Origin of the sequence: Lysinibacillus sphaericus, from assembly GCF_000600105.1 — a bacterium.
Taxonomy (GTDB): Bacteria; Bacillota; Bacilli; order Bacillales_A; family Planococcaceae; genus Lysinibacillus; species Lysinibacillus sphaericus.
The window spans coordinates 4556048-4613718 of sequence record NZ_CP006837.1 but is presented as its reverse complement, the minus strand read 5'-3'; the positions used below and the strand labels follow the sequence as shown (position 1 = coordinate 4613718).

Sequence of the window (57671 nt, the reverse complement as noted above, 5' to 3'; positions counted from 1 at the left end):
ATAGTAGCAACGATTCAACAGGAGCAAAACCGAATTATCCGCCATGATCAAGGCAGGTTGCTTATTGTACATGGAGCAGCTGGCAGTGGGAAAACTTCAGCAGCTTTACAACGCATTGCTTATTTGCTTTATAAATACCGCGACAGACTGAATGCCGATCAAATTATATTATTTTCACCTAATGCTATGTTTAACAGCTATGTCTCTAATGTATTGCCTGAACTGGGCGAAGAAAATATGCAGCAAGTAACGTTTCAGGAGTACCTACATCACCGACTAAGTAAAGAGTTCGAGGTTGAAAATCCGTATGAACAATTGGAATATGTCTTAACTGAAGCCCATACGCCTGCTCATAGTATAAGAGTAGCGAACATCCGCTTCAAAGCATCTACTCGCTTTTTTGAAGTTATTAAAGCATACAGAAAGTCGCTGGAGTTTAACGGTATGATATTCAAAGACATTCACTTCAGAGGACAACCGATACTTACCGCACAACAAATTGGTGAACAATTTTATCGTAACGACACGTCACTTAATTTCCATAATCGACTGGAAAAATTAACAGAATGGATTTTAAAGAAAGTGAAAGAAACCGAAAAAGTTGAATGGAAAAAGGAGTGGGTGCAAGAAGAAATTGAGTTGCTTAGTAATGAAGAATACCATAAGGCACGAGTTTATTTAGCTAAAAAGCAAGGCTTTGCCAGAGAGACGATAGCCGATTATGAGATGGAGCCTCATAAACTTGCGCGATTGATTGTATCTAAGAAGCTGAAGACATTGCGGAAACGAATTCGTGCGTTACAATTTATCGACATTAAGGAAATCTACAAGCAGTTGTTTATTGAACCTGAGCAAATAAAACAGTGGGTAGATAGAGAAACACCAGTAGAGTGGGAGGCTATTTGCCAAGCAACGCGAGAGATGTTAGATGAAGATAAATTATATTACGAAGATGCTACTCCTTTTTTATTGATGAAAGAATTGATTCAAGGTTTTCAAACGAATAGCGCAATCAAGCATATTCTTGTGGATGAGGCGCAGGACTATTCGCCATTTCAATTCGAGTTTTTAAAACGCTTATTTCCTTTTGCGAGGATGACGGTGCTAGGTGATTTTAATCAGGCTATCTTTGCACATGCTAGCGAAATAATTGATTTTAATATGCTGAGTAGCCTATATGGGCCCGATGAAACAGAAGTTATTACGATGACGCGTAGTTATCGCTCGACAAAACCGATTATCGAGTTTACACGTAAACTAGTGCCGAATGGCGAACGCATTATGCCGTTTGAACGAGATGGCGCATTACCTGTGCTAACGCAATTATCGGATCGTGCAGCTTTACATCTTGCTATTACAACGAAAGTCGAAGCTTTGCGACAAGACGGCTATAACAGTATTGCCATTATCTGCAAAACTGCTGAGGAAAGCAAACATGCATTTGAAGCTTTGTCCGATATTGAGGATGTGAAGCTTATAAAATATGGCTCACCGGAGTACGAACAAGGTGTCGTCATTATTCCATCTTATTTATCCAAAGGAATCGAATTTGAAGCGGTTATCATTTACGATGCATCTGAGCACATATATGGTGATGACAGTTTACGTAGGGTTTTCTACACTGCCTGTACGAGAGCTATGCATTATTTGCAACTATATAGCGTAGGGGAACCGAGCCCACTTTTACGCAATGCTATACAGGAAAATTGAAGTGCCAGTCACTCAAACAATTTGCCTTGCAAGACGCACAGGATGTAAGCCGCAACAAATGTAAGTTGCGGCTTACGTTGTGCCTGCGGAAAGGACGTGGATTTTTATGGAATAGGGGATTTCATCATTATTCAATTTGCTGTGTAATAGCTTAACACCAAACAATTATTTCATGCGGTGTCGTTTGGGCGGGAATGCTTCTTGTCGTAGGGCCATAGACAACAATAAGAGTGCGGTTTGCAGGGCTTTTTGAAAAAGGTTGCCCATTTTTAAGTAAAATGGGCGTGTAGGGAGCAACATTTAATTGTAATTGCCCATCACTACTCAACAATTGCGAATTAAAAAAGTCGACTTTTACATTTTGATAGCTGTTTTCTTTGGCAACGATTAGTGCTTGGTATTGTGGAGGATAAATCATTGGGGCAGGTGCATTCCCATCATAATACCCAACAATGCGATCCCCACGGCTCACAACTTCTTGATTTACAAAGTAAGTAGAAGGTGAAATAACAAAATTAACGATGCCACCAGCACCGTCTTCTACAGTCATTAAAGTATAACAACCTTCACTTCCCCCATTCTGTCCGACAGCAAAATCATTTATTTGTGAAACAATTCCTTGAAAAAATTTAAAATTGACCATAGCCATTCCTTTCTTAAAAAAGTGTAAGCAATTACTGAAGACAACTTCACGCCCTGCATTCAATTCAACATCCCTTCGTACAGGGTCATTGTAATCTATGTAACAAGCCTATTTGGGGTGACTAAAAATATGTAGCTTTATTTTTAATACAAAGCAATAATATATTTTTTACTTAAATCACTATATACTTATCTAGAACTAAAACGTAATTTTTCTAAGGAGGGGAGCCTTTTGAATTGGATTTCTAAAAATAAGAAACCCTTTTTAGCATTCATCGTTATTCTTATTATTATTGCGGGTCTGCTCGATATTAAATATGAAGGACTATTCTTTCAAATGTTACCTAAAACTGTTCAAGACTTTTTAGCTAACTTGTTGTAAATACAAGTTTTATTAAACGTCTAGACAAGCAAAAGTACAGACTGTGCTTTTTTGCATAAATGAATTCATGTATAAATAAAAGTCCATCAGACTGGCCAAACTTTAAGATGAAAAGTAATCGCGTAGTTCGATTCCTTTTCAATAAAAATCAATGGAGGATGGCTATGTCAAATATAAACACAAATCGTAACAATGCAAAAGCTAAGGACAAGTTTAGTGCGAAAAAACAAGAAGTTAATCAAAATGGTAAAAAGCTCTATCAAGGAGAGTTTGGCTCTGAATTTGATTTTGATGGGGCGGTAGCACAAGCAAATAACTTTCCTGAAGCACAAGGGAAAAATGCCGCTCGACAACCCGTAAGCGAGCGGACTGCATGGCACTAGTTTGTATTTGACAACTATTCAATACATTGAGTTAAAGGACTAAGGCGTCAATGCCTTAGTCCTTTTTAAAAGAATGCGTTCATGATTTTATTGTTGATGGAATTTTAATAGAGATGGTTGTTCCTATGCCGATACTCGAATCAATCGTTATGCCATAATCAGGGCCATAATAGAGTTTAATGCGCTGATCAACATTTTTAATGCCAACGCCTCCTAGTTTTGTGCGCTTTTCAGTTGGCTCCTTGTTTAATTGATTAACGTCGAAGCCTTGTCCGTTGTCTTGGACTCTAAGTTCTACATCACTACCAGTAAGTTTTGCACTAATATGAATATGACCAATATGAGAAGAACTTCGAATTCCATGATATAAAGCATTTTCTACGATGGGCTGTAAAAGGATTTTAGGCATTTGGACATTGCGTATGGCTGGTTCACAGACAATCGTGTAATTTAACTTCTCCCCATACCGTTCTTTTTGAATAAATAAATATTGACGAACATGATCTAATTCATTTTCTACGGTTGTCAGTTCGTTTCCACCACTTAGTGAAAGTCGGAAAAATTGAGCGAGTGCTTTTGTCATTTCTATCACTTTCTCACTATCATTAAACTCAGCCATCCAAACAATTGTATCTAATGTATTGTATAAGAAATGCGGATTAATTTGACTGTGGAGCGCACTAATTTCTGTGGCTCTTAAGTGCTTCTCTTTTTCAGTAATTTCTTGCATTAATTTTTCAATTTGGACAATCATACTATTGAAATGTTTTGCTAAACTTTGTGCCTCATAGCATCCTTTTGCATCAATAGGCACCTCTTTTAAGCCGTATTCGATAGTTTGCATAGCTTTTTCTAAACGTTGGAATGGTTTCGTAATGCGTCCAGCGAATAATGCAACACTAACAGCAGCAATAATAAAGAGAACAGTTCCTACTAACAGAAAGATTTCGAGCAATTGCCTTTTAATCATTAACAATCCATCTTGCGAAGAGACACCAACAAACGTCCAGTCTGCATTCATTAACTTATAGGTGTGCGTTAACGTATTTTTTTCTTTATCATAGCCTGCTTGATTGGCGATTATTTGCTGTAATTGTTGTTGTTTCATGGAGTCTGCAAAATACGCTGTATCTCTGTGATAAACGACTTCGCCTTGATCATTGATAATGAAAGAAAAGCCATTCTTCCCTAAATCTAAATTAGCTAAAAAGTCTTCAATCACTTTATACTGGATATCGATAAGCAATACGCCAATATTTTGACCTTCATTATTTTTTATTTCGCGACTAATCGAAATAACCCAGTTGTCTTTATCCATTGAAAAGTGCTGCATCCGTGCAGAGGTTAAAACGGGTTTGCTACCGTTATTAACAGCCGCCATATACCATTGTTCCTTCATCATATTGCTCGACATACTCATAATTAAACCTTTTTCATTGGAAAGTACTTGCCCATCTTTGCTCACAATAACAACCGATTGAATAAATGGATCGGTTGTCATCGTTGTCCGAATCATCGACAATAAATTTTGCTTCATAGCGGAATCACGCTCTGTAGTTGAAAAATAGGATACAAGCTGAGGGTTTTCAGCAAGTAAAGCAGAGACCGCTTTTAGACGCTCAATATAAAGGTCAATATACATACCGCTCTTTTCTACTGCTGTTTTCGTACTAGAGGTTGCTTCACTCAATACAACGGAGGAAATACTATAATATAAAATGCCGCCCATTAATAACAAAATAACACCACTTGCTTTTAAATAGTGAAGGGCAATTTGCATGCGTAAAGTTTTCAGCATATTGGACTTCTTCATTTACTATTCCCTCATTTTTTCTCTAAACTGATTCGGAGAAACATCAAATTTCCTTTTAAATGTGGCACTGAAATAATTAGGGTCGTCAAAGCCGACAGCTGCTGCTACTTCATATACTTTCATATCAGTGCTAAGTAAAAAAATTTTCGCTCGGTCTAAGCGAGTAGAGAGCATATAATCTTGAAAGTTTTTGCCGTACAGGCTTTTAAACAAGCTACTCAAATAAGAATTACTTAGTGCCAGTTGTTTTGCTAAGTAGCTTAAAGAAAAATCGACATTGGCAATATTGCGGTCAATTTCCTTTTGAATTTTTGCTTTATAACCAGTATCATCATGTACTTTTGTATCGTTTAATATTCCTTCGACAAGCTTCGATATTTCATGCTGGCTTTGTGTTGCTTGCAGTTTTTCAATCAGATTTTTTAATGTTTCTTGAATGTCTTTTTTAGAGACTGGTTTTAGAACATAGTCATCAATGCCAGCCTTTAATGCTGTTACAGCATAATCAAAATAGTCATAGCCTGTAATAATAGCAATTTTGACATCTGGTTTTAGTGCCTTTGCCGCAGTGGCAAAATCAAGACCGTTCATTTTCGGCATATTGATGTCAGCTAGTATAAGGTCAGGGCTATGTTTTTTGAAAATTTCAAGTGCGGTTTCACCATTTGAAGCTTCGAATACCGTTGAAATAGAAAGCTCCTCGAAATTAACAAATGAGCGAATTCCTTTAATGATAATAGCTTCGTCATCGACGACCAATAATGTATACATGACATCACCTCTTTAAAAACATTCATAAAATAGGAGCTATTCCTTCATTGACAACTAAACAAGCATAGATGCAGATGGCACTGCTTATGCGCAAAATCCACTGTACTTTCTGCGGGCACGACGGAAGCCGCAACATTCGTCGCTAACCGCGCGAGCCTGTTGCGGCTTATGTTCTGTGCATTGCTAAAAGGAGTCTGCGTAAATTTTAGTGGATCGACATAAATTGTTTCAGAATTGTTTGAGTGACTGGCACCGTCATTATTTTGTGAGATGTACTAAGTATCCGTAACCTGCTGCTTCCATTTCGGCTTGTGGAATAAACTTAATGGCAGCACTATTGATGCAATAACGTAAGCCGCCACGATCTTTAGGCCCGTCATTAAATACATGCCCTAAGTGGCTATCACCACTGCGACTTCTCACTTCAGTTCTAATCATATTATAACTTGTATCTTCATATTCAAGCACTACTGCTGGGTCAATTGGTTTTGTAAAGCTTGGCCAACCGCACATCGAATCATATTTGTCCGCTGATGAAAAAAGGGGCTCCCCCGTAACAATATCAACATAAATGCCTGGATCATAATTATCCCAGTATTCATTGGAGTAAGCCATTTCTGTACCATTGCCTTGTGTTACTCGATATTGTTCTTTTGTTAATATTTTTTTAATTTCATCGTCGCTTGGCTTTGGATATCGTGCAGGATCAATGAGTGATGGTATTTCTTGATTTTCCAAAGAATCAAACTTTACATGACAATAGCCATCTGGATTTTTTTCAAGATAATCTTGGTGGTACTCTTCTGCAATTGTAAAGTTAACAAGTGGTTCCACCTCGGTAACAATAGGCTTATCATAGCGTTCTTGTTCTTTTGCTATTACTTTGTCAATAATCGCTTTATCGGCTTCATCTTTATAATAAATACCTGTACGATATTGGGTACCACGGTCATTTCCTTGCTGATTGAGTAAAGTTGGGTCAATTATTTGAAAGAAATGTGCTAATAGTTTTTCTAAATTAACACGTTCAGGGTCATAGCGCACATGAACTGTTTCTGCATGGCCAGTATTTTTCCAAATGACGTCTTCGTAGGTTGGGTTTTCTGTGTTGCCATTTGCATAACCAGATACGGCATCATAAACACCATAAACACGCGCCATATAATGTTCTACACCCCAGAAGCAACCACCTGCAAGCCAAATATCTTTTAAATTATTTGTATCAAAACTGACATTGACGTTAGGGTTTGGTGGATATTTAGATTGTGCTTGTGCTGTACTTGCATTACTTGCTAACAGAGAAGTGTCCGCTGAACATGCAGATAAAAGTAGTAAGATACTTACTAATACGCCAAATAATTTTATCTTCATTAGAGATTCCTCCCTTTATTATTGGATACTTTTAAATTTCTCAATAATTTGTGGATTGCCTACATGGCCGGGGAGCGTTTGAATTAGTTTGCCATCAGATCCAATATAGGAAGACGTTGGATATGCTCGCACATTGTATTGTTTTGCAATGGCGCCATCTTCATCTAATAGCACTTTAATATTTGAAGTGTTTTCAACCCCATTAAACCATTTAATAAATGCATCACTGTCTTTTTCATTATTAAAGTTCGGCGAAACGATGCTTAAGACAACAAAATCCTGTTCCTCACCAGCCAATGTATTTAGTTCTTCTAAGCCAGCTAAACAAATAGAGCACCAAGAAGCCCAAAACTTTACGTACACTTTTTTACCCTTGTAGTCAGCAAGATTATAACGATCCCCTTTAACATCAACTAAGTTAAAGGAGGGGGCCACAATGCCCTCGTTACTAGCCGCTGCAGTAGTAGCAGTATTTTTGGAATCTGCAGAACATGCCCCTAAAAAAAGGACTGCTACGAACAAAATAACAAGATGTTTTAAATGATTCATACTAAATCTCCTTTCTATTGTGGAATGAATGTTAATAATAGGTTTAAATTATTTGTCATTAAAACAATTCCCATGAAAATAATCATGACACCACCGGCAATTTTAATTTTCTTTGTATGCTTATTGATTTTTGTAACATGACGTAAAAGGAAATCGGAAAAAAGTGCAAGAACTAAAAAGGGAATTAGTAATCCAAGTGCATAGAATAACATCATCAGCGCCCCATAAGTAGCTTGCCCCTCACTTGCTGATAAGCCTAACACTGCTCCTAAAATTGGTCCGATACAAGGTGTCCAACCCATACTAAATGTTAGACCCAAAAGATAGGTGCCGAGTAAGTCACGTTTATTACTCCGTGTTAGCTGCACTTTCGTTTCTTTATGAAGCACGGCTAATTTAATGAAGCCAATTTGATGTAGACCGAGCAAAACGACTACTGCCCCACAGACGACGATAAACCAGTCTGTATTAATGACCGAACCAAGAAAACCGGCGCCAAATCCTAAAATTACAAAGCTTGTTGAAAGACCGACAACAAAAATAATCGTTTTAAATAGTAAATGTGTATTTACATGCCATTTACCGATAGAGAAGCCATGTTGCATAGCAGTTCCACTTTCATTGGTTGACAAAACTGAAAAATAAACCGGTAGTAAAGGGACAATGCAGGGGGAGAGGAAAGAAAGAATTCCCGCAATAAAAACAGTACTGAATAAAAGCTGTCCGTCCATGATCGAAGCACCACCTTTCTTGTATAGTTTTATAGTAAGAAAAGTGAATGCAAAGCAACATAGAATGATTTTATGAAACTCTTAGAAATCATCTTGTAAAAACATTAAGTGTGTAAAGTTAGTGAATTTTGTGCGTTTAGGGTAAAAAGGTATTAAACGAATACACTATTATTTTTCAAGTTTTTGGTAAGATAAGGTAGGGGGAGGGGTTGCTATGAAGATTTTTCGAAGCTATGGCTTATTATTAGGGGGATTTGGCTTTTCTTATTTAGGAAATTGGATTTATCTCGTTGCTTTAAACTTAATGGTTTGGCATTTAACGTATTCAGCAACAGCAGTAGCAGGTATCTTTATTGTTGGTCCGATTGCCCGCATCCTTACAAATTTTGTGGCAGGTTCCATTATTGATCGGTCAAATAAAAGAAACATTATGATTGCGATGGATGTTTTACGTGGACTAATTGTTTTCTTAATGCCCTTTATGACATCTATCTGGCTTGTCTACGGCTTATTATTTTTAGCGAATGTCGCTAGTAGTTTCTTTGGACCAAGCAGTACATATTATATTGCCAAATACGTGCACGATGCAGATAAGCAACGTTTTAATGCCCTGTTAGGCACATTCAATTCAGGTTCTTTTATGTTAGGCCCGGCCATCGCGGGTGTGCTTATTGCCTCTTTTAATATTAATATTGCGATGTGGGTAAACAGTGTGACATTTTTTGTTTGTGCATGGGTGATTGCCCGTTTACCGAACTTAGAGGAGGAAGTGAAAGAGAAGCGGGGAGTCCTTACAATTCGAGTAATGATAACGGACTTTAAAATCGTTTGGACTTTTATACAACAACAAAGGCAATTTTTAAAATTTTTTATTGCCTATCAAATCGCACTCATGGTTGCTTTTGCATTAGACTCGCAAGAAATGACGTTTATCAAAAAAGTTTTATCAGCTTCTGATAGTTTGTATGGTGTACTTGTCAGTGTTGCAGGGGTGGGGGCTATTGTTGGTGGTTTATTGGCAATGGCTTTAGTACAGAAATTTTCAATCACTACCTATATAGGAGTTGGACTAACATGTACGATGTTATCCTATACCTTGTTCTATGCGTCCAGCAATATTTGGTTTGCAACAGGTTGCTTTATCACGTTAGGTGTTTTTATGGCATTTAGCAATACGGGATATGATACGGTCTACCAAAAAAACATTCCACCACATTTAATGGGACGATTCGGTAGCGCTGTCAGCCTTGTTCAAAGTGTTATTCAAATAGTACTTACATTTAGTTTAGGCGTAATGGCAGATTGGTTTTCTCTACAGCTTGTAGCTGTTATTTTTGGTGCAATTGGTTTGGTATTTGCCATATACATGGCTATCCATATTGCAACAAATAAGCAGGCACTGCAAATCAAAAAAACAAATTGACTATATTTTTATAGACTGTGAAATAAAGGTAGGACCCATCAACTAGTGAAAGGTCCTTCTTTGTCATAGCAATTATGGAATTGGCGTTGACACATTGCCCATTAAAGCAAAAGCATTTAATGACATCGTTCCTGGGGCATCAGTCATATTATAGCCAACTGGATCATTCGGAAAAACGACGTCATAAATATTTGGTGGTACTACTAATCCCCAAGGTAAGGCCACATTAAATATATTGTTATAGACTTGTATTTGGCCATTGGCTGGAATGGATGTTGGAAGCCCGAGTGTATAAGTATAGTCTACATAAACAGAAAGGTTACTTGAAACAGAAAATGGATCTGGACTTTCAATAGGTGGATTAGGATTTGTGATTTGATTGTTTTCAATCAATATCGGTGCAATTGTTGAAAAATTGTACGGCTGTGTAGGAGGAATAAACGTAATGGTCGGCCCTGGTCGGTCTTGTTGGTCAATAACATTGTTTGAAACATGAATAGAAACAGTGTCGTTAGCTGCAAGGTTAAATAATACAAAGTGTGAAAAACGGGTCACAGTATTATTTAATATAATAAATGAAGCGTTAATAAAAGTGTCTGTAGGTGTATCTACTTGGAAAATAATAGCGTTTCTGCTATCGGGTCCACCTGAAAATGTGTTGCCGGAAATATTCATTGTTCCTGTCCCGCTTCTGAGCTCTATGGCATGTCGATTACCAGTATGAATAAATGTTGAATTGAGGATGGCTATATTGGAGGCATTGATAATTGCAAGACGCTTTGGTCCTCCTTCTATAATAAGATTATTTAACGTTATATTATCATATAAAGTGTTGCCAGGAGCATGGTCAATTCTCAATAATGACACATCATCTGCATTTGTAATGGTCGGACTGAGAAAATGAAGATTGTTAATTGTCACATTATTTGCGGCAATATTGAGATTTGATTGTGCCACCGGTGGATTTGGAAACTCAATCACTGTATTCTGTGCAGAAAGGCCAGAAATTGTTAATGGTTTATTGACAGTGATATCAGCTGTTTCAATAAAATTTCCTGGGAAAACAATAAGACTATCCCCAGCATTGGCCCCATCAATTGCTGGTTGTAAATCGTTATAATAGATTCCCTGATTAATGTTAAGTATACGCCCTGCTGGTGGCGTACAAACAAAATCAGGTGAAAGTGAACGCCCTCCGGCAGGGCAAAATGTGCAGTTCGATGAAGTAAGACTTAATAATAATGTACAACTTTGGTTAGAACAAATGAAAGTCTCCTCACATATGCCCGTACACGTTTTACAAATGTAATCTCCAATACTAATACCATTACAATTTCCCGCCACATACATTACCTCATATACACAGGAAAAGGGAACATTGATTTGTGGAATGCTAATCGGTGTAATAACCCAATCATATACTTGTGGGACTTTCAAGCAGAGCTTTTCAAACAGTTGTGTTGTTTTTTCTAGATTTGGCTTAAATGGAATGGACGGTTGTTGATCTGGTAAAAAACATTTTGATAGTAATATATCTTTTCGAGGTTTACAAAACTGACTTTCCATTGTGACTACAATGTCATGGATAGACTGAACTGATAAACATAGGTCGATGGCTATTAATAAACCTTGGAACATACCATTTGCATTAACTGCCTGAGAGGAACAGTGAAAATCAGTCAGTCTACAGGTTATTTGCGTCCCCTCGGGTGCACATAATAAAATTTGTTTTGTTACAGAAAAAGGTTCTATATGTCTAAGGCCATTATCGAGCACAATCGTTACATAACCAGTGATAAGAATATCTACTCGTTGAAGGTCAATAGTTGTTCCATTTGGCAAGACGGACCATTGTTTAGGACGTGCGTTTGCAGTAGTTAACTCTGTACAGCTTATACTCTTTGGCAAATACGGGTCCAGTTCACGCCCGTTTTCATCTGATAGAAAACAACATAAGACGCTTACCATAATACCCTGTTAACGGATTTAAGCTTGTTTATTTTCATTATAAAATTGCTCCTTTTTCCATTACTCCTATCTCCCATTATTATATGTACGTTGTGGTAAGTTAACAGGTGATTGGCCTAGAAACCAATTTCATTTCCAACAAATGAAAAGAGGTTCAAGTAGTGATATAAAGATGTGAACCTCTTTGCTAAGAGCACGACGCACCATTTTAAAACTTTAGTTTTGAAAAACAAAATGTGATCGAACGTTTGATGTAAAGCGAGCAAAAGAACAGCAAGCAAGATATAACGAGTGCAAAAGGGATACTGAAAGCAATCGGAAGTTCAATGCCTTGCCAAATGCTCATTTTGATTTCATCAATGCCTACAGTTCGTAAAATACCAGCAAGTATGGATATTATGGCGCTTACAACCAGTCCTACGTATAGAATGGTTAACACAATAAGGGCTAAGGAACAAAAAAATCCACGAATCATTTTCATCCTTGTTCCCTCCTAATGATGTGATGTACTTTCGCAAGGGGGGAAATGGTATAACTTTCGGTGTAATAAAGTTTCTGTATTGTACAATGGTCCCCAACTTCAATAACAGTACCGTCTACAACCTCTGCAATTGTGTAAGCAAGGTGTAAATTTTTGCCCTTTATCGAATGACAATGCAGTTTTTTACTGAGAAGAGAAAGTGAGAACTTATCTTTTTCTATGATGATGTCATCTGCAACGAGTTGGGTAATGCTACTTGGACCAGATAATTTTAAGTGAAAATGAGATGCCTGTATTTCTTGAGCTTTCACAAAGCCGATTGCCTGGAACTGCTGTGCATGTAAGGATTGTGCAATTGTCAGTTTTCCTGTACTCGTAATAGTCGAAACTTCCCCAGAGCGGATTGTTACATTCCCCGCATTCGTCAACTCTCCTATTTCACAATAATCTTTCATATTACAAGAGCCTGTATTTTTTAAAGTGCGAGCAATAACACGGGAATGAAATACACTATGTCCATGTGTGGATATAATCTTTAAGTTCACTTTTTGATGGACACCAACCGCCCCGCGAATATTCAACTGTTCGCAGTCGGGCATTAAATCATAAATTTTGCCACTAGTAAGCGTAATACTATGCTGTTTTTGTATGCGTTCATTTGTCATGCTAATTATCACCTCTTTTAATTTAATTAATATATATTTTAATAATTAAAACATATATTAATTAAATTATATGCTGCTCTATTTTGTCAAGAATAAAAAACTGCCTAGTCTATAGGTGAAAAATAAATACCGTTATGAGGGCAATAAAAAAAGGATTTCAATGTTTGAAATCCTTAAAAAATTTTTTGCATTAACTGATTTACATCCGTTAATACATTTGCTATTTCTGTTAGTTTTTCTTGTGGAAGTTTTAAAAAAATTTCTTGTACTTTTTGTTCTCCTTCTGTCGTTAATTTCATATTTACGACACGTCGATCTTCACTTTCTCTAACGCGTTGAACAAAATTAAGCTTCTCCAATTTATCGCACATGGATGTAACAGCCCCGGGGGTTACACTAAAGAAATCAGCAATTTCTGTTGCCTTCATACCACCGTTGATTTTTAGCTGAAGAAGAAGGATAAGCTGGTTTTGAGATAATGTTTCGCCTTCTGACAGCAGATTCACAAACATCATAGATTTTTGCTGTATTTCAAGCATTTCGCGCATGATGCTTTCAACTTCGTGCATTGGATTATTTTTTGACATATGATCACAGCCCACTAAAATATTTACTTATTAAATTATATAGTAAATATATAATTTATGTGAAGTGAACCATTAATAATTTCCACGTAACCTTGAAGCGAGTATGGGTTTCTTCAGTAGGTATTGAACTAACGTGATGAGCCCTATTATTAAAAGTGATACAGGTACTATAAATAACAAATGTCCTATTCCAGGAGCAAATAAAGTTACAGTAGATAATGGACCAAATAATTGTGGGAAAGCAATTAAAACAAATGAAGGTAGTAGCAAGTTAAAGACCGCTAGTGAGAACCACTGAAACGCCCGCTGAAAAGTTGTTACTTTAGGTTTTTTACGGTTAAACAATCGATAAATAGACCGAACAATAAGCGCAATAATAATCGCTAATAGTAAATCGAATAGTATATATTTTAGAAAAGGCTTACTATTCGATAATGAGGGTTGTTCTTGATGGACAAGTTGATGAAGTCCATTTACGATGGCATCATATTCATTTAAATTAAAATAATCCATTGCATTGATTTGGAGACTAATACCGTATTCCTTGTCCAATAACACTTTTGAATAGGTGTTTTCTGTCCAGCCATTATGGGAGATAATCGCATTTTTTACTTCCCAACCCATGGCATAATAAGTACTATCCCCGATAAATGCAAAAGGGTGGTGTAATTTGTTCATTGCGTTTGGTGATAGTATGTTTTTCCCGTTAAAGTGACCATTATTCAATTGCGCTATCATGTAATTTGCCATATCTTCTGCACTAGAAAGAAGATATCCTGAAGAAACAGTACCACGATGGATTAACTGTTTTGTAGGCATCTTAAATCCAAATACAGTTTGATAACCCGTAGCGCTAGTATTGTTGCGATCATCTTTTGGATCTGCATAACTATTATGCATTGCCAGCGGCTTAAAAATATGTTCCTCTACATATTCTTTATAGGATGTATTTGTAACTTCCTCTATGACTGCACCTAATAAGTTATAATTCAAATTTGAATATTCATATTGGCTACCTACAGGTGATGCCAACTTTATAGTGGCTAAGGTTTTTACATGTTCTTGTAATGTTTGATCACCGTCGGATATTGCTACTTGGCCATCATAAGTAGAGAGACCGCTTGTATGGTTTAACAAGTGTAGAATAGTTATTTTTTTAGCTTCTTCTTTATTAGCAAGTTGAAACGTTGGTAGTATGGAGGACACTGTATCATCTAAATGGAGTTTCCCTTGTTCCACAAGCTGCATGATGGCAAGAGCAGTAAACGATTTACTAACGGAGCCGATGACGATAGGTGTTTGTGGTGTCATTTTTGTCCCATCTGGTTTTGAAACACCATAACCTTGCAAATATTCAACTTGGTGTTCCTTAACGATAGCGAGTGAAGCCCCTGGGATGTGCAATCGGTCAATTTCTTTTGTCATAAATGCGTCAATAGCAGAAATATCTAAGGTTTTATCTTTATCCATGACATGATCGCTAGTGGCAAATACAACACCATTGACAGTGAATAGTATGAGCAGGAAGATGACGATAATTTTCCCAATAGCTGATTGTTGTTTATACATAAAGTATGATTCCTTTAGCTGTATTGTAGTCGTTTAAAAATCTTTGGTCATGGTAGAACTTTGATAAAGTCTTCTTTTATAAACATAAAAATACATACTTAATGGCCACCAAAGTACTAAGAATATTGGGTAGATCGCCCAAATTACGCTTGGTGAAGAAACAATGTTGACGATAATAAAAAAGATACTGATGTGTAAGCTAGCATAAACCGAGAAGGCAACGAACGTTCTTTTTTGGGCATGATATAGAGCTAATGGCCACCATATCACTAAAAATGCCGGGTAAATCGCCCAAGGATATTGTGGGGACATGATGAAATTGATGAATGAATAATAGAAGATGGTGCTTGCACAGCCAATCAGTGCAATATTTAATGATTTCGCTTTTTCCTCTAAATACATAAGAATGGGCCACCATACTATCGGATAAATAGCATAGATAAACCATAAATGCTGCGGTGAATACAATAGATTTTCAATAATGAGAAAAGCAATAACCATGGCGCTACAAATGACGGCGTATTGTTTATATAGTTTTTTGGACATGAAATATAGAGTGATTGGCCATAGCAACAGCAATATACAAGGGTAAATAAACCATATTGTTTGAGGAGTTGTTGTATAATTGACAATTCCTAAAAATAGCATAGTCATCAAACTGCCAACAACCGAAAAACTAATAAAATGTTTCATATTTACTCACTCCATTTCTTACGTGACCAGACGAAGTACATCGAAAGGGGCCACCATAGTATTGCGAAAATTGGATAAATCGCCCAAATTGTATTGGGTGTGTAATAAAGATTGATAAAAATAAAGAACGCTGCTATTAATCCACTTCCCCATAGCGAAAATTCTAAATTTAACTTAGCCATACTTTTCTTTTCAGGCTCTTTTACACCCAATTCCTTTTTTAAATCTTCAATATCGCCAAATTCAACGATTGCTTTATTGATGGCATCCTCTTCTTCCTTCCCTTGCTCCATTAAATAAAATACTTTTTCTTCAAGGTTTTCGATGATTTCCTGTTTCACCATTTCTGTTTCAGTATTGCGTGGCATGTCTTTAAATAGCTCATCAATATGATGTTTAATTTTTTTCATTCTAAGTCCTCCATAAATAAGTCGATAATTTCCTTCACTTCTGCCCATTCTTTTACAAGCTCGCTTAAATAAGCCTTGCCTAATGAGGTAATGCGATAATATTTTCTTTTGCCTCCGTGCGATACATCGCCATAATAGGCTTCAATTACTTCTTTTTTTTCTAAACGTTGAAATACGGCGTATAGAGTTGCTTCTTTAATTTGAAAACGATTTTTTGTCCGGTTGCTTATTTCTTGGGAAATTTCGTAACCATAGCGATCCTTCTCTAAAATTAGCCGTAAAATAATTGAATCCAAGTGTCCACGGATAATGTCACTTCGAACCATACGTCACCTACTTAAAATTATTGCTCTATCTGATGGAGTAATATTAGCAAAGATTACTCTATCTGTCAAAGTAATAATTGGTACTTTATAGAAAAAGTTAAAAAATAAAAGCCGACCAAGTAGGACAAGTATCCTGAATGGTCGGCTTCGTTAAGTTTAAAAAGTAAAATTGGTTGTTATAAATACAATCCAGCTAAAAAAATACCTAACGCTTCTTGGTATATAGTATCGAACTGGCTAATTGGCAGCGGGTTTGTACCGCTACCTAGCTCTACTGTGAAGCCTGGTCTGCGCCAATCTTGAATAAACCAATCTTTATAACCAGCATAGCTATTTGCAGATTGAATGGGCTCATAACCACTTACTCTGCTAAATTCTTCTACCATTGTTTGTGATTCAGGTGGTTCAAGATTTTCAAATCCCCAATAAATGACTCTGCCCTGCGTATGAAATGCTAAAACCCAAGCAAAATGGCTGTTCCTTGTTAAATCAGCCATAGCAATAGCTTCTGGCTGGGTCAACGGAGCTTCCCCTCCATAATCACGTGGTCCTGGTGTTTGTGGATTGCGAGCATTTTCAAGCTCCCACTTTGCAGGAAATTGGTCGTTTAAATCAACACCATTAATGTTCGCCTTCCATCCAGAAAAGTTTTGACTGTTATGATTCCAAGCAATTAGTTTATTTTTTAATGCTTCGTTAGCTGGAGGACCGTTGATAACTAAATTGACGCCATCGGGGTTAACCATCGGAACTAGTGATAGCGTTGTTTGGTTATAAAGTGGTCCCATCGAGAGCCCTCTTATGGTCGTTTGATTTGTTAGTGCGAGTAAATAGTCGTTTAGAAAAGTCATGATGGTCGGTGTAGTAATCCATTCATTTGCATGAAAGGAACCGTTATAATGTATGCGTTTTGAGCCGTTTCCAATTAAAATCTCAGGAATTGGTTGTGCTAAAACGGAGTTGCCAATGGATGTGCTTTGAAGAAATGGATAGGCGGTTTGTAGTTTTTTTATATCATTCATCATCATGCTGTAATCATAATTTTGCTGGCCGTTTACGAGCCGCCAAGTTAGTCTTTGAGGAACTTGTATTGTCTGCCCAATGTGTAGTCGACTTGGTTGGATTTCTGGATTGACAAGTAAAATGGCATTGAGCGGAAGATTTTTGTTTTGGGCGATTTGCCACAAAGAGTCGCCTTGGGTAATGGTATAACTAGTTGTTACATAACCAGGTATTTGAATACGTTGTCCTACTTGAAGGTGTTGAGGGTTGATGTTTCGATTGGAGTCCAAGAGTAGTTGAAGGGGTATTTTAAACAAATCGCTGAAATACCACAGTGAATCACCAGGCCTAATCAATATATCCACATTTTTCTCCCCTTATTTCAAAATCATTCAATATAAGATGTATATGAAATTATAAGATGCTTATTAACAAAATCACGAAACAATACAAAAGAATGAATATAAATAGATATGTATAAATAGACAAATTTTCATTATTTTTTGGGGGTATTTTTGAAATGATAAGATTAAATGGCTTTGAAGCGGGAAATAAGTAGGGAGAAAGAAATGCCTAAATTTATAAATATGCAATTTTAGTAAAATGGATAAAAGGTGAAGTGCATCTGTAATTTTTAATTCCATCATTATACTGTTAATATGTTAGTAGGACAGGTAAAGGTAGGGAATACAATGGATAAAAAAATGAAAATGGGTATTCGGACTAAGATTACCCTCGGTTATGTAGTGATTATTCTTTGTTTACTTGCGTCAGTGATTATATTAAACAATCAGATTACTTCCCTACAAAAGGAAAGGAATTTTATTATTAAATATGATTCTCAAGTACAAACACTTACAAATCGTATTGAAAAATATATTTTAGATATGGAAACGAGCCAACGAGGCTATATTATTACGGGTGATTCGAGCTATTTAGAGCCATACGAAAATGCCGAAGAAAATTGGAAGATTGACTATGATGAACTCTATCAGTTATTAGAAAATAGGGGCAATCAGCAAAAGAAGTTAGAAACTATTAAGGCTACGATAGAACATTGGATTGCGACATCTGGTGAACCGACAATACATTTAAAAAAAGAAAAGAATACGGTAGCATTGCAAGAATTTTTTAAAGTAGATGTTGGACGCAAAGATATGGACACGATGCGAAAGCAATTTGACGCTTTCCGTGCAGATGAGAACGCATTTACGCAAACTAAAGCAAAACAATTAGACAAAACAAATAGTAATTTAACTACGGCATTATTTGGTATCTTAGTGCTTGTATCTTTTATTGCGATTGTTATAGCTAGTGGGATTTCACGTTCAATCGTCAAAACAATAACAGAGGTCACACAAACAATTAAAGAAATTGCCGCTTCAAAAGGTAATCATCGAACAAGGATTCACGTTAAAACGAATGATGAAATTAATGCGCTGGCAGATGCGACAAATGAGTTGTTAGATACACTTGAGCGAAGAGAATGGCTGCAAGCTAATATCGCTGAAATCGTTACAAAATATCAAGGTATTTCTGCTATCACGAAATTGGCTGAAACTTTTCTTTCAGAAATGGCGCAAAAAACGCAATCATCCTTCGGTGCATTTTATGTGCGAGAAATGCACAATAACGAAGTCTGCTTTGTGAAGAAAGCGTCCTTTGCTGACGTGGGAGACAAGGTTGGTATTGACCAATTTAAAATTGGACAAGGTTTAATTGGTCAATGTGCGCTTGAAAAACGGGTTTTCATTAATCACGATGTTTCGCAAGATTATCGTTTAATCGGAACAGGTTTAGGTGAAGCACCGCCAAAGAGTATTTTTATTTTCCCCATTATATTCGAAGATGAGGTTATAGCAGTCGTAGAACTTGCGACAATGAAGAGTTATACAGCGTTACAGCAGGAATTGGTGAACCAAGTAATCGAAACATTTGGATTAACGGTCAATAGCATTTTAGGACGTATGGAAATTGTACGACTCTTAAATGAATCAAGAGCCATGACAGAGGAATTACAAGTACAATCGGAAGAGCTACAAACGCAATCGGAAGAGTTACAAATGCAAACAGAAGAGCTCACGATGATTAATGAACAGCTTGAGGAAAGAACAAAAGAAGCTGAAATGAAAACGAAAGAATTAGAGAGCGCCAAAAAAGATTTAGAAGATAGTGCGGAGCAACTTGTATTAAATTCTAATTACAAATCTCAGTTTTTAGCCAACATGTCCCACGAATTACGGACACCATTAAATAGCATTTTAATTTTGTCTGAAATGTTATCAGAGAATGGCAACGATAATTTAACGGAAGAAGAGATGGAATTTGCAAGAGTCATTCATTCTTCTGGTGAGGATCTACTTGCATTAATCAATGATATTTTAGATATATCAAAGGTTGAGGCTGGTAAAATTGAAATTATTTTTGATGAAGTAAATATGAGTGAATTGCCAATGCAAATAGAGCAAATCTTTGCGCCAGTAGCTAAGAAAAAGAATTTAGAATTGCATATTTCGAAAGCACCAAACGTAGTCGATATTTTCTATACAGACGAAAAGAGATTCCAACAAATTTTAAAAAATTTATTATCAAATGCATTGAAATTTACGGAACAGGGTTATGTACATTTAGATATTAAGCAGCTTGATCATCAACAACTAACATCTAATATGCAAGAAGTAAGCACAGAATGGCTTGAAATTACGGTATCTGATACGGGAATAGGTATTCCAAAGGACAAGCATCAGCTAATCTTTGAATCCTTCCAACAAGCAGATGGGGCTACTGTACGTAAATATGGTGGAACAGGTCTTGGTTTATCCATTTGTAAGGAATTTGCAAAATTACTTGGAGGTTGGGTTGCATTACAAAGTGAAGAAGGGAAAGGCAGTAGCTTTACGCTCACTATTCCAAGTTTACCTAACGGCTTAAATACGGCAGCCATAGATTCCGCTTATGTTGAAGTGGTCGCTACACTAGAAGCTGACGACATTGTTGAAGAAGTGGAAGAGCAAGTAGAGGAAAGCTATCAGGTTTCTCCACAAGAAGTAGAAGTTTTCCAAGGGAAAAATATTTTAATCGTAGATGATGATAATCGCAATATCTATGCATTGAAAGCAGCGCTTGAAAAAAGAGGCATGAATATTCTCGTTGCGAAAGATGGATTAGAATGTTTAGAGATTATGGAGACGAATAATAAAATAGATCTTATTCTGATGGATATTATGATGCCGAATATGGATGGATATGAAACAATGTCTATTATTCGTACGAAAATGAAGCTTACTGATTTGCCAATTATCGCTTTAACAGCAAAAGCAATGAGTACAGATCGTGATAAATCTCTAGAAGCAGGTGCATCTGATTATATTAGTAAGCCGTTAAATCTAGATCAATTAGTATCGGTCTTACGCGTATGGCTAGTTTCTAAAGGGAGTTAAAAAATAAGCATGGATAATCAATTCCAAAATTTTGAGCTAAAGCAACAAATGAATAAGCATGCGGATATGGAAATTGAGTTACTACTCGAAGCTATCTATCGTTTATCCGGTTTTGATTTTCGACAATATAATCGCTCATCTATTTCTCGTCGGATTTATAATCGGATGAGGGTGAGTAATATACCGACTATTTCCCGGGTACAAGAAAAAGCGATACATGAAGAAAGTTTTTTGGAGCAGCTTTTGAATGATTTTTCTATCAATGTCACAGAAATGTTTCGTAATCCTAGCTTTTTTAAAGCGTTCCGTAAAGAAGTTGTGCCCTATTTAAGACAGTACCCAGAAATTCGTATATGGCATGCAGGATGTGCTACAGGCGAAGAGGTGTACTCAATGGCTATATTATTACAGGAAGAAGGACTAATAGATAGGTCTGTGATTTACGCTACGGATATGAATGAGCATGTGTTAGAAAAGGCAAAAAAGGGCGCCTTCTCAATAAAAAAAATGCAAGCATATACAACGAATTATATGCTTGCGGGGGGGAATCATGCTTTTTCGGAATACTATAAAACTGACTATCAATACGCCTATTTCCATCCGGAACTTTTAAAAAATATTATTTTTGCACAGCATAATTTAGTAACAGATCAATCCTTTAATGAATTTCATGTGATTGTCTGCCGCAATGTTTTAATTTATTTTTCTCCTGCTCTACAAAGCCAAGTACATCATTTATTTTACGATAGTCTAAGCCGAGATGGCTTTTTATGTTTAGGTGATAAAGAAACGCTACGTTGTGACGGGATCATTTCAAAATATAAAGAAACTGTTGCCATTGAAAAAATTTATCAAAAAAAATAGAAGGTAGTCATAGAAAAAATCCGCTATACATTCTGTTGCAGACATTGCGTTTACGCTTGTCAGCAGCAGAAATGTATGCGGATTTTTGAAATTATTGACTCATAAATTTACATTGCTTGTGCTTGAATCATTAATACACACATATCGTCCGGTTGGTTTTTTTGCTTTTCTTTAGGTAGTAAATTATCAATCAGACATTGTGTATAATTCCATTTTTTTGAGGTTAGTTTTTGTAAAAGTTTTTCAGATTCTATTTCGCATGGTCCCATCGCCTCTAAAACCCCATCTGTATATAAAACAATTTGTACATCCTTTTGATATTGGATTGTTTGTTTTTGTACCTTTATTTCTTCAAAAAAGCCAACAGCACAGCTTCCTTGGTTTAAAGGAACTAGTGTAGTTTCATCAACAAGTGCGTATCCAGCAGGATGGCCCGCGTTAACGTATTCAATTGTTTTTTGTTCCGTATCAATCACTATGTAAATAGCTGTAAAGTAATGAATATTTTCTTCCTTTGCATTTTGCAGAAGCGTCATATAACGATTTAGTTCCTTAATAACTAGCTCGGGTTCCACCAACTGTTTGACAGCTTCCCTTAGTACAGAAGAGATAAACATACAAACGAGCGCTGCTGGTATACCGTGACCCATCATATCGAGTAAAATAACCGCGTAACGGTGATCGTTAATTTTATACCAATAGTACATATCCCCTGCTAAATTTGAAGAGGGGAGGTAGGATACCTCGATTTGAATATGATCTTCAGTTAAAGGTGCACTTAGTAAACTGCGTTGTACACGTGTGGCTAAATCTAATTCATACTTGATTTTCATTTCTTGTTTCATATGCCAATCTAATTCAGCCTTTAATCTTAGAGCAACACGAATTCTTGCAAGAAGTTCCGTCTTATTGATGGGCTTTGTAATATAATCGACCCCTCCAATATCGAGTGCTTCCGCAAGCTTGTTTTTATCTTCTAATGCTGTAACGAAAATAATTTGAATATCTTTGAATTTTTCATTTTGTTTTATCCGTTTGCAAGCTTCAATACCATCTATTTCAGGCATCATAATGTCTAATAAAATCAGCTCGACAGAAGTACCTGCGGGATTTTTTGCATCTAACTGAAGATAGTCGAAAAGCTCATAAGCTGATGAAAGAGATACACAGTTATCATAACCTGCATTTTTTAAAATTTTTTCGATTACGAATAGATTGACTGAATTGTCATCTACAAGAAGAATTGTCATAGTTTTTTCCCCTTATTCTGCTTAAACCATTGATGAAGTGCAGATTATAAATTGTATTAAAAATACTCTTAACATCATTATTATACAAAATATTAGAGAATAACGGTATTTTAATGAATTTAAGGTATATTTTACTAGGAAATAAGTTTGTTTTTTATTGCTAAACCTCTGTTAACTATAGGTGAAAGTCACAACGAGTAGTGAAAAAATATGAAAAAAATCAATATTAATTTATTACCCTTTCTGTTTGGTGATTTAAACTATTTTTCATAAAGAATTTTAGCGCTTTTTAGCCTTTTTAAAGCCACTATAAATATCAAATGCACTTGCTAGAATCGTCAGAGTAATTACGACAAGTAGTATGCGATCTAGCGTAAACAAAATCTTTGTAGAAGTGGTTTCCATAATAGCCGCCATATAGGGTATTGCCGCACTATGAATAATATCAGGCTGATTTGCCATGACAATCAACACAATTGTACCCATACATTGAAGAACGGCACTTATAATGGCAATCGGCATGGTCCATTGTCTAACCTTCCATTTATATATGGTTAAAGCCATACTTAAAACGATGCAAAATAAAATAATCGGTCTATAAGACAAGAGGGTATCTTGGTTGAAAATAGGCATAACAAATTTTAAGCCACTTCTTTCATCCGAAGAGTAAATTCCAATCAGATGAGCGGCATTCAAATAAACAAACGTAAAAATGGCTATTCCTAATAGGCTAAAGATAATATCAGTAAGCGGTATATAATTGTCTTTGTCGATAATTTTTGTTTTCTTTAAATCTTCCGGTGTCCATTCTTTGTTGCTTCTCATAAAGAATAGTAGATTTTTCGTGTTACCATAGCGTTCCGTTATGATAAAGGCAATGGTAACCCAAAACAGTACTTGTAAGACTACTTCGATCATAGTGGCAATCGTTATAGATATGGCTTGAATAATAGCAGACAACAGCAATCCATCCGCTGGGAAGGAAAAAATACTTTTTACAAGAAGTACAATTATTGTAATAAGGATTGCCCAAGGAAGCACTACTTTGATTGTCTGCATGTAAGTGCTGTACAGTTCAGGACCAATTAAATATTTCGGTTCCTGTTGATAGCTCGCAGCAAGTTTTGCTGGGTCTCCAAGTTTTAAAAGAGCTTCTTTTACCTCTAATTCTGAAAAATCTTCGGGTAACATATCTTCAATTGTAGATTTTAATTCAACTCCAATCGCGTCCCTTTTATTTTTAGGAATCCTTCGAATCACTTCATAAATATAGGCATCAATCAAATCCAACTTTGTCATCCTCCTTATAGTAATGTATATAGCTCTAACAACATTGTTAGAAGCAAAAGAAATAGCGTTTCAACACATCATATTTGAGGCAACTACTACGCTCTCTGTTTTGCATTTCCCAGCGAACATGTTGATATTGGGGGAAGCTAACAGCCCCGTGCTTTCGAAGGCACATTTTTATCGACACACATTTTTTAGCTTCTCTACAGTTATCATACAGTAATGAATAGTATGTGGTAATATATGTTATTAATAGGGGCGGGAATTAATGTGAAAGCAAATGGCATTAAGCCAAATATTTTTATAATAATAGGAGGGTGTATATGCGAATTGTAAAGAAAATTCAAGAAGAAGAAGAAGTTTTAAAATATGTAGATATTGTTATTGGTGCTTATCCGGGAGTCGTGCAAACTTCTCCACAAACAAAGGAGCGATTAGTATCCATTTTTAAGCATAACATGAGCAATGAACCCACTATAAATTATTATGGACTATGGGAAAACCACTATTTATTGGGTGGTATGCGTATCCATGATTTTAAAATGAACTTATTTTCGAATATCATTCCAATTGGTGGTGTTGGTCAAGTTGCAGTAGACTTACTGCATAAAAAAGAGCGAGTTGCTAAAGAACTAATCGATCATTTCTTTCAAATTTTTTTAGAGAAGGATGTGCACATCGTTGCCTTATATCCATTTAGACCGGATTTTTATAAAAAAATGGGCTTTGGCTATGGACCGAAAATGTACCAATATTCAGTCCAACCATCAAGCTTTCCGAAAGGGTCCACCAAACAGCATCTTAAATATTTACATCAACAGGATCAGCAATTGTTGGAAGAATGTTATAACAGAATAGCACTGAAAAAGCATGGTATGTTTTTAAAAACAAAAAATGAGTTGGATAGCATTTTTCAAAGTTCGCAAAACTATATTATTGCAGTCGACAAAGGTGACCATATAGAAGGCTATATCGTATTTTCGTTTAAAAAGCAAAGTGAGTCGAATTTTTTGCTGAATAATATGGTTATAAAAGAATTTTTATATGAAACACCCGAGGCTTTACTGGAGCTTAGTACGTTTTTAAATAGTCAGGCAGATCAAGTAAATCGAATTGAATGGCATACACAGGATGACAATATTCATTTCTTTTTAGGGGATGTCCGTAATGAATCCAATCATTTAATTCCGAGTGTATACCATGCCAATGCTATTGTAGGGATTGGTTTAATGTATCGGATAATCAATGTAAGAGGTTTCTTTCAGGAACTCAAGCGACATCATTTTAATAATAGCAATATAACGTTTAAGCTTACTGTTTATGATTCGTTGTTAGAAGAAAATAATAAGCCTCTTATAATAAGAGCGGTAGATGGCGCTCTGGAGATGTTAGAAAACGCACACTATGATGTAGAAATGATAATTGATATTGCGGAGCTTTCTTCGCTAGTGATGGGCGTGGTGACGGTTCAAGAATTATTTATGCTCGGCATGCTAAAGGTTAGTGATGAACAGTTTTTACAGGAATTGCACAAGTTCTTCTTTGTTTTGAATAAACCAACGTGTGTAACAGCATTCTAATAGAAGAAAGACGTTAAAATTTTTTCGTGTTAATCCTTTTTCATTAGGATGGATGAACGGACGGGTCTTTCTAAAGGTGTAATATTAATAATAAAATAGCTAATAATTAATATTAAAATAATAAGGGCATAGATTAATGTGTTAATGGCATGATCGTGTTCGACAATGATTAAGCGAATCATCGCTGTAATCCCTATATAGATAAAGTATCGTAGCGGGAAATGGTAATCCTCTTTAAAGTACTTAATAATCATTGTAATAAATTCAAAATACAAAAAGAAAATAAGAATATTTGCTAGGAAAAGTTTGTAGTCACTAGTACCGCCTTTTAATAAGATGTTTAGAAACTCAATGAGCTCTTTCATAAGCAGGAAGGACAGTATAAGTGCTAATAATACAAGGCAGACGTTGAGAAATAATTGTAAAGATTTTGGGACAGCTTTTACAAGTTGTTGATACGTATTATGCTTGTGATTCATGTAATTCCTCCATCTTCTTATTTAAACATAATATTTATCTTATAGAATATGAATAAAACGTCGAAAAGAGAATAGCAATTTCACAAAAATTTGAGTTATTTGGTGTATTTTCTTACTTTTAATGAATATAACATGATAACGTAAACAGAAGATGCGTAATACTGTAAATAACTGTATAGTATTGTAAAAGAAAGTTTTTAAAAAATTTAGGCTGTATGATAAAATAGAGTTGCATGAATATAAAATAAAAGGGGTTTTTTTAAATGGCAAAATCAGCAAAATCTGATGCAAAAATTACACCAGAGCGTTTAGAAGAGGCGTTAAATGTTCGTGACCGTCTTATTATTGAGTTATTAGTTCAAGTTCTTGACGAGAAATTAGTCATTGAACGTCCTGTATTACGTGAGCGTTTAGGTAACCTTGTAGACCTTTCTGATCATGATGCAGAATTACAAGAAACTTTACATGCTGTAATCAACAAGCTGTAATATTTAAGCTTTAAAGGCGATTAGTAAAGCATAAAGATGTACTTCAAACAGGCAAGCTCCTTTGGGGGCTTGTTTCTTTGTCTATGGGATATTTCAAGTGCATTGTGTAGAGTTATCAACTTTCGCCATAATCGTATGAAAAGTGAAAATTACCCTATAAGATAGATTGTTGTCTATCCTATAGGGTACTTTACGTTAAGCTAATAAGTGCTTAGTAAACTTTATCGCCATTAAAAATTGAATTTTTTACAATAACGTAATCTACGTTGCGAATAGCCTCTAGCTTCGTGCCACCAGCATAAGAAATAGATGATTGAAGGTCTTGTTGCATTTCAATTAACGTATCTTTTAGGCTACCTTTATGTTCTACAAACATTTTTTTACCTTCGACATTTTTCTTCTCACCTTTTTGGAATTCTGATGCAGAGCCGAAGTATTCTTTTACTAATTTGCCATCGATTTCAATCGTTTCACCTGGCGATTCCTCGTGACCTGCAAATAAAGAACCGATCATGACCATTGAAGCACCGAAACGTACAGATTTCGCAATATCACCATTTGTGCGGATACCACCATCCGCAATAATTGGTTTCGTTGCAGCTTTTGCACACCAACGTAGTGCTGCTAATTGCCAACCACCTGTGCCAAAACCTGTTTTAATTTTTGTAATACATACTTTACCTGGCCCAATACCAACTTTTGTAGCATCTGCACCAGCGTTTTCAAGCTCACGTACTGCTTCAGGTGTACCAACATTACCAGCAATAACAAAGCTATTTGGTAAATGTTGTTTAATATGTTGAATCATACGAATGACAGCGTTTGAATGACCATGTGCAATATCAATTGTAATAAATTCCGGAACTAAGCCAGCACTTGCTAATTCTTCTACAAATGTATATTCCTCATCTTTTACACCGACACTAATGGAAGCAATTAAGCCACGGCTTTGCATATCTTTAATAAAGCTAATACGCGTTTCAGGGTTGAAACGGTGCATAATATAAAAGTAACCGTTTTCAGCAAGCTTAGCGGCAATACTTTCATCAATAATAGTCTGCATATTTGCAGGGACTACAGGTAATTTAAATTTGTGTCCGCCTAATGTAACAGATGTATCACATTCTGATCGACTGTTTACAATACATTTTGCGGGAATTAGTTGAATATCTTCATAATCAAATACATTATCCATTATATACACTCCTAAAATACGAATATTTTTCGATGTTTATTTTAAATTGTTCGCCATTTGGTAATTTACATGATTTTCAATGAAAAGTCAAAGATTTTATCAAAATAAATAAAAAATAGACAGTTGGAGACAAGAAAGGTACTAAAACATAGAAAAGCATATCCTTTTTTGACAGTATAATATGAATGTCAGAAGTAAAACTATGGAGGATTTCCTAATGATAAGATTAGCTTATCGTTCGCTATCTAAGTACAATAGAGTTGTTTCATAAATGACAGAGGAGTGGTGAGCATGGCAGTAGAGGTGTATTTAATTTTCAATGGCAATTGTCGAGAGGCTGTAACATTTTATGAGCAAGTTTTTAATACGGACAAGGCTGAAATTATGACATTTGGAGATTCACCAAGTGATCCAAGCTATCCATTACCAGAGGAAGCGAAAAATCTCGTTATGCATACACGCTTATCCATTTTAGGCAGTACGGTAATGTTTTCGGATACATTCCCAGGTTCACCGTTTACCATTGGTAACAATGTTACATTAGCTGTTGTAACAGATGATGAAGCGCAGTTACGACAAGCGTTTGAAAAACTGAAAGAGGGTGGCAAAGTGACGATGGAACTTCAAGAAACATTTTGGAGTAAATGTTACGGTTCACTTACAGATAAGTTTGGTATCGAGTGGCAGTTTAGCCATGAGGAAAAAGCTAAATAGGAAAATTGAAATAGGCTGGGACAAAAGAGAAAAAGTGTTAGATTGAACCTAATCAATCTAACACTTTTTTGCAATGTCGTTGTTGTCCGCTACGACGGTGCTTTCCGCTCAGCACCGTAAGCCGCAACTCTTGCTAACGCGCGGAATGCCCGCGTCTTACATGGTGTGCTGTTCCTGCGGGAGTCACCGTCTCCGCTTGAACACTTCTCTTTATTGCAAAAGCAAGAAGAGCTAAGTTTTACATAAATAGCAAAAATTTATGAACATCTTTTCTCTGTTCCTTAAATTTTTTTAGTTATGTCCCAGCCTCTTAATATTTAAAACGACCTACAAAGCTTTGTAACTCGTCCGCCATATCGAGTAAAGCTTTAGCTGCGGATGTCATCTCCTGCATAGAGGACAATGTTTGTTCAGTTGAAGCGGCAACTTCTTCAGAGGCTGCTGCATTCATTTTTGCATGATCAGTTAGCTCGATTGCCGTTGCAGTAACTTCTTCCACTACAGCTGATATTTCTTGAGCAGATGCAGAGATACCTTCCATTTTCGGTGCAATATTACGTAAACTTTCAGTAATGCTCGCGAATTTTTTACTTGTATCTTCTGATAGCTGTAAACCTTCATGTACATCAGAAGAAGCTTTGATCATCGTTTCCACCGATTTAGCCGTATCTTGTTGAATCCCTGTAATAAGCGAAGAAATTTGCTCAGCAGATTGATGTGATTGCTCGGCTAATTTTCTTACTTCATCAGCTACGACAGCAAATCCTTTACCGTGCTCGCCTGCTCTAGCAGCCTCAATCGCAGCATTTAATGCTAGTAAATTTGTTTGGTCGGAAATCGCACTAATGATTTCTAATATTGAACCAATTTCTTTTGTCCGATCATAAAGCGACTTAATCATTCTGTCTGATTGTGTCACGGATTCATTAATTGATACCATTTGATTTACAGTGCGTTCAACGGATTGACCACCTTCCTCGGCTTGCACAATCGCGTGGTTAGAAAGGTCTGTTACTTGCATTGCGCTATCTGCTACTTCAACGATTCCTTGTGCAATTTCTTCGATAGAGATAGCATTTTGGTCGATACCTGTTGTCTGTCTTTCTGCACTAATCGCTACTTGTTGCATCGCTTGTGAAACCTGCTCAGAAGAAGCAATATTTTGCTCTGCGTGGGCAGATAATCCTTGTGCGGATTCTTGTACATGTTGGACGCTGCGGTCAACATTGCGAATCAGGTTTTTCAAGTTCACTTTCATTGAAATAAATGCTTCACTAAGTAAGCCAATTTCATCCTTAGAGTGAATTTCGATAAATTCCGTTAAATCGCCTTCACTAATTTTTAAAGCACTATGTTTTAGTCGATTAATTGGATTTACGACAGAACGAATCATAATCAGCATAAACATTACACCCACAACAATGGACACCGCAATAATGATTAAGTTCATATTAAACGTTGTAGCGGCCGCCTTTGTCGCTTCAGCTGTGAACATTGTACCAACAAGTTTCCAACCCGTTAGTTCATTTGTGATAAATTGTAGCTGTCGATCAGCTTCTAAAATTGTGCCACTATCCTGTTCATAAATTTTAGCGATATAACTTTCAGTAGCCTTGGAACCACTTTCTTTATCACGTTGAGAAATATATAGTTTGTTGTTATCTAATAGTGAGGCAAAGCCTGTTTTTCCAATACGAATATCATTCGTAAGGGCACTTAATGTAGATATATTGAGATCTAATCCGATGACTCCGGAATTATCTGGCAATGCTTGTGTAATTGTAATAACCATGTCACCAGAAGCTTGTGAAATATAGGGTTCTGTAATCGTTACCTGCCCTTTGTTGTTTACTGCTTGTGTATACCAGGGTCTTTTTCGTGGGTCAAAGTCACTTTGATATTGCTGAGCGGGCTCATCGAGAATTTTGCCCTCACTTGTCCCAAAATAGACAAGTTCAATCTCTGGATGCATATTTACGTATTCTTTAAATAGTGACTTAAGCTCCGGCACTTTACTTTCTTGTAAGTAAGATTGATTAAGTTTCTTAGTAAAATATTGAATGTCCTCAATCTTTGGCTTAATTGTACTAGTAATATTCGTATTAAGCATACGAATACTTTCGTTTGTACTTGCTTGTTGTTCCTTAGAAATTTGCTTCTCTGCACTTTGATAAGAAATGATACCGATTAATAAAGTTGGGATGAGAAGCATTGCTAAGAATGAAAAAATGAGCTTTTTCCGTAAACTTAGTTTTGTCAATTGTATAATCCTCACTAAAAATGTTTTATTGTTATTGTTCTATACTTTTCCCGAAGAAGGTAAATAATAGACGACTAGCTAATTTTAACAAATATACAATAAAAGTTAAGCCCTTATCGGTTTTTATTTTTAGATAATTGATCGTATCGAAAAAATATCTCAAAACTTGAAAAACATTCTTTGTTGATAGACATAGAAATATTCTATTTGATGTATACTATTGCTCAGAAGAGGAGGGAATTTGTAATGATTCAACAAATTGGACAAGTAATGTTATATGTAAATGATCAAGATGCAGCTGTCGCGTTTTGGACTGAAAAAATAGGATTTGTAGTAGTAGCTGATAATAAGGAAGCAGGGATGCGTTGGATTGAAATTGCTCCTACAAAGGATGCCCAAACGTCATTCGTACTGCACAATAAAGAAGTAATTGCGAAAATGCAACCGGAATTAAATTTAGGGACACCTTCTATTATGTTTTACGCTGATAACATAACTGACATGTATCAAGATTTCCAAACGAAAGGAATTAAAGTAGGGGATTTAGTCATGATGCCAATCGGTAGAGTTTTTAACTTTGCAGATCCTGAAAACAATTACTTCGCTTTAGTGGAAAAATAAAAAAAGGGGGCTTTAAACCCCTCATTACTAAAAATCCGTAGGGCAGTCTACGGATTTTTTTATATAAACACCAAAATAGTTCTATTTCCAGAGGGCTACCTGTCTTAATGAGCGTTTATGTTAAATCCTCACCATAAATGGCTACAGATTGTCGATCAACGACAAACTCCCGACCATTCCATTTTAAAATGTTTTCAACATATCCTAACCCATCCGCATGATATCTGCCCGCAATTTCTTGATAAGCTAATAGTTCATATGTGCCATCACGATCAAAATCAACAGGGTATAATCCACTGATAGGGTCAACCCAACCTTCAATCGGTTGCTTTAATGTGCCATCTTGATTATAAATTTCCGCTAAGTACTCGGGTCCTTTATATTGTAAATCAAGAATATATTGCTTTTTAGGATTAAAACTCCGCACGGATGCTTTATAGTTATTTAAGTAGTTGACTGAGTAAGTTAGTTTATTATTAAATGACTCGGTATCAAATATTGAACGTACTTTGCTGTTTATAGATGAAAAAATTTCACCGTTAATAATTCCTCCACTACCACCAGTATCAGAAATCACCATAATATCTTCTATATGATCACCAGTAAAATCTCCGAGAAAAATGGTAGGACTATAGCCAACGTTTTCTTTCAGCCCAATTTGTTCGAATTGCCGTGTCTGCCCGTAAAAGATGACAAGTGTAATGTTTTTCCAGAGCGGGCTATCGGGTGTTTTAGTACCCATTAAAAATACAGTTTCAAAAAAACCATCACCGTTAATATCTCCAAATTTTGTTTGAATAATTTGAGGAGCCATTTGGGTCATGCTGATAGTACTTGGAGATGGATTTAAATTATTGTTCATTTATACACCTCTTTCTTAGTGTTAGCATATGTTTTGAATACAGCTTGGTGCATAAAATAAGTTGTGAAATAAAAGAGGGGAATAAATCCTATAATACTTACTAAAAAACTTGTGATTAGCCCATTGACAATTAACCATGTTGAAAGTATCATAATGTCAATGAATCAGAAAATTCAGTACCACAAGTTATCTCACTACTTAATGTAGGTAGAGATTTTTTTTAAACCGTTAATTCTTAGTAAATATATATGTTTTATATAATTTGGGAAGAAGGAGATTTTTGTGAAAGAGTTATTTATTAAAACGGAGCGTCAGCGTTACTGGCTAGAGCAGTTGGCTTCAATTGCAGAGCCAATCAAATCGGAGGCTGTAGAAGTCGACGAACAGTCCCGGTTTCCATTTGAGGCATATAAGCTACTATTACAAATCGGCTATCCAAAACTAACTTTACCGAAACAATATGGAGGAGAAGGATTATCTGTTTACGATATGATTCTCGTTCAAGAAACATTAGCTAGTTACGATGAAAACGCCTCTCTTTCACTCGGATGGACATTAGGTGTTGTTGGCGAAATATATGACAAAAAGCTATGGGCTGAGGATTTACTCCAAAAATTCGCACAGAAAGTACAACAAGGTGCCATTATCAATCGAGCTGTCAGTGAATTAGCAACTGGTAGTCCAACGCGAGGTGGCCGTCCAGGAACAAATGCCGTATCGACAGCGGATGGCTGGTTATTAAATGGCCGTAAAATATTTACGACTGCATCGCCCGTACTCGATTATTTCTTAACATCTGCTTGGATTGAAGAAAAAGGGCAAATTGGCTTTTTCCTCATTCATAAAGATGTAGCAGGGCTATCAATTGAAGAAAATTGGCAAATGTCAGCGATGCGTGGCACAAGCAGTCATGATTTAGTATTACAGAACGTAGTGGTTCCTACTAATCATTTAGTAGAATTGCCGAGTCATCCAAGTGGTGGCAAGATTAATGGCTGGATTTTGCACATCCCTGCAACTTACTTAGGGATTGCACAGGCAGCGAGAGACTATGCGTTACATTTCGCTAATCATCATCAACCAAACAGTTTAAATGCCCCGATTAGCACATTACCAAATGTACAGCAGTTATTAGGAGACATTGAATTAAAGCTACATCAGGCACGTTTTGTCCTTTATGGCGTGGCAGAGGCTTATGATGATCCAACAAGACGACATACTTTAACGAATGAAATGGCGGTTGCCAAGCATACGGTGACGAATATTGCGATTGATGTCGTGGATAAGGCGATGCGCGTTGTTGGAGCAAAAAGTTTACAGCTTACGAACCCGTTACAACGCTATTATCGTAATGTTCGTGCAGGATTACATAATCCACCAATGGATGATATGACGATACTAAAATTAGCGACAGCTGCCATTGAGCAACAAAAATTATCTGAACAGTAATCATATAATCACTTGAGATGAAGGAGAAATGACATATGTTTAAACAAAAGAAAAAATTATTTCAAATTGCAGCAGTTGGGTTGGCCTCTCTTGCTATTTTAGCAGGATGCAGTTCGGGCGAAGCTTCTAAAAATGAAACAGAAGATGGGGTTAAAGTACGTACTGTGAAGGTAGCATACGATCAAGCATCTAAACCGATTAGCTATATTGACGATAAAGGTAATCCAACAGGCTACGACGTGGAAGTAATGAAGCTAGTAGATGAACTATTACCTGAATATAAGTTCGAATATGTTGGAACTACAAGTGATGATTTATTAATCGGTGTAGAGCAAGGAAAGTACCAAGTCGGTGTGAAAAATGCATTCTTCACGCAGGAACGTACAGAGAAATTCATTTTCCCTAAAGAATTTTTAGGATTAAGTAGTGCAGGTTTAGTGCTACGCAAAGAAGATGAAGGGATTAAAACATTAGCGGATTTTGCGTCAAAAGGATATTCATTAGCGCCGATTGCTGCTAACAATGCCCAGTATACAATTATCGATGAGTACAACAAAGCAAATCCTAACAACAAAGTAAAATTACAAGCAGGTGATGCCTTTACTGTCGATGTTGTGCAATGGGTAAATGAAGGGCGCGTTGATGGTGGTGTCATGATTGAAGGTCCATTTAAGCAGCAAGTATTAGCGGAAGATGGCGCTTATCATAATTTGAAGGATGAGGTTGTTTATAACGAATTTGCAGTGATTAAAACATGGCCACTGTTCAATAAAAAAGAACAAGAATTTGCGGATGCTTATGATAAAGCGATTGCCCAAATTAAAGAACAAAAGAAAACAAGTGAATTAAGTAAAGAGTTTTATGGCCGTGATTTATTTGAAGTGTTAGAAAACGTAAATCGATAATTTTTAAAAGGCTGCCTGAGTCAAGTTACTCAGCAGTCTTTCTTAATAAACGGAGAGCGAAGGCGTTGAAATTTAGCTGCCTTTAGTGAAGACATTGATAAAGTTGGTGAGGAAATGGAGAAGTATTTTGATGCATCGTACATTTGGAACGCTATTCCCTTATTATTGCCGTTTTTAAAAGTAACCTTTTTAGTTGCAGGGTCTTCCATTGTACTAGGTATATTCTTCGGCTTATTATTAGCCGCTGCAAAGTTAAGTTCAATGAAGGTATTACAAAAAATGGCGAATTTATATACAACTATTATGCGTTGTACGCCATCCATTGTTCTATTATTCCTTGTTTATTATGGGGTACCTGCATTAGCGGAAAACATCGGTTTAAATCTTCATGCGATAGAGACAGCCTTCTTCGTCGTCGTGACATTTACATTGCAGTTTGCTGCAATTATGTCTGAGGTGATTAGGTCTTCCTATTTGGCTATTAATAAGGGACAGTTTGAAGCTGCTGTTAGTGTAGGGTTAACACCGTTCCAAGCTTATCGCCGCATTATTTTCCCTCAAGCGCTTGTGATCGCATTACCAAACTTCGGAAATGCCATGATTGCGCTATTACAAGAAGGAGCATTGGCATACACAATTGGGCTAATTGATATTGTTGGTAAGGCTAATTTAATTATTGCAAGTAATATTAATGCCCATGCATTAGAAATCTATATCGCACTTGCGATTGTTTATTGGGTACTGTCGATTGTGATTGAAAAATTCTTTGCTATGTTAGAAAAGTTTTTTGGCAAGGGAAAAAGAACGTTAGAAACAACGTAAGGAGGCGTAATGATGAACTACCAATTTTTAGTTGAAACCTTTTTTGTAGCATTATCGGGTGTACCGATCGCACTCCTTGTAACGGTTGTTGCATTACTCGTTGCTCTTCCACTTGGCTTTTTATTAGCACTGACACGCATTAATAAAATTCCGGTTATACATCATCTAGCAAAGATTTATGTATCCTTTGTTCGAGGTACGCCCATTATTATTCAGATTTTTATTATTTATAGTAGTATTCCACTCATATTAAAAATGGTTTTTGAAAAATATCATATTACCTATGACATTTATAAAATCAATCCAATTTGGTATGCATTTATCGTGTTTGCTTTTAGTACAACAGCTATTTTAATAGAAGTATTCCGTTCGGCACTTGGTACCATTGAAAAGGGTCAGCTAGAGGCGGCACATGCAGTGGGTTTAACGACATTTCAAGCTTATCGCCGAATTATTATTCCACAAGCATTAGTAGTGGCGATGCCGAATATTTGTACAGCAACAGTAAACCTAATAAAAGCGACGTCATTGGGATATGCGATGTCCTTACCAGAAATTACATTGAAGGCAAAAGTTGCTGCAAATGTGGGCTACAATTATGTGGAAGCATATCTTGATATATTCATCGTGTATTTAATTTTATGCAGTACGGTTGAATACTTGTTTAAGCGATACGAGCAACATTTGAGCAAATACAAAGTGGCAAATGCCTAAGGGGTGAATCTTTATGTTAACAATCAAAAATATTCATAAATCATTTGGCGATAATGAAATTTTAAAAGGTGTAGATTTATCGATTGATAAAGGTGATGTAGTTGTTATTTTAGGTCCGAGTGGCTCAGGTAAAACGACTTTATTGCGTTGCATTAACTTTTTAGAAAAGGCCGACCAAGGGCATGCGACATTCGGTACAATCGATGTGGATTTTCAAAATGTCAAAAAGAAGGACGTCCATGCTATTCGTCAACGTGTAGCGTTTGTATTCCAAAATTATAATCTTTTTACGAATAAAACAGCTTTAGAAAATGTGACAGAAGGACTTGTTATTGGCCGAAAAATAGCAAAGGCTGAAGCGATTGAAATCGGTAAAAAAGCGCTTGATAAAGTAGGGCTGTCAGAAAAATATGATGCTTATCCAAGTCAGTTATCTGGCGGTCAACAGCAGCGTGTTGGTATTGCCCGTGCAGTGGCCTTGAACCCAGATATTATTTTATTTGACGAGCCGACTTCTGCCCTTGACCCAGAACTAGTGGGAGAAGTATTGACGGTTATGAAGAACATTGCGAAAGAGGGCACGACAATGCTTGTTGTAACGCATGAGATGGGCTTTGCAAAGGATGTAGCTAACCGCGTTATTTTTATGGATGGTGGGGTTGTTGTCGAAGAAGGAAGCCCGCATGATATATTCGTTAGCCCGAAAGAAGAGCGGACGAAAAAGTTTTTAAAGCGTGTGATACCAGAGGATTATACATTTTATATTTAAGGTTTTCATTGGAACTAGTGAAACGTTTTTAGTGGCAGGGATGTAGCTTTAGTTGTTGTAATTTCTTTCTTCGGACCGATGATTTACGTTTTTATTTGTCATTACGTCCTATAGAATTTATACTTTTACTTGAAAAAAGGTTCAATTCTTGTAGGCATCACAAGGAGTTGAGCAACAGTTTTATTCGGAAAGTTTTTGAGAACTTACAGTAAAAGCTAAATTTTCAAAAAGGGGTTTACAACAATGCCACTTACTTTTGCACATCCCGCTGCCGTATTACCGTTCTCAAGAAAAAGTAAGTATATTCATTTTTCTGCCATGGTTATCGGTAGTATGGCGCCAGACTTTGAGTATTTTCTAAGAGGCCAGCCTAAGGGTGAAATAGGTCATACTTTTATGGGGTTTATTACGTTCAATCTACCGTTAGTAGCTTTCATCTACTTTATCTATCATTTCTTTATACACCAAACCTTCGTTCATTATTTGCCTAATATACTACAAGATACTTCTACAAATAGAGTAGATTCCAATAAATTGTTGAAATTAGTCGTGTTTATTTATTCTGCCTTGTTTGGCATGCTTACTCATGTCGTATGGGATTCCTTTACACATATAAATGGTTATATGGTGCTTACTTTCCCTACAGTATTTACTAAAATCTATCGTATTTATGGTTTTGATCTACCTTTGTATAAGTTTTTGCAACATGGTAGTACATTACTGGGGTTCATTTTGATATTTGGTTATATGTATTTCAGAGCATTATCTCAGAGACATAGAAATGCTACCGTTGGTGTTACAGATAAAATTATTTATTGGTCATCCTTATTCGTAATGACATGTTCATTAGTAATTAGTTGGTATGTCATTGACCATGTTCCATTTTTAAATTATGGCATTCTTGTTGTAAGAATAATCGATTCTTTTTTTATTAGTTTATTCATCATATCAATCTACTTAAAATATTGGCTAAAAAGGTAAAGTACTGAGATTTATCTTTAAAGAGACTGTTCTGGTAAATGGAACAGTCTTTTTTGTTGCTGAAAGGAGCGTGGGATTTTGGCTATATGAAGGGAGCATCTTTCAATTTTTTATTAAACAGAATTATCAAAAAATATTGACATTTAAGTTTTCTTTTTTTATATTTTTACTAATATATTTCCGTTTATCGGAATTAATTTCCGTATAGTGGAAATGTATATGGTGGATTTTTTGTCTTATGTAGCAAGTTGCTACTTTAAGGTTTTGTACTACGAATGCAAAGGGGAGAGAGGATGGCAAATCTACAAGAGAATCATAATGTTGAAGAGCCGAAAATCAAGGGGATTAATGCGTTTGTTTTAATGTTTATTATTATTTTAGTTATGAGTGTCCTTACGTATATTATTCCAGCTGGTCAGTATGATCGAGTTGAAATAAACGGGCGTATGGTTGTAGACCCTGAATCATTTCACTATATAGATTCGAGTCCAGTCGGTTTCCTTGAAATATTCAATAGTGTCCATTTAGGGATGCTAGAAGGTGCTTCCATTATTTTATTTGTTTTCTTATTTGGGGGAGCGCTTGGTATTATGCAAAAAACGGGAGCGATCGATTCATTTATTAAAGTAATGGCTTCTAAATTTGGTCAGAAGGAGTACGTGTTAATTCCAATTCTGATATTAATCTTTGGTAGTTTAGGAACATTAATCGGTTCAGCAGAGGATACACTTGTGTATATTGCCATCATTATTCCATTAACGATGGCTCTAGGAATGGATGCCATTACAGGCTTTGCAATTGTCATGCTAGGGACATTAGCAACTGGTTTTACATCTGGCATTACCAATCCATTTAACATCGGCGTTGCTCAAACGATAGCTGAATTGCCAATGTATTCAGGTATGTCTTATCGCATTATTGTATTTGTTGTGTTCTATCTTTTAACAGTAATTTATATTATTCGGCATGCAAAAAAAGTGAAAGAAGACCCAGCGAAAGGAATCTACGGAAAGTTTAAGAGAGAAGAAACGGTGGAACTATCTTTAGACTTTAAAATGAGCGGTCGTCATTTATTGGCTTTGCTGGTGTTGTTAGCGAATTTTGTTGCATTAATTGTCGGGGTTATTAAGTTTCAATGGTATATCAGTGAAATTGGTGGCGTATTCTTATTAAGCAGCATTATTATGTCGGTAATTTGTAAAATGAGTCCAAATCAAATGGCTGAAGGCTTTATTTCAGGAGCGCGAGATATGGTGGAGGGTGCTTTAATTATTGGCTTTGCTCAAACAATCCTCGTTATTACGACATCGGGTGGCTTAATTGATACTATTTTACATTTTGTAGCGAATGCAGTCAGTGTACTACCTGCTTCTATTAATGCAGTAGGTATGTTCTTGCTACAACTGTGTTTAAATTTCTTAGTGCCATCAGGTAGTGGACAAGCTGCTTTAACAATGCCCATTATGACACCATTAGCTGATTTAATTGGTGTAACAAGACAGACAGCCGTATTGGCTTTCCAATTTGGAGACGGTATATCGAATATGGTCATTCCTACAAGTGGTGTTTTGTTAGCAGGTTTAGCAATCGCAGGTATTCCATTTTCCAAATGGTTTAAATGGGTTTTCCCATACTTCGTTATTCAAACGACGTTAGCCATTATTTTATTAGTTATTGCGCACGTTATGAATTACGGCCCGTTTTAATTTAGAGAATGATAGGAGGATTTACAAATGATAAAAACAAAAGATTTACATCAACAGGTCATTGCTTGGAGACAGCATTTACATATGTATCCTGAATTATCACATCAAGAGCATCAAACAGCACAGTTTATTTATGAGCAATTAATAACATTCCCACATTTAGAAGTAAAACGGTTAACAGAAACGAGTGTTTATGCATGTTTAAAAGGGACGAAGACGGAGGGGCAGGGTCATACGATTTTATTGCGTGCAGATATTGATGCATTGCCAATTGAAGAAGAGACCGATTTGCCATTTAAATCAAAAAATCCAGGGGTGATGCATGCTTGTGGGCATGATGCACACCCAGCGATGTTATTAGGTGCTGCGAAAGTATTAGCTGAACGGGGTACAGATTTCAATGGTGAAATCCGTTTTATTTTCCAGCATGCTGAGGAGGTAACGCCAGGGGGAGCTGCTCAACTTGTGTCATTAGGTGTTGCGGATAATGTAGATTATGCATTTGCATTACATGTAAGCCCGGATTATCAAGTCGGTCAATTTGCCATGAAGGATGGAAAGTTTACGGCAGCTGCAGATGATTTTGAGATTAAGATTTACGGTCGAGGTGGACATGCTTCGACGCCAGAGGTTGCAATTGATCCGTTATTGATTGGGTCAGAAATGGTTGTGGCATTGCAAACTATTGTGTCGCGTAAAGTACCAAGCATTCATGCTCCGGTTTTAACGGTAGCTAAATTTCATTGTGGTACAGCCTTAAATATTATTGCGGATACGGCAGAGCTTGGTGGTACAATTCGTTCGCTTGATGCGACAGTACGTGTGGAGGCTCGTCACCATTTAGAGAAGATTGTCAATGGTATAGCGTCCATGCATGGGGCTAGAGTAGATATTAAATGGGAACTTGGTTGTCCTTCTGTAACCAATGACAAGGAGCTTACAGCTTTATCGCGTCAAATAGCGGGGGATATTGTAGGGGCAGAAGGTGTACAGGAATTACCTGCACCAATGTTTGGAACAGAAGATTTTGCCGATTTTTCAGAGATTGTTCCTTCTTCAATGCAGTATATAGGGGTGCATAATGAGGATTTTGGTGAAGCCTATCCTTTGCATCACCCTCGCTTTAAAATTGATGAGGATGCCTTGATTTATGGTGTTCGCTATTTTGAAAAAATCGCACGGACATTATGCCCTTAAAACCATCACCAGTGTGGGTGGGTGTTTAAGTGTATTGGTGTAAAGTATCTAGTAGTTAATGGGAGTAATGTATGGAAACACCCGCAGCGGAAATCAACGGCAGTAACTATCTACAACAATAAACACCCACCTTATGCAGGCGGGTGTTTATCGTTGTTATCGCGTATTATTTTGTATAGTTATCAAAATAACCTTGAATATAAATCATTGGTGTTCCTTTATCGCCTGAGCCTGAAGTTAGGTCAGAAAGAGAACCGATTAAGTCTGTTAATTTACGAGGTGTTGTTCCTTGAGCGGCCATTTGACCAGTTAAATCTTCGTCTTTATTTTGAATATATTCAGAGATAGCTGTTTTTAATTCTTCTCCGCGAAGATCAGCAAAATCATTATCTGCTAAGTATTTTAATTTTACTTCATTCGGTGTACCGTCTAAGCCTGCAGTGTAGGCAGGTGAAACAACAGGGTCAGCAAGCTCCCAAATTTTACCCACTGGATCTTTGAATGCACCATCTCCATAAACCATTACCTCTACTGTTTTACCAGTAGCTTCTTTGATTTTTGCTTGGATGCCATCAACGATTGGTTGGCAAGTATGTGGGAATAGTTTTACACTTTCCTCAGTTGCTTTGTTTGAGCCAAGTAGACCGTATTCTGCATTAAAGCCAGAACCATTAATAGATTCAGCTAAAATATTATCTAACGAAAATACCTTTTCAGCACCATTCGTTGTTAAAATACGTTTTGTACGGAAGCGAGTGTGAATATCGCAAGTTAGTACACTTTTTGTATAGGCTAAAATTGTTTTTGGATTGTTTGAGAAGATGACTTCACAAGCTGCACCTTCAGCTTCGATTAATTCTTTGTAGTATTCAATATAATCTACACCTGTAAATGTGTGTTTTTTATAGCCGAAATGCTCGCGGAACTCAGCTTCTGTTAAGGTATCAGTCCAAGGATTAATACCTTTAACATCTAGTTCGTCGATATCAACTAAGTGGTTGCCAACTTCATCCGATGGGTAGCTTAGCATTAAAACGACTTTTTTTACCCCTTTCGCAATACCACGTAAGCAGTTTGCAAAGCGATTACGGCTTAAAATTGGGAAGATCACACCAACTGTATCATCACCAAACTTAGCAGCTACATCCGTTGCAATGTCATCGATTGATGCATAGTTACCTTGTGCACGGGCTACAACAGATTCTGTTACTGTCACAATATCTCGATCCTCAATTGAATAGCCTTCCACTTTAGCAGCGTTTAGTACTGTATCGACAACGATTTGTTCGATGTTATCGCCTTCGTTAATAATCGGACCACGAAGACCTCTTACCACTGTTCCAACTACACGTTCCAAAATAATCTCTCCTTATTAAATAGCTATATGTTAATTTTTAATGAGATGAATAAAACCAATATGATTTTACTATACGCTCAGTTAATGATATAAGTAAAATTAATAGTTTAAATAATAGCTATAAGGAGAGCTTATATGATAGGGAAATTAGATTTATATCGTGTTTTTAGTGTCGTTGCAAAAAATAGTAGCTTTTCTAGGGCGGCTAAAGATTTATTTATGACACAACCCGCCGTTAGCCAAGCCATGATGCAGCTCGAAAGGGAGCTAGGCACTAGACTCTTCAACCGAACACCAAAGGGCGTCACATTAACGACAGAAGGAAAGTTGCTATTTGAATATACTAACTCGGCATTAGGTCTTTTAGATGCAGGGGAAGAAAAGCTGCTAGAATTTAAAAATTTAACGACAGGCCAATTGAAAATAGGGGTAGGAGATACAATTTCCCGCTTCTTTTTAATGCCATATCTTGAGTCATTTCATACGATGTATCCAAATATAAAATTGCAAATGTTAAATGGCACTACTTCGGAAATATGTAACTTTATAAAATCGGGTGAGGCTGATGTCGGGCTTTGCAATTTCCCGATAGAAGATGTCAGTTTACAATTAACCGCGTGCACGGAAGTTCAAGATATTTTCGTCTGTGGAGAGAAATATAAAACGCTCAAGTCAAAGAGCTTAAGTTTTGCGGATTTATTAAAGTTCCCCCTTATTTTTCTTGAGAAGAAATCGAACTCGAGAAACTATGTTGAAACTTATTTAATGTCAAAAGGTATACAAATTGCACCGGAGTTTGAGCTCGGTTCACATGATTTAGTGCTTGAATTCGCACGTAGTAATTTAGGAATCGCGTGTGTAACAAAGGAATTTTCAAAGGATTATTTACAGCGAGGGCTACTTTATGAATTGCCACTTGTAGAAAGCATTCCAAATCGTAGTATTGGGATGTGTTATTTAAAAAGTGTTCCATTGTCCCGTGCTGCTACAAAATTTATCGAGATTATTGAACGTAAACAAGCTCGGAAGCAGATAAACCCCCGAACTTTAAAATAAGCTTAGCGACTAGATGATAGCCTGCTAAGCCTTTTTTTATGCTTCGCTTTTCTTTGTAATCAATTCAATCAGTGCATCAACATTTCGTTTGTTTTTCATTGTAGGAGAGTGTAGATAGGAAAATGTCCGGATAAATCGTTGTTCAGCAAGTGGCAAAATAGCAAGATCACCATTTCGAAGGTCGCGCTCAATTACACTGCCAGATAGTAAAGATAGGCCTAGTCCTTCAATCACACTTTCTTTCACACCTTGGTTGCTACTAATGGTTAAGAGTGATTGCACTTGAAGTCCGTTTGTTCTAAATAGATGATCTAAATAATTACGTGTACCTGAACCAACTTCACGTGCAACCCAATTTTGCCGTTGTAATTGTGGAATCGTGATAGCAGATTGTTGAACAAGAGGGTGGTCGTTTGCGCTAACTATAAATAACTCATCTTCCATAAAAGGATGAATAATAAGCTCGTTGTCATGTGCCTGACCTTCAATAAGCCCTATATCTACTTGTAATAGTTTAGTAAATCGAATAATTTCATCGGTATTGCCAATAATAACTTGTAGCTCTAATTGAGGGAATTTGTGCTGAAGTTTTGATAACATGACAGGCAATATATTTTCTCCAATTGTAAAGCTAGCCCCTATTACGAGCGTGCCTTGAATCGAATGATGATAAGCTAATATATCTTCCTTTGCTGCCTCAGCAATAGCCATAATTTGTTTGGCACGCTTATATAAAATCTCACCAGTTGGTGTTATTTGCACAGACTTTGGCGAGCGGATAAATAAAGTAGTTTGCAACGCTTGTTCAAGGTTTTTAATATGCAGACTGACACTAGGCTGGGAAATATGGAGAATTTCTGAGGCCTTCGTAAAGTTATTGACTTCAACTAATGTAACGAACGTTTTTAACGCATCGTATTGCATCGTATCACCCCTTATTATTAGAAAAATTAATAATTGTAATTATATATATGTATTTTACTGATGATTAACTTTTTTATAAAGTATAATCATCAAGAATGAAAGAAGTGGACAGCATGAATCAACAACAGGGGATAAAGAATTTACTAGCGCCACCATTTATGAAGGGGATTATCTTGACATTAGGTCTTGCCTTAGTGGCTAAGTATATTTCGACATTTCCTTTTTTCTCAATATTGGGCCAGCTTGTAATAGCAATCATACTTGGGATGGTATGGCGAGCAATATTTACTGTACCTGATGTCTGGCAAACAGGTATATCTTTTTCGAGTAAAAAACTATTGCGATTAGGTATTATTTTGCTGGGTATGCGCTTGAATTTAGCTGATATTTATCATGCAGGAGCGAGCGTCTTTTTGATTGCCTTTCTCAATTTAGTATTTGCTCTCTTTGTTGTTTACTGGTTAACGAAGGTATTTCATGTCGATAAAAAGCTCGGCATTTTAACGGCTTGTGGAACAGCTATTTGTGGAGCTGCGGCTGTTGTAGCGATTGCCCCTCAAATTAAGGCGAATGAAAAGGAAACTGCTGTAGGTGCAGCGATTGTCGCCTTGCTTGGCACAGTATTTACACTTATTTATACAGTGGTGTATTCACTTATTGGCTTAACACCGACACAATATGGCATTTTTGCAGGAGGTACATTGCATGAAATAGCTCACGTTATTGCAGCAGCGGCGGCGGGTGGCGATGAGGCTGTAGATATGGCGGTCATTGTAAAATTAACGCGTGTCGCTTTGCTCGTACCAGTAGCGATTGTAATTGGAATTATGTATCAAAGAAGAAACAAAGAACAAGGAAACAAAGCATTTTCGTTATCTATAATTCCTTGGTTTATTCTAGGTTTTTTAGTTATGAGCGCTATTAATTCGTTAGGAATAGTACCACCAGCATTTGCACAAACAGTCGTAAATTGCGCATATATTTTAATTGCTATGGCGATGGCAGGCTTAGGATTGAATGTAGAAATGAAAACATTTAAGCAATTAGGCATTAAAGCCTTTATCGCAGGACTGATTGGTTCGGTATGTTTATCAATAGTCGGATATTTCTTAGTAGTAGTATTTCAATGACTAAGAATTGTTTGAGAATTGTTTGAGTGCCTGACACCAAGAAAAAACCATGCATATTTTCTAGAAATATGCATGGTTTTTTAGATAGAATCAGAAGATAATTTAAATAGGTTTACAATTTGTTATTAACGTTGTGCTTCGATAGAAGAAGCTAGCTCAGCAACGACAATTTTACTGCCGATAATTGGGCTGTTCTCAGGTTTTGCGCCTTCAGAGCCAGGCTCGGGACGGTGATGCGCCGCCGCAAAAGCATCGCTATTACGCCACGCTTGGAAATGCTCTTTCGATTCCCAGTACATATTAACGCTCATTTCGTCATATGTAGGATCGTCTGTAGAAATTAATACTTCTACTTTGTGAAAGCCCTCAAACTGTTGCAGTGGACCTGGCTTCGTAAAGTTTGGAGCCATTTTCGCAGCAAAGCCAGGCTTTACTTGAATACGATTGGTAACAATAATCATACTAATACCCCCTAATCATTTTATTGAAGATAAATTAAAGCAAAATCGAATGAATTATCAATGATTATCATTCGCAATCAATGATAAGTGTCCTAGGAAGTCATTGTCAACAAAATTGCAAAGGAAAACGATATTTCAAATGACGATATTGACTTCTATTCTTTATTATATCTCAACCAGTAGTTGTAGGCATTCTATAACTATCGTTACCATCTTGTTTTCAAATATACATACATAGGTTCTTTTGTAGCGTGTGCTGACATTTTGTTGACATAAATAGATGCTATTATAAAAAATCAACAAGCAAGTGGCGAGGTGGGAAAGTCATGATAAAAATATTAGTGGTAGAAGATGAGTTTGCAATTAGCCAAGTACTGAAGGCTTATTTGCAAAAGGTTGGCTATGAAGTTATACAATGCTTTACTGGTGGTCTTGCATTGGAATTGTTTCTGGAGCACCAGCCAGATTTAGTGTTATTAGATATTATGTTACCTGAAAAAAACGGTTGGACAATTTTGCATGAAATTCGCAATGAGGGCTCTTGTCCAGTTATTATGTTAACGGCTTTAGGCGATGTAAATTACCGCTTAGAAGGGTTCGATCAAGGTGTGGATGATTATATTGCGAAACCATTTATAGCGGACGAAGTTGTTGCGCGAGTAAAAGCTGTTTTAAGACGATTTGAAAGCAAGCGAGAATCATCTTTAACGAAGCGATTTGGACAGTTGGAAATTGATATGCAGGCACATCAAGTGTTCCTCAATGGTCAAGAAATTGTGTTAACACCACGAGATTTATCGGTATTATTATTTTTAGCTGAGCATCCAAATCAAACATTCACTCGTGACCAGCTTATTGAACATGTGTGGGGCTGGGAATACGAGGGCAGTGATCGAGCTGTCGATTTAGCAGTGAAGCGATTACGGAAGGCACTTACAGACTGGGATGAGGCAGAAGGAGAGATAAAAACATTACGAGGATTGGGGTATCAGTTAAGTGTTCAAAAAAAATAAGCGAATCTCCTTACTTCAATATTGGACGAGCCGTTACTTACTCACACTCTTTATAGGGCTAGCTATTATTTCTTTTATTTCTGCTAGTTGGATACGTCACACAACTTTGGAGAATCGACTAGACTTAATGAATTTTATAGCAGAGGAAACGGTTTATCGTTTGTCGGATTCAGCTGCTCCAAATAATAATACGCCCTCAGAAGGTATACCAGGCTTTATCGGCAATCGTGAACGCTTGAACATGAGGGAAATTGACCCAATCTTATATGTAGTTGATGGGAAAGGCAATATCTTGACAAGAAATCGTCCCATGCCACCGGGAAGTAGTGATAATGTGACTAGCTTATTAGATGGAGAAGAGGGAACGAAAAAAATTGTTGTGGAAGCTGAAGGAAAAAAGATGGTTCATTATGTGGTGAAAAAGAAAATTGTAAAAGAGAATAAGGTTGTTGGCTGGGTGCTTGTGTTAGAGAAGAAGGAAAACTTGACGAAAGTTCAACAAGCATATGGACAACTCGCCATCATAATTGGAGCACTTGCTATCCTCGGCTGGGGAGCTATCTATTTTTTATCGAAGCGCTTAGTGCGTCCGATTAAGCAAGTAGCGGAAGCGGCTAAACAAGTACAAGAAGGCAATTATACATTTGAGTTACCTCAAAATAGTAAAGAGGAAGAAGTATTTGAACTTGTTACATCCTTTAAGGACATGGCCAATAAGTTACAACAACTCGAACGAACGCGAACGGAGCTGTTAGCAGGAGTTACCCATGAGTTAAAAACGCCCGTTACATCTATTAGTGGGTTGTTGCAGGCTGTAAGAGATGGCGTTGTAACGGGGGAAGATGCCAAAGAATTTATTCAAATGGCTCTTTTAGAAACGACGAAAATGAAAACAATGGTTGGGGATTTATTAGCTTTTAACAGTTTTGCGGTGGATGCGATTCCTGTTAAGCTCGTAACGCTCAATGTCAATCACATTGTACGGGATGCAGTGGCACAGTGGGAAGTGATGGAGGATGAGCAACATATTAAGATACAGGTGCACTATCTTCCGGAGCCGGTAAATGTGCAAGCTGATGTTGTACGTATACAGCAAATATTCACCAATCTTTTAACTAATGCAAAGCAAGCCATGCAGGCTGGTTACGTGACGATTACATTAAGGGAAAATCTTGATTGTGTTATTATTGCTGTACAGGATTCAGGAAACGGAATATCACAAGAAAATCAGGCATTTATTTTCGAGCGCTTTTATCGAGGTGAGAATAAAAAATATACTGTTCGAGGGCTAGGCTTAGGGCTTCCATTAAGTAAAATGATGGCTCAATCAATTGGCGGCGATTTACGATTAGTTGAAAGTAACCCTTCTGGAACATGTTTTGAAATAATAGTATTGAAAGCTACTACGCAGTAACGGCGTGGTAGCTTTTTGTTATGCCGTAAGAGTAAGGGTTGGGCAATGTAAAAATTTATTGAAGGAATTGTAAAGCTGACATCCGACTGACACATTAGCCCTTTATAGTAAGTAATGTAAACGAGGACATACACGAAAGGATGTTATAGAGAATGGCTATATATTCAAGGTTTACCAATATCATTGCCGTTCCTGTTGCCTTCGTGCTGCTGTTAGCGGGATGTGGTGATAGTAGCGATTATGTGGCAACGGTGGACGGTGAAAAAATTCTTCAGACAGAGCTAGATCAGGCATTGCGCGAACAATATGGCGCAGAAGTGTTAGACACACTTATAAACAATAAAATCATTGCGCTTGAGGCAGAAAAAGAAGGTATTACTGTATTGGATAATGCTATTCAAGCGGAATATGATGAGCTGGTCGAGTCTTATGGCGGAAAGGCAGCTTTACAAGAGGCACTCGATGCCAATGGTCTAACTGTGGAAAGTGTTAAAGATAATATTCGCATGTATCAGTTGACAAAAGATGTTATGGCGAAAAGCATAGATATTTCGGATGAAGAATTACAGCAATATTTTGAAGAACACAAGGATGACTACGGTCAACAGGAGCAAGTGGCGGCTAGTCATATTTTCCTTGAAGATGAAGCAACTGCAAAAGAGGTTGAAGAGAAGTTAAAAGCGGGTGAAGACTTTGCAGAGTTGGCGAAAGCCTATTCCGTTGATACAGATACAAGAGAAGATGGTGGCGATCTAGGTTATATTCAGCGTGGTCAGATGGATGAGCAGTTTGAAGCGGCAGCATTCGCTCTTGAAAAAGGGGCTGTAAGTAGTGTCGTGCAGTCAGTAGAAGGTTATCACATTATTAAAGTAACAGGTAAAGAGCCTGCACAACAAGCTGTTTTTGAAGACGTTCAAGATGAAGTGTATGAAACCGTTTTAGAATCACGTATCAACGAAGAATATATGACATGGCTAACAACGAAACAAGAGCAATACAAGATTGAAAAGCAATAAAGGAAGGAGCGCTAATCATGCCTAAAGTAACATCTTTTAACCCAAATGGTCGGAAAGAAATTAAACAGGCAATCTCCTATCCGGACTATGCACTGTTAAAAAGTAAAATCCAGCATTTGATGAAGTTAGATCGTAACGCTGGTCCAGATGGAAAGTATTTAATTCGAAGCACATACTTCGATAATTTTGCGAACAAAGTATTGAATGAAAAAAAAGAAGGGTTTATTAATCGCGATAAATATCGGGTACGTATTTATGGGAAATCGTCTGCTTTAGTAAATTTAGAGCGTAAAAGTAAGCGCAATAATTTAACGTTTAAAACGAAATGTGTGATTTCACAAGCGGAGTACGAAAAGATGCGTATCGGGGACATAGATTGGATGGAAAATGATGACCGCCTATTAATACGGGAATTATTTTATGAGATGAAATATAACCAACTAAAGCCGACGACAGTTGTCGATTATGAGCGCGAGGCGTACATTTACCCTTTTGGTAATGTGCGTGTAACGTTTGATAGTAAGGTGCAGTCAAGCCTGCGCAATACCGAAATGTTCAATCAAAATCTGCCAATGGTGGATGTACTTGAGCCGAACCTTGTTATTTTAGAAGTGAAATATGATTCGTACTTGCCAGACATTATTAAGTATTTACTTCAATCTGTAGATACCCGTGCTGAAGCTTATTCGAAATACCAGCTTAGTCGTATGCACGTATAACAAAGGAGAAATAAAAAATGGATAATATGAATTTTAGTGATATTTTTAAATCAAATTTTCTAGAGAAAACGACCTCATTTTCATTAACCGATTCCATTATTGGATTAGTTGTTGCTTTCTTTGTTGGGCTATTTATTTACGCTGTTTATAAGAAAACCTTTAATGGTGTAATTTATTCCCACTCGTTTAATATTTCGTTGCTCATTATGACCATGGCAACAGCGCTCGTTATTATGGGGATTAGTTCCAACGTCTTGTTGTCACTTGGTATGGTAGGGGCATTATCCATTGTTCGTTTCCGTACACCTATTAAAGACCCAATGGATTTAGTGTATATTTTCTGGGCAATCGTATCAGGTATTCTTTGTGGAGCAGGATTTATTCCACTCGTTATTATCGGTGCTATATTAATAGGCTTAGTTCTACTAGTATTAGTAAATAAAATTACGATTGAAAATCCTTATTTATTAATTGTGAAATTTGAAGAAGATGTAGCTTGTGAAGAAGTTGAACGTATCATTGCTGCACAATCTAAAAAATTCGCGTTAAAATCAAAATCAATTATTCAAAATGATGAAGTTGAAACCACTTACGAAATTCGCGTAAAGCAAAATGATGCAAAGTTTATGGACAATGTAACAAAAGTACCTGGTGTCAAATCAGCAATTATGCTGAGCTACGATGGTAATTTCACAGCGTAATGGTTTTCTAACGGCGAACAAGAGAGGTGCAGTCAATGATTAAAAATCGCATTGTCTATACTAGTATTGCGATTCTCCTTCTACTCTTTGGCGTGATGGTGGCTCTGCTTCCAAACTTAAATATCGAAACAAAAAACACGGAATTTTCCTATGAGACGCTTGTGTTCAATAAAAGCAAAGTAACAACTGTAGATATTGAAATAGCTCAAGAGGATTGGGAGGACATGCTAGAAAATGCTGCTGATGAGGAGCTAAAGCAAGCCAATATTACGATAAATGGTAAGACAATAGAAAATGTGGCGATTCGTACAAAAGGAAACTTATCGTTACGTTCTGTTGTGAATAGTGACTCCGACCGTTATAGCTTGAAAGTCGATTTTGACTATTATGATGATACGCAAAGCTTATATGGACTGAAGAAATTAAATTTAAACAATAATTACAGTGATTCAACTTTAATGCGCGAATATATTTCGTATGAGCTGATGGAAAAAATGGGCTTACCGACGCCTGCTCACGCCTATATGTATGTCACGGTAAATGGTGAAGAGCGGGGTCTATATTTAGGTATAGAAGCGGTCGACGAAACATTTTTAGCGAATCATTACGGAGCCAACGATGGATTTTTATTTAAACCAGATGGTACAGGCAGTGATTTAAAATATATTAGCGATGATCTGGCCGATTATACGGGAATTGGTTTAAAAACGAATGAAGATAATGTTGAAAACTCAAAGCTAATCGATATGCTCGATGCCATTAATAATGGTGGAAATATCGAAAAATATTTAGATGTCGATGAGATGTTACGTTACTTTGCTGTAAATACAGCGCTAGTAAACTTAGATAGTTACCAAGGGAATATGAAGCACAACTACTATTTATATGAGGATAAGGGTGTGTTTTCAATTATACCGTGGGATTATAATATGTCATTTGGTGGCTTTGGTGTTGGTGGTGGAATGGGTGGTAATCCAAATCAAATGCAGACAAATGCAGTTGAGGAGGAAAATGGAGCTACCCCAGCGATAAAGCAACCACAAGGTGACCAGTCAAATGCTGAACAAATTCAAGAAAGACAAGCAAATGCCAACCGCAATAAAGGAGACTTCAATATGTTGGGCGGAATGACTGGAGATTTAATGGCGGATAGTGCCATTAATTTTAGCATTACGACACCAGTATCTGGGACAACTTTAGAAGAACGCCCACTATTAAATGCATTATTGTCTAATGAAGCGTACCGCGCTAAGTATGAAGGGTACTTAGAAAAATTAGCAACAAGCTATTTAACAGAAGATTATATTCAGTCGCTTACGAACAATTTAGCGTTGCTATTAACAAGCTATGAGGAAGCCGATCCTACAAAATTTTTCACAACAGAGCAGTTTTTAGAAGGTGTGGAGGGGGACAACAGTCTACCTGAATTTGCAAAACAACGTTCTGCATCGATTTTAAAGCAACTATCTGGTGAACTAGTTGTCGAAACAAGTGCAACTGCACAAGGAAATATGATGATGCCAAATGGTGATGTAAATGGCAACCCAATGCAAATGCCTGATGACTTTGACCCGAGTCAATTACCCGAAGACTTCGACCCTGCACAAGCACCTGAAGCTGGCGAGGGCAATGAACAGGGAGAAGGGGCGCGAGGTGGTCCAATGCAACGTCCAGAGGGAATGGGCAATCCAAATCAGGGCAATGAGCAGACGATGCAAGCAACAGGAATCGATCAAAGTACAGTGTTAACAGCAACCGCTTCGTTTTCATTTTTAGTAGCTGCTCTCCTCTTTGTTTTTAGATTTAATCGTAGAGGACGCTAAAAAAACACGATATCCAAATTTTTTGGATATCGTGTTTGCTTTTTTACATGCTAAAATAAAGCATTCTTTTTTTTCGAGGAGTATCTAACTGATGAATGAACAACAATTTGATAAATTTTTGCATATTAATACGGTCGGTGAACAATATGGATTTCCTAAACTGGCTCACTACCATCGCTACGAGCCAACGCCCTATACTGGCTTAGAACAATTATTTTCACAATATGAGATGCCGAAAAATCCAGTTTTTATTGATATGGGCTGTGGGAAAGGCAGGGTTCCTATTTATATTCATCATAAATTTCACATTCCGACAATTGGAGTTGAAATGGACGCAGGTTTTTATAAAGAGGCAGAGCATAACAAGGAAAGTTATTGCCGAAAAAAGGGCTCACAAGCGAACATTTCTTTTGTTCATACAATTGCGGAAAACTATAACATACAGCCACATGATAATGTTTTTTTCTTTTTTAATCCATTTTCCATTAATATATTCCGTACGGTTATTCATAATATTTGGAAGTCTTATGAGCAACAGATGCGCGAAATCCATATTATTTTATATTATCCACCATACGATTATTTGCAGTTTTTACATCACGGTACCCCTTTTGAATTGATACATGAGGTGCATCTAGAACATGAAACAAATATAAATGAACGCCTTTGCGTGTTTGCAATAAAGTAATTTCCGTGCAAGAAGCGCCCTTTCCACAGGCACGGCTCCAACTAATTTTTGTGGCGGACGCTTTTTTTCGCTCGTGTTATTCCTACAGGAGTGTTGCGCTTTCCACTCCAATCAACGGGAACAGCCCACTGGCAGCAAAGTTTGCTCCTAGTATAGTAAAAATATGTTTATTGTTTATTTTTATTCAATCTAATTCGACGCTTAGAGCACGAGTAGCTCTAAGCTTTTTTTATAGCGTTGTATCGTTCTAATGCACGGGCTCTTGCTGTTTTATGATCTACGATTGGCAATGGATAGGTATCACCTAATGTGATTCCGGCTTGTTCCAAGATGGCCGTTGGTGCTGTTTGTGGCGCGTGTATATACTTTGCAGGGAGAAGTGCTAATTCAGGCACCCATTTTTTTATATAAGCACCATCTGCATCAAATTTCTCTCCTTGTAACGAAGGGTTGAAGATACGAAAATAAGGAGCAGAGTCTATACCCGTACCGCTTACCCATTGCCAACCCATAGCATTATTTGCTGCATTAAAGTCGACAAGCGTATGCTCAAACCATGCATAACCTTCTTGCCAAGGTTGTAATAAGTGTTTCACTAGAAAAGATGCAACAACCATTCTTACACGGTTATGCATATAGCCGGTTTCCCAAAGCTCACGCATCCCTGCATCAACAAGAGGATACCCCGTTTGTCCAGTTTTCCATGCTTCAAGACGAATGGAATGAGGCTCCCACTCAAAATGTTGAAAATTACTGCGTAATGAATCGGTAGAAAATGTAGGATAGTTCAATAGTTGATAAATCGAAAACTCTCGCCATATAAGTTGTCTTAAAAAGCTTTCTATCTGCTGACTAAATATTGCGTTGTCCTCATCATCTATTAGCTCTTGGCATGTTGCCCAAAGCAAGCGAATGCTAATGTTACCCACTGCAAGAAATGGCGACATTTTAGAAATGGTTTCTTTGGCAGGGTAATCTCGCTTATCTTGGTAGCCAAATAAACCTTGTTCTACGAAAAGTTCCCACTGCTCCATTGCCCCATCTATCCCAGGGTTCCAATAATGGTGAAACTTGTGATACCAATTACCATGCAGTAATTGCAATTGCTCTAAGGCTAGAGATGATACCTTCGTTGGAAAAGCTCTAATATTAGTAGGTTGACCAAGCGGTTTACGCACGGGTTCCTGCAAACAACGCTTATAAAATGATGTAAAAATGGCATAAGGCTTGTTTTGTTGATTTTGAATGTTCGATAAGTTGAATAATGAATCACCATAGAATGCTTTTACTTCAATATTATTAGCCTGTAATATATTGGTTAGCTGCTCATCTTCATTTCGTTCAGTTGGAAGAAAACGCTCGTTAAAATACACAGCGTCCGCTTCAGTATCTACAGCTAACTGTAGTACTTCTGAAATGACTTCACCCTTTCGTAAAATCAGTTGCGTGTTATAGTCATCAAGTGTCGCTTGTAGATTCTGAAGTGAATAGTACGTCCAAAAACTTTGAGCGGTATTGCACATTGAAAATTGCTCATTATGAATATAAACCGGTAAAATGACCCCTGATTTAGCTGCATGCCAGAGCGCGGGGTGATCATCTAGTCGTAAATCATTACGAAATAGTACAATTATTTTTTTATTCATTTTGAATCATCCTTTTATAGTTTAAAAATATCGTTAGTACAATAAGTCGTTGGATTAAAGCAAGGAGGACATTATGAAAACACTATTCAATCGTCAAGTAATGATAGCATCCTTAGTTGCGGGTTGCTTATTTGGTATTCTCTTTAAAGTTGTTGAAAATCTAACAGGAAGCCGCGTTTATACATTACTATTAAATGTCGATTATATACCGATTTTAAAAAATTATCGATTTCCAGAAGTGATTGAATTTTCCTTTCATCTCGTGATTTCGTGGTTCATAACAGCCATATTATATACCCTTCGTAATAAGTATAAGTGGAATAATGGTACGTTAATCAGAAATAGTATCGTACTTCAAATGATTATAGGATGTATGTTGTTTCCTACAACAACCTTCTCAACACGAACACCTAACTTTACAGATTTCTACGCATTTAGTTGGTGGCTTGCAGGCCATATTTTGTATGGAGTATTGGTAGGGGTTCTTTTGAAAAAAAGATAAGCAGTTAAACTATAAAAGGAAAGCAATTTTTGCAAAATGGACATTATTTTTCTAACGTCGAAAAAAATAGGATAAGAGGTTTCTGCTAATTTATACCAACAATTGATAGATAATTCACAAATAACTAATTATACTGAAAAATCACTCTAGACTAAATATAAAGAATGTTTTACAATGTAAAAGGCTTAATTGAATATTATCTAGCTTCAAAATTAGATAGTTATAAATAATTATTTTTGCTATTGAGGATTAGCCGTAGATTGTTTATAATTATCAGAAATATCTAACATTTGAGAATTTTCAGGGGGAATTAAATTATGAAAGAGAACAACAAGCTTAAAAAGTTCGGCTCACTTCTAGTCGCTTCTTCACTTCTTGCAGGCGTACTGGCAGGTTGCGGTGCTGGAGATAGTGGTACAAGTTCGGGTGGCGGCTCATCATCAGGCGGCTCAAAAGATGGCGATACAATTAAAATCGGTGCAAACTTGGAACTTTCAGGTAACGTAGCTTCTTACGGTTCTTCAATCGGATTAGGTGCGGAGTTAGCTGTTAAAGAAATTAACGATGCAGGCGGTATTGATGGCAAGAAGATTGAGCTTATTAAAGTAGATAACAAATCAGAAAACTCAGAGGCAACAGCAGCGGCTATTAAACTAGCGACGCAAGATAAAGTAGTAGCGATGATGTCTCCAGCAACTTCTGGTAACACCATTGCAACAGTTCAAATTGCGAATGATAACAAAATTCCTTTAGTTGGTGCAGCTGCTACAGCTCCAAACGTAACAGTAAATGATGACGGTAGCGTTAATGAATATGCGTTCCGTACATGCTTTATTGACCCATTCCAAGGGATTGTCGCAGCAAACTTTGCAACGGGTGAGCTGAAAGCGAAAAACGTAGCCATTTTTGCTGATAACGCTTCTGACTATGCAAAAGGATTAGCAAAGTCATTTAAAGATACGATTGCTGAAAATGGCGGAAAAGTTGTGAAAGAAGAAGCTTATGTTGCGAAAGATACAGATTTCCGTACGCAATTAACAAACATCAAATCATCAAATCCTGACTTCATCTTTATCCCTGGATATTATGAAGAAGTGGGTCTAATTGTTAAACAAGCGCGTGAAATGGGCATTACAGTGCCACTTATGGGAGCAGATGGTTGGGATTCTCCAACTTTAGTTGAGTTAGCGGGCGCAGATGCACTGAATAATACGTACATCACAAACCACTATTCTGCAGAAGACCCAGATCAAAAAATTCAAGACTTTGTAAAAGCATTTAAAGCTGCCAATGGCGATAAAGCACCAGATGCATTTAACGCACTTGGCTATGATACGGTTTATTACATTGCAGATGCAATTAAACGTGCAGGGTCTACTGACGGTGAAGCAATTAAAAAGGCATTAGCTGAAACAAAGGATCTTTCTTTAGTAACAGGTACTTTCTCAGTTGACGAAAACCATAACCCAATTAAAACAGCAACAGTTCTTGAATTTAAAGACGGTAAACAAGTGTTCAACTCTAAAGTAAATCCTTAATTTTTAAGCAAGGGGGAGGCGGGCAACCTGCCTTCTCTTTTATTTTTTCATAGACAACTAGACTAATAAAAAAAGCATAGATTCTAGCATAAGGAATCGGAAATACTTTTTATGAGGGACACGAGTTTTTCTGCATTCACTTTCACTATGTAGAAATAGGTCCCATTTTTGCATGCTTTTAAAAAATAATAAAGGAGTGAACGCTCATGGAATGGATACAACAGCTTGTGAATGGTATTTCACTAGGTAGTATCTACGCGTTAATAGCGTTAGGGTATACGATGGTATACGGTATTATTAAGCTCATTAACTTCGCCCACGGTGATGTTTTCATGATTGGGGCATTTATTGGCTTTTACGCAATTGCTAAATGGGAGCTGGGCTTCTTACCAGCATTATTATTAGCGATGGCAGTTTGCGCAATTTTTGGTGTGTTAATAGAACGTATAGCATATAAACGGTTACGAAATGCGACGCGTATTGCTGCTTTAATTACAGCAATCGGGGTGTCGCTATTAATCGAATATACGACAATTTTCTTCAGAGGGGCACAGCCTGCAGCATATCCTGAAGTCATTAAAAATACAACATTTGATGTCTTCGGGGTTCAAATTAGTAGTA

At 36.8% G+C, this 57671-nt stretch carries 55 protein-coding genes (2 of these 55 running past the window's edge); 30 read left to right on the top strand and 25 right to left on the bottom strand.

Translation table 11 applies throughout. The features are described from left to right. Nucleotides 1-1710, top strand: the 3' portion of a protein-coding gene (gene helD / locus T479_RS22420; RefSeq protein ID WP_025220889.1) for an RNA polymerase recycling motor HelD. It extends 615 nt beyond the left edge of the window; the window shows 1710 of its 2325 coding nt (coding positions 616-2325); the start codon falls outside the window, past its left edge; it ends in the stop codon at nucleotides 1708-1710. A 151-nt stretch (nucleotides 1711-1861) separates the two neighbouring features. On the opposite strand, the gene T479_RS22415 is transcribed toward helD, so the two are convergent. After that, nucleotides 1862-2353 (bottom strand): hypothetical protein, encoded by a 492-nt coding sequence (locus T479_RS22415; RefSeq protein WP_024364315.1) that lies wholly within the window; start codon nucleotides 2351-2353, stop codon nucleotides 1862-1864. 231 nt (nucleotides 2354-2584) lie between these two features. Here T479_RS22415 and T479_RS23060 point away from each other — a divergent pair, with 231 nt between their 5' ends. Then, nucleotides 2585-2734, top strand: coding sequence for a hypothetical protein (locus T479_RS23060; RefSeq protein ID WP_227665392.1), 150 nt, complete (start codon nucleotides 2585-2587; stop codon nucleotides 2732-2734). 164 nt (nucleotides 2735-2898) lie between these two features. After that, nucleotides 2899-3117, top strand: a complete 219-nt coding sequence (locus T479_RS22410; protein ID WP_024364314.1) for a hypothetical protein — start codon at nucleotides 2899-2901, stop codon at nucleotides 3115-3117. Nucleotides 3118-3196: 79 nt separating this feature from the next. Here T479_RS22410 and T479_RS22405 read toward each other — a convergent pair whose 3' ends face one another. From T479_RS22405 to T479_RS22385, 5 genes are all read right to left on the bottom strand, one after another. After that, on the bottom strand, nucleotides 3197-4930 hold the full coding sequence (locus T479_RS22405) for a sensor histidine kinase (RefSeq protein ID WP_025220888.1): 1734 nt from the start codon (nucleotides 4928-4930) through the stop codon (nucleotides 3197-3199). Nucleotides 4931-4933: 3 nt separating this feature from the next. Then, entirely contained in the window at nucleotides 4934-5701 is a 768-nt protein-coding gene (locus tag T479_RS22400; protein WP_025220887.1) for a response regulator transcription factor, read from the bottom strand. A 258-nt stretch (nucleotides 5702-5959) separates the two neighbouring features. Beyond that, on the bottom strand, nucleotides 5960-7072 hold the full coding sequence (msrAB, locus tag T479_RS22395) for a bifunctional peptide-methionine (S)-S-oxide reductase MsrA/peptide-methionine (R)-S-oxide reductase MsrB (RefSeq protein ID WP_024364311.1): 1113 nt from the start codon (nucleotides 7070-7072) through the stop codon (nucleotides 5960-5962). 18 nt (nucleotides 7073-7090) lie between these two features. Continuing rightward, the gene (locus T479_RS22390; RefSeq protein ID WP_025220886.1) at nucleotides 7091-7621 is read right to left on the bottom strand and encodes a redoxin family protein; all 531 of its coding nucleotides are present in this window, start codon (nucleotides 7619-7621) and stop codon (nucleotides 7091-7093) included. Nucleotides 7622-7635: 14 nt separating this feature from the next. After that, nucleotides 7636-8352 (bottom strand): cytochrome c biogenesis CcdA family protein, encoded by a 717-nt coding sequence (locus T479_RS22385; protein ID WP_038510053.1) that lies wholly within the window; start codon nucleotides 8350-8352, stop codon nucleotides 7636-7638. A gap of 214 nt (nucleotides 8353-8566) precedes the next feature. On the opposite strand from T479_RS22385, the gene T479_RS22380 reads away from it, so the two are divergent. Beyond that, nucleotides 8567-9775, top strand: a complete 1209-nt coding sequence (locus T479_RS22380) for an MFS transporter (protein WP_025220884.1) — start codon at nucleotides 8567-8569, stop codon at nucleotides 9773-9775. 72 nt (nucleotides 9776-9847) lie between these two features. Here the strand turns inward: T479_RS22380 and T479_RS22375 are convergent, their stop codons facing one another. The 9 genes from T479_RS22375 to T479_RS22335 form a co-directional block, all read right to left on the bottom strand. Beyond that, nucleotides 9848-11743 (bottom strand): BMQ_0737 family morphogenetic spore coat protein, encoded by a 1896-nt coding sequence (locus tag T479_RS22375; RefSeq protein ID WP_024364307.1) that lies wholly within the window; start codon nucleotides 11741-11743, stop codon nucleotides 9848-9850. A gap of 208 nt (nucleotides 11744-11951) precedes the next feature. Continuing rightward, on the bottom strand, nucleotides 11952-12224 hold the full coding sequence (locus T479_RS22370; protein WP_024364306.1) for a hypothetical protein: 273 nt from the start codon (nucleotides 12222-12224) through the stop codon (nucleotides 11952-11954). Continuing rightward, complete coding sequence (locus tag T479_RS22365) at nucleotides 12221-12889, bottom strand: hypothetical protein (protein ID WP_025220883.1); 669 nt, start codon at nucleotides 12887-12889, stop codon at nucleotides 12221-12223. Before T479_RS22365 ends, T479_RS22370 begins: the two co-directional genes overlap by 4 nt. Before the next feature lie 173 nt (nucleotides 12890-13062). Beyond that, nucleotides 13063-13476: a MarR family winged helix-turn-helix transcriptional regulator gene (locus T479_RS22360; RefSeq protein WP_024364304.1), complete on the bottom strand. Its 414-nt coding sequence runs from the start codon at nucleotides 13474-13476 to the stop codon at nucleotides 13063-13065. Nucleotides 13477-13548: 72 nt separating this feature from the next. Continuing rightward, nucleotides 13549-15045, bottom strand: a complete 1497-nt coding sequence (locus T479_RS22355; RefSeq protein ID WP_025220882.1) for a serine hydrolase domain-containing protein — start codon at nucleotides 15043-15045, stop codon at nucleotides 13549-13551. A 33-nt stretch (nucleotides 15046-15078) separates the two neighbouring features. Further along, nucleotides 15079-15738 (bottom strand): hypothetical protein, encoded by a 660-nt coding sequence (locus T479_RS22350; protein WP_024364302.1) that lies wholly within the window; start codon nucleotides 15736-15738, stop codon nucleotides 15079-15081. A 2-nt stretch (nucleotides 15739-15740) separates the two neighbouring features. Next, nucleotides 15741-16148 carry a permease prefix domain 1-containing protein gene (locus tag T479_RS22345; RefSeq protein ID WP_024364301.1) on the bottom strand — a complete coding sequence of 136 codons (408 nt, stop codon included), beginning with the start codon at nucleotides 16146-16148 and terminating at the stop codon, nucleotides 15741-15743. Then, nucleotides 16145-16474, bottom strand: coding sequence for a PadR family transcriptional regulator (locus T479_RS22340; RefSeq protein WP_025220881.1), 330 nt, complete (start codon nucleotides 16472-16474; stop codon nucleotides 16145-16147). The genes T479_RS22345 and T479_RS22340 overlap by 4 nt, the downstream gene beginning before the upstream one ends. Before the next feature lie 176 nt (nucleotides 16475-16650). Beyond that, nucleotides 16651-17841, bottom strand: a complete 1191-nt coding sequence (locus T479_RS22335; protein ID WP_024364299.1) for a M14 family metallopeptidase — start codon at nucleotides 17839-17841, stop codon at nucleotides 16651-16653. Between the two features lie 327 nt (nucleotides 17842-18168). Between T479_RS22335 and T479_RS22330 the strand changes: the two genes are divergently transcribed. Together T479_RS22330 and T479_RS22325 are read left to right on the top strand one after the other, a co-directional pair. Next, nucleotides 18169-20916: a CHASE3 domain-containing protein gene (locus T479_RS22330; RefSeq protein WP_025220880.1), complete on the top strand. Its 2748-nt coding sequence runs from the start codon at nucleotides 18169-18171 to the stop codon at nucleotides 20914-20916. Between the two features lie 9 nt (nucleotides 20917-20925). Then, complete coding sequence (locus T479_RS22325; RefSeq protein WP_024364451.1) at nucleotides 20926-21780, top strand: CheR family methyltransferase; 855 nt, start codon at nucleotides 20926-20928, stop codon at nucleotides 21778-21780. A gap of 107 nt (nucleotides 21781-21887) precedes the next feature. On the opposite strand, the gene T479_RS22320 is transcribed toward T479_RS22325, so the two are convergent. Both T479_RS22320 and T479_RS22315 read right to left on the bottom strand, forming a co-directional pair. Then, nucleotides 21888-23030: a SpoIIE family protein phosphatase gene (locus T479_RS22320; protein WP_025220879.1), complete on the bottom strand. Its 1143-nt coding sequence runs from the start codon at nucleotides 23028-23030 to the stop codon at nucleotides 21888-21890. 279 nt (nucleotides 23031-23309) lie between these two features. Beyond that, nucleotides 23310-24320, bottom strand: coding sequence for a hypothetical protein (locus T479_RS22315; RefSeq protein WP_025220878.1), 1011 nt, complete (start codon nucleotides 24318-24320; stop codon nucleotides 23310-23312). Between the two features lie 323 nt (nucleotides 24321-24643). Here T479_RS22315 and T479_RS22310 point away from each other — a divergent pair, with 323 nt between their 5' ends. Further along, the gene (locus tag T479_RS22310; protein WP_025220877.1) at nucleotides 24644-25900 is read left to right on the top strand and encodes a GNAT family N-acetyltransferase; all 1257 of its coding nucleotides are present in this window, start codon (nucleotides 24644-24646) and stop codon (nucleotides 25898-25900) included. Between the two features lie 29 nt (nucleotides 25901-25929). Here T479_RS22310 and psiE read toward each other — a convergent pair whose 3' ends face one another. Next, nucleotides 25930-26379 (bottom strand): phosphate-starvation-inducible protein PsiE, encoded by a 450-nt coding sequence (psiE, locus tag T479_RS22305; RefSeq protein ID WP_024364447.1) that lies wholly within the window; start codon nucleotides 26377-26379, stop codon nucleotides 25930-25932. Nucleotides 26380-26642: 263 nt separating this feature from the next. Between psiE and T479_RS22300 the strand changes: the two genes are divergently transcribed. After that, nucleotides 26643-26867, top strand: a complete 225-nt coding sequence (locus T479_RS22300; protein WP_024364446.1) for a hypothetical protein — start codon at nucleotides 26643-26645, stop codon at nucleotides 26865-26867. A 211-nt stretch (nucleotides 26868-27078) separates the two neighbouring features. Here the strand turns inward: T479_RS22300 and guaC are convergent, their stop codons facing one another. Continuing rightward, nucleotides 27079-28062 carry a GMP reductase gene (guaC, locus tag T479_RS22295; protein WP_029747417.1) on the bottom strand — a complete coding sequence of 328 codons (984 nt, stop codon included), beginning with the start codon at nucleotides 28060-28062 and terminating at the stop codon, nucleotides 27079-27081. Nucleotides 28063-28353: 291 nt separating this feature from the next. On the opposite strand from guaC, the gene T479_RS22290 reads away from it, so the two are divergent. Next, the gene (locus T479_RS22290; RefSeq protein ID WP_025220876.1) at nucleotides 28354-28776 is read left to right on the top strand and encodes a VOC family protein; all 423 of its coding nucleotides are present in this window, start codon (nucleotides 28354-28356) and stop codon (nucleotides 28774-28776) included. 310 nt (nucleotides 28777-29086) lie between these two features. Here the strand turns inward: T479_RS22290 and T479_RS22285 are convergent, their stop codons facing one another. After that, nucleotides 29087-31036: a methyl-accepting chemotaxis protein gene (locus T479_RS22285; protein WP_025220875.1), complete on the bottom strand. Its 1950-nt coding sequence runs from the start codon at nucleotides 31034-31036 to the stop codon at nucleotides 29087-29089. Between the two features lie 246 nt (nucleotides 31037-31282). Between T479_RS22285 and T479_RS22280 the strand changes: the two genes are divergently transcribed. Then, complete coding sequence (locus T479_RS22280; protein WP_024364442.1) at nucleotides 31283-31657, top strand: VOC family protein; 375 nt, start codon at nucleotides 31283-31285, stop codon at nucleotides 31655-31657. Nucleotides 31658-31772: 115 nt separating this feature from the next. On the opposite strand, the gene T479_RS22275 is transcribed toward T479_RS22280, so the two are convergent. Continuing rightward, nucleotides 31773-32519 carry a YybI family spore inner coat protein gene (locus tag T479_RS22275; RefSeq protein ID WP_025220874.1) on the bottom strand — a complete coding sequence of 249 codons (747 nt, stop codon included), beginning with the start codon at nucleotides 32517-32519 and terminating at the stop codon, nucleotides 31773-31775. Between the two features lie 282 nt (nucleotides 32520-32801). On the opposite strand from T479_RS22275, the gene T479_RS22270 reads away from it, so the two are divergent. The 8 genes from T479_RS22270 to T479_RS22235 all read left to right on the top strand — a co-directional run bounded on the left by T479_RS22270 (nucleotide 32802) and on the right by T479_RS22235 (nucleotide 41062). Next, nucleotides 32802-33968, top strand: coding sequence for an acyl-CoA dehydrogenase family protein (locus T479_RS22270; protein ID WP_024364440.1), 1167 nt, complete (start codon nucleotides 32802-32804; stop codon nucleotides 33966-33968). A 35-nt stretch (nucleotides 33969-34003) separates the two neighbouring features. Then, a complete protein-coding gene (locus T479_RS22265; RefSeq protein ID WP_025220873.1) occupies nucleotides 34004-34873 on the top strand; it encodes a transporter substrate-binding domain-containing protein in 870 nt (289 codons plus the stop codon). 114 nt (nucleotides 34874-34987) lie between these two features. Next, nucleotides 34988-35695: an amino acid ABC transporter permease gene (locus tag T479_RS22260; RefSeq protein WP_025220872.1), complete on the top strand. Its 708-nt coding sequence runs from the start codon at nucleotides 34988-34990 to the stop codon at nucleotides 35693-35695. 9 nt (nucleotides 35696-35704) lie between these two features. Further along, the gene (locus T479_RS22255) at nucleotides 35705-36409 is read left to right on the top strand and encodes an amino acid ABC transporter permease (protein WP_227665391.1); all 705 of its coding nucleotides are present in this window, start codon (nucleotides 35705-35707) and stop codon (nucleotides 36407-36409) included. A 13-nt stretch (nucleotides 36410-36422) separates the two neighbouring features. Further along, on the top strand, nucleotides 36423-37178 hold the full coding sequence (locus tag T479_RS22250) for an amino acid ABC transporter ATP-binding protein (RefSeq protein ID WP_024364436.1): 756 nt from the start codon (nucleotides 36423-36425) through the stop codon (nucleotides 37176-37178). A gap of 243 nt (nucleotides 37179-37421) precedes the next feature. Beyond that, complete coding sequence (locus T479_RS22245) at nucleotides 37422-38159, top strand: DUF4184 family protein (RefSeq protein ID WP_025220871.1); 738 nt, start codon at nucleotides 37422-37424, stop codon at nucleotides 38157-38159. Between the two features lie 293 nt (nucleotides 38160-38452). Further along, entirely contained in the window at nucleotides 38453-39865 is a 1413-nt protein-coding gene (locus T479_RS22240) for a YfcC family protein (protein ID WP_024364434.1), read from the top strand. Nucleotides 39866-39892: 27 nt separating this feature from the next. Next, nucleotides 39893-41062, top strand: coding sequence for a M20 metallopeptidase family protein (locus T479_RS22235; RefSeq protein ID WP_025220870.1), 1170 nt, complete (start codon nucleotides 39893-39895; stop codon nucleotides 41060-41062). Nucleotides 41063-41228: 166 nt separating this feature from the next. On the opposite strand, the gene T479_RS22230 is transcribed toward T479_RS22235, so the two are convergent. Next, nucleotides 41229-42419 (bottom strand): coenzyme F420-0:L-glutamate ligase, encoded by a 1191-nt coding sequence (locus tag T479_RS22230; RefSeq protein ID WP_025220869.1) that lies wholly within the window; start codon nucleotides 42417-42419, stop codon nucleotides 41229-41231. A gap of 135 nt (nucleotides 42420-42554) precedes the next feature. On the opposite strand from T479_RS22230, the gene T479_RS22225 reads away from it, so the two are divergent. Next, a complete protein-coding gene (locus T479_RS22225) occupies nucleotides 42555-43475 on the top strand; it encodes a LysR family transcriptional regulator (protein WP_029747416.1) in 921 nt (306 codons plus the stop codon). 36 nt (nucleotides 43476-43511) lie between these two features. On the opposite strand, the gene T479_RS22220 is transcribed toward T479_RS22225, so the two are convergent. Then, nucleotides 43512-44399, bottom strand: coding sequence for a LysR family transcriptional regulator (locus T479_RS22220; protein WP_024364431.1), 888 nt, complete (start codon nucleotides 44397-44399; stop codon nucleotides 43512-43514). 113 nt (nucleotides 44400-44512) lie between these two features. Between T479_RS22220 and T479_RS22215 the strand changes: the two genes are divergently transcribed. Further along, complete coding sequence (locus tag T479_RS22215) at nucleotides 44513-45529, top strand: YeiH family protein (protein ID WP_025220868.1); 1017 nt, start codon at nucleotides 44513-44515, stop codon at nucleotides 45527-45529. Between the two features lie 125 nt (nucleotides 45530-45654). On the opposite strand, the gene T479_RS22210 is transcribed toward T479_RS22215, so the two are convergent. Continuing rightward, nucleotides 45655-45990 carry a heme oxygenase gene (locus tag T479_RS22210; RefSeq protein WP_024364429.1) on the bottom strand — a complete coding sequence of 112 codons (336 nt, stop codon included), beginning with the start codon at nucleotides 45988-45990 and terminating at the stop codon, nucleotides 45655-45657. Nucleotides 45991-46316: 326 nt separating this feature from the next. Between T479_RS22210 and T479_RS22205 the strand changes: the two genes are divergently transcribed. The 7 genes from T479_RS22205 (at nucleotide 46317) to T479_RS22175 (ending at nucleotide 53364) form a co-directional block, all read left to right on the top strand. Next, complete coding sequence (locus T479_RS22205; protein ID WP_025220867.1) at nucleotides 46317-47003, top strand: response regulator transcription factor; 687 nt, start codon at nucleotides 46317-46319, stop codon at nucleotides 47001-47003. Then, on the top strand, nucleotides 46987-48417 hold the full coding sequence (locus T479_RS22200) for a sensor histidine kinase (RefSeq protein ID WP_025220866.1): 1431 nt from the start codon (nucleotides 46987-46989) through the stop codon (nucleotides 48415-48417). Before T479_RS22205 ends, T479_RS22200 begins: the two co-directional genes overlap by 17 nt. Before the next feature lie 152 nt (nucleotides 48418-48569). After that, nucleotides 48570-49433 carry a peptidylprolyl isomerase gene (locus T479_RS22195; RefSeq protein WP_025220865.1) on the top strand — a complete coding sequence of 288 codons (864 nt, stop codon included), beginning with the start codon at nucleotides 48570-48572 and terminating at the stop codon, nucleotides 49431-49433. 17 nt (nucleotides 49434-49450) lie between these two features. After that, complete coding sequence (locus T479_RS22190; protein ID WP_025220864.1) at nucleotides 49451-50152, top strand: polyphosphate polymerase domain-containing protein; 702 nt, start codon at nucleotides 49451-49453, stop codon at nucleotides 50150-50152. 17 nt (nucleotides 50153-50169) lie between these two features. Then, complete coding sequence (locus tag T479_RS22185; protein ID WP_024364425.1) at nucleotides 50170-50853, top strand: DUF4956 domain-containing protein; 684 nt, start codon at nucleotides 50170-50172, stop codon at nucleotides 50851-50853. A gap of 35 nt (nucleotides 50854-50888) precedes the next feature. Further along, nucleotides 50889-52676: a CotH kinase family protein gene (locus T479_RS22180; RefSeq protein WP_025220863.1), complete on the top strand. Its 1788-nt coding sequence runs from the start codon at nucleotides 50889-50891 to the stop codon at nucleotides 52674-52676. A 91-nt stretch (nucleotides 52677-52767) separates the two neighbouring features. Further along, nucleotides 52768-53364 (top strand): class I SAM-dependent methyltransferase, encoded by a 597-nt coding sequence (locus tag T479_RS22175; RefSeq protein WP_025220862.1) that lies wholly within the window; start codon nucleotides 52768-52770, stop codon nucleotides 53362-53364. Nucleotides 53365-53582: 218 nt separating this feature from the next. Here the strand turns inward: T479_RS22175 and T479_RS22170 are convergent, their stop codons facing one another. Then, entirely contained in the window at nucleotides 53583-55010 is a 1428-nt protein-coding gene (locus T479_RS22170; RefSeq protein ID WP_025220861.1) for a cryptochrome/photolyase family protein, read from the bottom strand. A gap of 73 nt (nucleotides 55011-55083) precedes the next feature. Here T479_RS22170 and T479_RS22165 point away from each other — a divergent pair, with 73 nt between their 5' ends. The 3 genes from T479_RS22165 to T479_RS22155 form a co-directional block, all read left to right on the top strand. Next, on the top strand, nucleotides 55084-55512 hold the full coding sequence (locus T479_RS22165) for a hypothetical protein (RefSeq protein WP_025220860.1): 429 nt from the start codon (nucleotides 55084-55086) through the stop codon (nucleotides 55510-55512). A gap of 317 nt (nucleotides 55513-55829) precedes the next feature. Continuing rightward, nucleotides 55830-57050, top strand: coding sequence for an ABC transporter substrate-binding protein (locus T479_RS22160; protein WP_025220859.1), 1221 nt, complete (start codon nucleotides 55830-55832; stop codon nucleotides 57048-57050). A gap of 206 nt (nucleotides 57051-57256) precedes the next feature. Beyond that, nucleotides 57257-57671, top strand: the 5' portion of a protein-coding gene (locus T479_RS22155; RefSeq protein ID WP_024364419.1) for a branched-chain amino acid ABC transporter permease. 461 nt of this gene lie beyond the right edge of the window; only the first 415 of its 876 coding nucleotides appear in the window; the start codon lies at nucleotides 57257-57259; its stop codon lies off the right edge, out of view.

Bases quoted from the DNA above. Each gene is read 5' to 3' on its own strand.
- T479_RS22415 (WP_024364315.1), bottom strand. From the start codon at position 2,353: ATGGTCAATTTTAAATTTTTTCAAGGAATTGTTTCACAAATAAATGAT.
- T479_RS22410 (WP_024364314.1), top strand. From the start codon at position 2,899: ATGTCAAATATAAACACAAATCGTAACAATGCAAAAGCTAAGGACAAG.
- T479_RS22405 (WP_025220888.1), bottom strand. From the start codon at position 4,930: ATGAAGAAGTCCAATATGCTGAAAACTTTACGCATGCAAATTGCCCTT.
- T479_RS22400 (WP_025220887.1), bottom strand. From the start codon at position 5,701: ATGTATACATTATTGGTCGTCGATGACGAAGCTATTATCATTAAAGGA.
- msrAB (WP_024364311.1), bottom strand. From the start codon at position 7,072: ATGAAGATAAAATTATTTGGCGTATTAGTAAGTATCTTACTACTTTTA.
- T479_RS22390 (WP_025220886.1), bottom strand. From the start codon at position 7,621: ATGAATCATTTAAAACATCTTGTTATTTTGTTCGTAGCAGTCCTTTTT.
- T479_RS22385 (WP_038510053.1), bottom strand. From the start codon at position 8,352: ATGGACGGACAGCTTTTATTCAGTACTGTTTTTATTGCGGGAATTCTT.
- T479_RS22380 (WP_025220884.1), top strand. From the start codon at position 8,567: ATGAAGATTTTTCGAAGCTATGGCTTATTATTAGGGGGATTTGGCTTT.
- T479_RS22375 (WP_024364307.1), bottom strand. From the start codon at position 11,743: ATGGTAAGCGTCTTATGTTGTTTTCTATCAGATGAAAACGGGCGTGAA.
- T479_RS22370 (WP_024364306.1), bottom strand. From the start codon at position 12,224: ATGAAAATGATTCGTGGATTTTTTTGTTCCTTAGCCCTTATTGTGTTA.
- T479_RS22365 (WP_025220883.1), bottom strand. From the start codon at position 12,889: ATGACAAATGAACGCATACAAAAACAGCATAGTATTACGCTTACTAGT.
- T479_RS22360 (WP_024364304.1), bottom strand. From the start codon at position 13,476: ATGTCAAAAAATAATCCAATGCACGAAGTTGAAAGCATCATGCGCGAA.
- T479_RS22355 (WP_025220882.1), bottom strand. From the start codon at position 15,045: ATGTATAAACAACAATCAGCTATTGGGAAAATTATCGTCATCTTCCTG.
- T479_RS22350 (WP_024364302.1), bottom strand. From the start codon at position 15,738: ATGAAACATTTTATTAGTTTTTCGGTTGTTGGCAGTTTGATGACTATG.
- T479_RS22345 (WP_024364301.1), bottom strand. From the start codon at position 16,148: ATGAAAAAAATTAAACATCATATTGATGAGCTATTTAAAGACATGCCA.
- T479_RS22340 (WP_025220881.1), bottom strand. From the start codon at position 16,474: ATGGTTCGAAGTGACATTATCCGTGGACACTTGGATTCAATTATTTTA.
- T479_RS22330 (WP_025220880.1), top strand. From the start codon at position 18,169: ATGGATAAAAAAATGAAAATGGGTATTCGGACTAAGATTACCCTCGGT.
- T479_RS22325 (WP_024364451.1), top strand. From the start codon at position 20,926: ATGGATAATCAATTCCAAAATTTTGAGCTAAAGCAACAAATGAATAAG.
- T479_RS22320 (WP_025220879.1), bottom strand. From the start codon at position 23,030: ATGACAATTCTTCTTGTAGATGACAATTCAGTCAATCTATTCGTAATC.
- T479_RS22310 (WP_025220877.1), top strand. From the start codon at position 24,644: ATGCGAATTGTAAAGAAAATTCAAGAAGAAGAAGAAGTTTTAAAATAT.
- psiE (WP_024364447.1), bottom strand. From the start codon at position 26,379: ATGAATCACAAGCATAATACGTATCAACAACTTGTAAAAGCTGTCCCA.
- T479_RS22300 (WP_024364446.1), top strand. From the start codon at position 26,643: ATGGCAAAATCAGCAAAATCTGATGCAAAAATTACACCAGAGCGTTTA.
- guaC (WP_029747417.1), bottom strand. From the start codon at position 28,062: ATGGATAATGTATTTGATTATGAAGATATTCAACTAATTCCCGCAAAA.
- T479_RS22290 (WP_025220876.1), top strand. From the start codon at position 28,354: ATGGCAGTAGAGGTGTATTTAATTTTCAATGGCAATTGTCGAGAGGCT.
- T479_RS22280 (WP_024364442.1), top strand. From the start codon at position 31,283: ATGATTCAACAAATTGGACAAGTAATGTTATATGTAAATGATCAAGAT.
- T479_RS22275 (WP_025220874.1), bottom strand. From the start codon at position 32,519: ATGAACAATAATTTAAATCCATCTCCAAGTACTATCAGCATGACCCAA.
- T479_RS22265 (WP_025220873.1), top strand. From the start codon at position 34,004: ATGTTTAAACAAAAGAAAAAATTATTTCAAATTGCAGCAGTTGGGTTG.
- T479_RS22260 (WP_025220872.1), top strand. From the start codon at position 34,988: ATGGAGAAGTATTTTGATGCATCGTACATTTGGAACGCTATTCCCTTA.
- T479_RS22255 (WP_227665391.1), top strand. From the start codon at position 35,705: ATGATGAACTACCAATTTTTAGTTGAAACCTTTTTTGTAGCATTATCG.
- T479_RS22250 (WP_024364436.1), top strand. From the start codon at position 36,423: ATGTTAACAATCAAAAATATTCATAAATCATTTGGCGATAATGAAATT.
- T479_RS22245 (WP_025220871.1), top strand. From the start codon at position 37,422: ATGCCACTTACTTTTGCACATCCCGCTGCCGTATTACCGTTCTCAAGA.
- T479_RS22240 (WP_024364434.1), top strand. From the start codon at position 38,453: ATGGCAAATCTACAAGAGAATCATAATGTTGAAGAGCCGAAAATCAAG.
- T479_RS22235 (WP_025220870.1), top strand. From the start codon at position 39,893: ATGATAAAAACAAAAGATTTACATCAACAGGTCATTGCTTGGAGACAG.
- T479_RS22225 (WP_029747416.1), top strand. From the start codon at position 42,555: ATGATAGGGAAATTAGATTTATATCGTGTTTTTAGTGTCGTTGCAAAA.
- T479_RS22220 (WP_024364431.1), bottom strand. From the start codon at position 44,399: ATGCAATACGATGCGTTAAAAACGTTCGTTACATTAGTTGAAGTCAAT.
- T479_RS22215 (WP_025220868.1), top strand. From the start codon at position 44,513: ATGAATCAACAACAGGGGATAAAGAATTTACTAGCGCCACCATTTATG.
- T479_RS22210 (WP_024364429.1), bottom strand. From the start codon at position 45,990: ATGATTATTGTTACCAATCGTATTCAAGTAAAGCCTGGCTTTGCTGCG.
- T479_RS22205 (WP_025220867.1), top strand. From the start codon at position 46,317: ATGATAAAAATATTAGTGGTAGAAGATGAGTTTGCAATTAGCCAAGTA.
- T479_RS22195 (WP_025220865.1), top strand. From the start codon at position 48,570: ATGGCTATATATTCAAGGTTTACCAATATCATTGCCGTTCCTGTTGCC.
- T479_RS22190 (WP_025220864.1), top strand. From the start codon at position 49,451: ATGCCTAAAGTAACATCTTTTAACCCAAATGGTCGGAAAGAAATTAAA.
- T479_RS22185 (WP_024364425.1), top strand. From the start codon at position 50,170: ATGGATAATATGAATTTTAGTGATATTTTTAAATCAAATTTTCTAGAG.
- T479_RS22180 (WP_025220863.1), top strand. From the start codon at position 50,889: ATGATTAAAAATCGCATTGTCTATACTAGTATTGCGATTCTCCTTCTA.
- T479_RS22175 (WP_025220862.1), top strand. From the start codon at position 52,768: ATGAATGAACAACAATTTGATAAATTTTTGCATATTAATACGGTCGGT.
- T479_RS22170 (WP_025220861.1), bottom strand. From the start codon at position 55,010: ATGAATAAAAAAATAATTGTACTATTTCGTAATGATTTACGACTAGAT.
- T479_RS22165 (WP_025220860.1), top strand. From the start codon at position 55,084: ATGAAAACACTATTCAATCGTCAAGTAATGATAGCATCCTTAGTTGCG.
- T479_RS22160 (WP_025220859.1), top strand. From the start codon at position 55,830: ATGAAAGAGAACAACAAGCTTAAAAAGTTCGGCTCACTTCTAGTCGCT.